56 protein-coding genes (2 of these 56 cut by a window edge) are annotated in these 57671 nt (G+C 42.6%); 53 read left to right on the top strand and 3 right to left on the bottom strand.

Features of this window, described 5'->3' with window-relative positions:
* From H538_RS0100875 to H538_RS0100835, 9 genes are all read left to right on the top strand, one after another.
* On the top strand, positions 1 to 885 hold the 3' portion of the coding sequence (locus H538_RS0100875; RefSeq protein WP_026675938.1) for an aspartate carbamoyltransferase catalytic subunit. 30 nt of this gene lie to the left of the window's left edge; only the last 885 of its 915 coding nucleotides appear in the window; the start codon falls outside the window, past its left edge; it ends in the stop codon at positions 883 to 885.
* Positions 870 to 2156, top strand: coding sequence for a dihydroorotase (locus H538_RS0100870; protein WP_026675937.1), 1287 nt, complete (start codon positions 870 to 872; stop codon positions 2154 to 2156). The genes H538_RS0100875 and H538_RS0100870 overlap by 16 nt, the downstream gene beginning before the upstream one ends.
* Positions 2153 to 3247, top strand: coding sequence for a glutamine-hydrolyzing carbamoyl-phosphate synthase small subunit (gene carA, locus H538_RS0100865; RefSeq protein WP_026675936.1), 1095 nt, complete (start codon positions 2153 to 2155; stop codon positions 3245 to 3247). The genes H538_RS0100870 and carA overlap by 4 nt, the downstream gene beginning before the upstream one ends.
* Positions 3240 to 6449, top strand: a complete 3210-nt coding sequence (carB, locus tag H538_RS0100860; RefSeq protein WP_026675935.1) for a carbamoyl-phosphate synthase large subunit — start codon at positions 3240 to 3242, stop codon at positions 6447 to 6449. Before carA ends, carB begins: the two co-directional genes overlap by 8 nt.
* Entirely contained in the window at positions 6446 to 7219 is a 774-nt protein-coding gene (locus tag H538_RS0100855; protein ID WP_026675934.1) for a dihydroorotate dehydrogenase electron transfer subunit, read from the top strand. The genes carB and H538_RS0100855 overlap by 4 nt, the downstream gene beginning before the upstream one ends.
* Positions 7216 to 8127, top strand: coding sequence for a dihydroorotate dehydrogenase (locus H538_RS0100850; protein WP_026675933.1), 912 nt, complete (start codon positions 7216 to 7218; stop codon positions 8125 to 8127). The genes H538_RS0100855 and H538_RS0100850 overlap by 4 nt, the downstream gene beginning before the upstream one ends.
* Positions 8127 to 8843: an orotidine-5'-phosphate decarboxylase gene (pyrF, locus tag H538_RS0100845; RefSeq protein ID WP_026675932.1), complete on the top strand. Its 717-nt coding sequence runs from the start codon at positions 8127 to 8129 to the stop codon at positions 8841 to 8843. Before H538_RS0100850 ends, pyrF begins: the two co-directional genes overlap by 1 nt.
* Positions 8840 to 9466: an orotate phosphoribosyltransferase gene (gene pyrE, locus H538_RS0100840; RefSeq protein WP_026675931.1), complete on the top strand. Its 627-nt coding sequence runs from the start codon at positions 8840 to 8842 to the stop codon at positions 9464 to 9466. The genes pyrF and pyrE overlap by 4 nt, the downstream gene beginning before the upstream one ends.
* 76 nt (positions 9467 to 9542) lie before the next feature.
* Positions 9543 to 10190, top strand: coding sequence for a class I SAM-dependent methyltransferase (locus H538_RS0100835; RefSeq protein ID WP_245595183.1), 648 nt, complete (start codon positions 9543 to 9545; stop codon positions 10188 to 10190).
* 74 nt (positions 10191 to 10264) lie between these two features.
* On the opposite strand, the gene H538_RS0100830 is transcribed toward H538_RS0100835, so the two are convergent.
* Positions 10265 to 11977: an Rqc2 family fibronectin-binding protein gene (locus H538_RS0100830; protein WP_322786379.1), complete on the bottom strand. Its 1713-nt coding sequence runs from the start codon at positions 11975 to 11977 to the stop codon at positions 10265 to 10267.
* Positions 11978 to 12067: 90 nt separating this feature from the next.
* Here H538_RS0100830 and H538_RS0100825 point away from each other — a divergent pair, with 90 nt between their 5' ends.
* From H538_RS0100825 to spoVM, 17 genes are all read left to right on the top strand, one after another.
* Positions 12068 to 14743 carry a calcium-translocating P-type ATPase, SERCA-type gene (locus tag H538_RS0100825; RefSeq protein ID WP_026675928.1) on the top strand — a complete coding sequence of 892 codons (2676 nt, stop codon included), beginning with the start codon at positions 12068 to 12070 and terminating at the stop codon, positions 14741 to 14743.
* A 233-nt stretch (positions 14744 to 14976) separates the two neighbouring features.
* A complete protein-coding gene (remA, locus tag H538_RS0100820; RefSeq protein ID WP_026675927.1) occupies positions 14977 to 15231 on the top strand; it encodes an extracellular matrix/biofilm regulator RemA in 255 nt (84 codons plus the stop codon).
* Between the two features lie 29 nt (positions 15232 to 15260).
* Positions 15261 to 15875, top strand: a complete 615-nt coding sequence (gmk, locus tag H538_RS0100815) for a guanylate kinase (RefSeq protein ID WP_026675926.1) — start codon at positions 15261 to 15263, stop codon at positions 15873 to 15875.
* 1 nt (position 15876) lies between these two features.
* Positions 15877 to 16083, top strand: a complete 207-nt coding sequence (gene rpoZ / locus H538_RS0100810; RefSeq protein WP_026675925.1) for a DNA-directed RNA polymerase subunit omega — start codon at positions 15877 to 15879, stop codon at positions 16081 to 16083.
* Between the two features lie 62 nt (positions 16084 to 16145).
* Positions 16146 to 17351 carry a bifunctional phosphopantothenoylcysteine decarboxylase/phosphopantothenate--cysteine ligase CoaBC gene (gene coaBC / locus H538_RS0100805; protein WP_026675924.1) on the top strand — a complete coding sequence of 402 codons (1206 nt, stop codon included), beginning with the start codon at positions 16146 to 16148 and terminating at the stop codon, positions 17349 to 17351.
* Positions 17348 to 19756 (top strand): primosomal protein N', encoded by a 2409-nt coding sequence (gene priA / locus H538_RS0100800; RefSeq protein WP_026675923.1) that lies wholly within the window; start codon positions 17348 to 17350, stop codon positions 19754 to 19756. The genes coaBC and priA overlap by 4 nt, the downstream gene beginning before the upstream one ends.
* 36 nt (positions 19757 to 19792) lie before the next feature.
* Positions 19793 to 20272 (top strand): peptide deformylase, encoded by a 480-nt coding sequence (def, locus tag H538_RS0100795; RefSeq protein ID WP_026675922.1) that lies wholly within the window; start codon positions 19793 to 19795, stop codon positions 20270 to 20272.
* Between the two features lie 24 nt (positions 20273 to 20296).
* Positions 20297 to 21223, top strand: coding sequence for a methionyl-tRNA formyltransferase (gene fmt, locus H538_RS0100790; protein WP_035349848.1), 927 nt, complete (start codon positions 20297 to 20299; stop codon positions 21221 to 21223).
* Positions 21213 to 22571, top strand: coding sequence for a 16S rRNA (cytosine(967)-C(5))-methyltransferase RsmB (gene rsmB, locus H538_RS0100785; RefSeq protein ID WP_026675920.1), 1359 nt, complete (start codon positions 21213 to 21215; stop codon positions 22569 to 22571). The genes fmt and rsmB overlap by 11 nt, the downstream gene beginning before the upstream one ends.
* Positions 22572 to 22584: 13 nt before the next feature.
* Positions 22585 to 23670 carry a dual-specificity RNA methyltransferase RlmN gene (gene rlmN / locus H538_RS0100780; protein ID WP_026675919.1) on the top strand — a complete coding sequence of 362 codons (1086 nt, stop codon included), beginning with the start codon at positions 22585 to 22587 and terminating at the stop codon, positions 23668 to 23670.
* A gap of 5 nt (positions 23671 to 23675) precedes the next feature.
* Complete coding sequence (locus tag H538_RS0100775; protein ID WP_026675918.1) at positions 23676 to 24440, top strand: Stp1/IreP family PP2C-type Ser/Thr phosphatase; 765 nt, start codon at positions 23676 to 23678, stop codon at positions 24438 to 24440.
* Positions 24437 to 26440, top strand: a complete 2004-nt coding sequence (pknB, locus tag H538_RS0100770) for a Stk1 family PASTA domain-containing Ser/Thr kinase (RefSeq protein ID WP_026675917.1) — start codon at positions 24437 to 24439, stop codon at positions 26438 to 26440. The genes H538_RS0100775 and pknB overlap by 4 nt, the downstream gene beginning before the upstream one ends.
* 1 nt (position 26441) lies before the next feature.
* The gene (gene rsgA, locus H538_RS0100765) at positions 26442 to 27320 is read left to right on the top strand and encodes a ribosome small subunit-dependent GTPase A (protein ID WP_026675916.1); all 879 of its coding nucleotides are present in this window, start codon (positions 26442 to 26444) and stop codon (positions 27318 to 27320) included.
* A 1-nt stretch (position 27321) separates the two neighbouring features.
* On the top strand, positions 27322 to 27969 hold the full coding sequence (gene rpe, locus H538_RS0100760; protein ID WP_026675915.1) for a ribulose-phosphate 3-epimerase: 648 nt from the start codon (positions 27322 to 27324) through the stop codon (positions 27967 to 27969).
* Positions 27970 to 28017: 48 nt separating this feature from the next.
* A complete protein-coding gene (thiT, locus tag H538_RS0100755; RefSeq protein WP_035349724.1) occupies positions 28018 to 28590 on the top strand; it encodes an energy-coupled thiamine transporter ThiT in 573 nt (190 codons plus the stop codon).
* On the top strand, positions 28587 to 29231 hold the full coding sequence (locus H538_RS0100750; RefSeq protein WP_026675913.1) for a thiamine diphosphokinase: 645 nt from the start codon (positions 28587 to 28589) through the stop codon (positions 29229 to 29231). The genes thiT and H538_RS0100750 overlap by 4 nt, the downstream gene beginning before the upstream one ends.
* A gap of 101 nt (positions 29232 to 29332) precedes the next feature.
* A complete protein-coding gene (gene spoVM / locus H538_RS22815) occupies positions 29333 to 29413 on the top strand; it encodes a stage V sporulation protein SpoVM (protein ID WP_035349723.1) in 81 nt (26 codons plus the stop codon).
* A gap of 74 nt (positions 29414 to 29487) precedes the next feature.
* On the opposite strand, the gene rpmB is transcribed toward spoVM, so the two are convergent.
* Positions 29488 to 29676, bottom strand: coding sequence for a 50S ribosomal protein L28 (gene rpmB / locus H538_RS0100740; protein ID WP_026675912.1), 189 nt, complete (start codon positions 29674 to 29676; stop codon positions 29488 to 29490).
* 226 nt (positions 29677 to 29902) lie between these two features.
* Here rpmB and H538_RS0100735 point away from each other — a divergent pair, with 226 nt between their 5' ends.
* The 9 genes from H538_RS0100735 to rnc all read left to right on the top strand — a co-directional run bounded on the left by H538_RS0100735 (position 29903) and on the right by rnc (position 38692).
* Positions 29903 to 30265, top strand: coding sequence for an Asp23/Gls24 family envelope stress response protein (locus tag H538_RS0100735; protein WP_026675911.1), 363 nt, complete (start codon positions 29903 to 29905; stop codon positions 30263 to 30265).
* 21 nt (positions 30266 to 30286) lie between these two features.
* Positions 30287 to 31960, top strand: coding sequence for a DAK2 domain-containing protein (locus H538_RS0100730; RefSeq protein ID WP_026675910.1), 1674 nt, complete (start codon positions 30287 to 30289; stop codon positions 31958 to 31960).
* 142 nt (positions 31961 to 32102) lie between these two features.
* The gene (gene recG / locus H538_RS0100725) at positions 32103 to 34145 is read left to right on the top strand and encodes an ATP-dependent DNA helicase RecG (protein ID WP_026675909.1); all 2043 of its coding nucleotides are present in this window, start codon (positions 32103 to 32105) and stop codon (positions 34143 to 34145) included.
* Between the two features lie 95 nt (positions 34146 to 34240).
* Positions 34241 to 34816: a transcription factor FapR gene (fapR, locus tag H538_RS0100720; protein WP_026675908.1), complete on the top strand. Its 576-nt coding sequence runs from the start codon at positions 34241 to 34243 to the stop codon at positions 34814 to 34816.
* The gene (plsX, locus tag H538_RS0100715; protein ID WP_026675907.1) at positions 34817 to 35827 is read left to right on the top strand and encodes a phosphate acyltransferase PlsX; all 1011 of its coding nucleotides are present in this window, start codon (positions 34817 to 34819) and stop codon (positions 35825 to 35827) included.
* Positions 35827 to 36765, top strand: a complete 939-nt coding sequence (gene fabD / locus H538_RS0100710) for an ACP S-malonyltransferase (protein ID WP_026675906.1) — start codon at positions 35827 to 35829, stop codon at positions 36763 to 36765. The genes plsX and fabD overlap by 1 nt, the downstream gene beginning before the upstream one ends.
* A gap of 4 nt (positions 36766 to 36769) precedes the next feature.
* The gene (gene fabG, locus H538_RS0100705) at positions 36770 to 37510 is read left to right on the top strand and encodes a 3-oxoacyl-[acyl-carrier-protein] reductase (protein WP_026675905.1); all 741 of its coding nucleotides are present in this window, start codon (positions 36770 to 36772) and stop codon (positions 37508 to 37510) included.
* Between the two features lie 77 nt (positions 37511 to 37587).
* The gene (gene acpP, locus H538_RS0100700) at positions 37588 to 37824 is read left to right on the top strand and encodes an acyl carrier protein (RefSeq protein WP_026675904.1); all 237 of its coding nucleotides are present in this window, start codon (positions 37588 to 37590) and stop codon (positions 37822 to 37824) included.
* Between the two features lie 160 nt (positions 37825 to 37984).
* A complete protein-coding gene (gene rnc, locus H538_RS0100695) occupies positions 37985 to 38692 on the top strand; it encodes a ribonuclease III (RefSeq protein WP_035349844.1) in 708 nt (235 codons plus the stop codon).
* Positions 38693 to 38731: 39 nt separating this feature from the next.
* Here rnc and H538_RS0100690 read toward each other — a convergent pair whose 3' ends face one another.
* The gene (locus H538_RS0100690) at positions 38732 to 38956 is read right to left on the bottom strand and encodes a DUF1128 domain-containing protein (protein ID WP_026675902.1); all 225 of its coding nucleotides are present in this window, start codon (positions 38954 to 38956) and stop codon (positions 38732 to 38734) included.
* Positions 38957 to 39129: 173 nt separating this feature from the next.
* Here H538_RS0100690 and smc point away from each other — a divergent pair, with 173 nt between their 5' ends.
* The 18 genes from smc to xerC all read left to right on the top strand — a co-directional run.
* Positions 39130 to 42702 (top strand): chromosome segregation protein SMC, encoded by a 3573-nt coding sequence (smc, locus tag H538_RS0100685; RefSeq protein ID WP_026675901.1) that lies wholly within the window; start codon positions 39130 to 39132, stop codon positions 42700 to 42702.
* Between the two features lie 16 nt (positions 42703 to 42718).
* Positions 42719 to 43702, top strand: coding sequence for a signal recognition particle-docking protein FtsY (ftsY, locus tag H538_RS0100680; protein ID WP_026675900.1), 984 nt, complete (start codon positions 42719 to 42721; stop codon positions 43700 to 43702).
* A gap of 104 nt (positions 43703 to 43806) precedes the next feature.
* Positions 43807 to 44130 carry a putative DNA-binding protein gene (locus H538_RS0100675; RefSeq protein WP_026675899.1) on the top strand — a complete coding sequence of 108 codons (324 nt, stop codon included), beginning with the start codon at positions 43807 to 43809 and terminating at the stop codon, positions 44128 to 44130.
* 56 nt (positions 44131 to 44186) lie between these two features.
* The gene (gene ffh, locus H538_RS0100670) at positions 44187 to 45527 is read left to right on the top strand and encodes a signal recognition particle protein (RefSeq protein ID WP_026675898.1); all 1341 of its coding nucleotides are present in this window, start codon (positions 44187 to 44189) and stop codon (positions 45525 to 45527) included.
* A 301-nt stretch (positions 45528 to 45828) separates the two neighbouring features.
* On the top strand, positions 45829 to 46101 hold the full coding sequence (gene rpsP / locus H538_RS0100665) for a 30S ribosomal protein S16 (RefSeq protein WP_026675897.1): 273 nt from the start codon (positions 45829 to 45831) through the stop codon (positions 46099 to 46101).
* Between the two features lie 15 nt (positions 46102 to 46116).
* A complete protein-coding gene (locus H538_RS0100660) occupies positions 46117 to 46344 on the top strand; it encodes a KH domain-containing protein (protein WP_026675896.1) in 228 nt (75 codons plus the stop codon).
* A gap of 105 nt (positions 46345 to 46449) precedes the next feature.
* Positions 46450 to 46968: a ribosome maturation factor RimM gene (gene rimM, locus H538_RS0100655; RefSeq protein WP_026675895.1), complete on the top strand. Its 519-nt coding sequence runs from the start codon at positions 46450 to 46452 to the stop codon at positions 46966 to 46968.
* 1 nt (position 46969) lies between these two features.
* Positions 46970 to 47713, top strand: coding sequence for a tRNA (guanosine(37)-N1)-methyltransferase TrmD (gene trmD / locus H538_RS0100650; protein WP_026675894.1), 744 nt, complete (start codon positions 46970 to 46972; stop codon positions 47711 to 47713).
* 116 nt (positions 47714 to 47829) lie between these two features.
* Positions 47830 to 48177 (top strand): 50S ribosomal protein L19, encoded by a 348-nt coding sequence (gene rplS, locus H538_RS0100645; protein WP_026675893.1) that lies wholly within the window; start codon positions 47830 to 47832, stop codon positions 48175 to 48177.
* Between the two features lie 123 nt (positions 48178 to 48300).
* Positions 48301 to 48840: a signal peptidase I gene (lepB, locus tag H538_RS0100640; RefSeq protein WP_026675892.1), complete on the top strand. Its 540-nt coding sequence runs from the start codon at positions 48301 to 48303 to the stop codon at positions 48838 to 48840.
* An 8-nt stretch (positions 48841 to 48848) separates the two neighbouring features.
* On the top strand, positions 48849 to 49700 hold the full coding sequence (ylqF, locus tag H538_RS0100635; protein WP_026675891.1) for a ribosome biogenesis GTPase YlqF: 852 nt from the start codon (positions 48849 to 48851) through the stop codon (positions 49698 to 49700).
* 82 nt (positions 49701 to 49782) lie between these two features.
* Positions 49783 to 50556 carry a ribonuclease HII gene (locus H538_RS0100630; RefSeq protein ID WP_026675890.1) on the top strand — a complete coding sequence of 258 codons (774 nt, stop codon included), beginning with the start codon at positions 49783 to 49785 and terminating at the stop codon, positions 50554 to 50556.
* Between the two features lie 156 nt (positions 50557 to 50712).
* On the top strand, positions 50713 to 51873 hold the full coding sequence (gene sucC / locus H538_RS0100625; protein ID WP_026675889.1) for an ADP-forming succinate--CoA ligase subunit beta: 1161 nt from the start codon (positions 50713 to 50715) through the stop codon (positions 51871 to 51873).
* 21 nt (positions 51874 to 51894) lie between these two features.
* Complete coding sequence (sucD, locus tag H538_RS0100620; protein WP_026675888.1) at positions 51895 to 52809, top strand: succinate--CoA ligase subunit alpha; 915 nt, start codon at positions 51895 to 51897, stop codon at positions 52807 to 52809.
* A 55-nt stretch (positions 52810 to 52864) separates the two neighbouring features.
* On the top strand, positions 52865 to 53740 hold the full coding sequence (dprA, locus tag H538_RS0100615) for a DNA-processing protein DprA (protein WP_026675887.1): 876 nt from the start codon (positions 52865 to 52867) through the stop codon (positions 53738 to 53740).
* A 105-nt stretch (positions 53741 to 53845) separates the two neighbouring features.
* Positions 53846 to 55924: a type I DNA topoisomerase gene (topA, locus tag H538_RS0100610; protein ID WP_026675886.1), complete on the top strand. Its 2079-nt coding sequence runs from the start codon at positions 53846 to 53848 to the stop codon at positions 55922 to 55924.
* 7 nt (positions 55925 to 55931) lie between these two features.
* Entirely contained in the window at positions 55932 to 57236 is a 1305-nt protein-coding gene (gene trmFO, locus H538_RS0100605) for an FADH(2)-oxidizing methylenetetrahydrofolate--tRNA-(uracil(54)-C(5))-methyltransferase TrmFO (RefSeq protein WP_026675885.1), read from the top strand.
* Positions 57237 to 57297: 61 nt separating this feature from the next.
* Positions 57298 to 57671, top strand: the beginning of a protein-coding gene (xerC, locus tag H538_RS0100600; protein ID WP_026675884.1) for a tyrosine recombinase XerC. It continues 529 nt past the right edge of the window; only the first 374 of its 903 coding nucleotides appear in the window; the start codon lies at positions 57298 to 57300; its stop codon lies off the right edge, out of view.

The following is a 57671-nucleotide window of genomic DNA, read 5'->3' as shown; positions in this document are numbered from 1 at the left end:
CCGACAAATGATATCGAAGAGATCTTAAGGGATGCGGATCATTTTTCAAAAGGTGAAATATGGACGCCGAAACGGCAAACCTTTGTGGCGAACCTCTTCTTTGAACCAAGCACTCGAACGAGATTTAGCTTTGAAGTCGCTGAAAAGAAAGCAGGGCTTGAAGTGCTAAACTTTCAAGCGGATGTCTCAAGCGTGCAAAAAGGAGAAACGCTTTATGACACGATTCGCGTATTAGAGGAAATCGGAACTTCAGCAGTTGTCATTCGTCACTCAAAGGATCGTTATTTTGATGATCTCGTTGGAAAAATCAATATACCTCTGATTAATGCCGGAGATGGATGCGGAAACCATCCAACTCAATCGTTACTTGATGTATTGACCATCCAGCAGGAGTACCTCGTCATTCAGGGCCTAAACGTTGTGATCGTCGGTGACATTAAACATAGTCGGGTAGCAAGGTCGAATGCCGAAGTGTTAACCCGCCTCGGAGCCAACGTGTATTTCTCGGGACCGCCTGAATGGTTTGATGAAACGATGAAAGAATTTCCTTATGTTTCGATTGATGAAGCGGTTGAAATGGCCGATGTCCTTATGATGCTCCGCATTCAGCATGAACGCCACGAAGCAAAAATGGGGCTTTCAAAGGAAGAATATCACGAGCGGTACGGATTAACGATTGAACGTGAAAGAAGGATGAAAAAGCATAGCATCATTATGCACCCGGCACCGTTTAACCGCGATGTAGAAATTGCGAGTGAACTTGTAGAAGTGCCGCGTTCGAGAATTTTCAAGCAAATGCATAATGGCGTTTTTATCCGCATGGCAGTATTAAAATGGGCATTAACATCCATTATGAAGGAGGATTTAAAATGGCAACATTGTTAAAAAACGGAAAAATATTAAACGATCAAGGAAATCTTGAAACAAAAGACATACTTGTTGATGGAACGAAAATTGCGAAAATCGCTGGAGAAATTGATGGGACTGGCCATGACGTCATTAATGTAAGTGGTAAGCTCGTCATTCCGGGAATGATTGATTTACATGTCCATTTACGTGAGCCGGGTGGTGAACATAAAGAAACGATCGAAACTGGAACGAAAGCTGCCGCCCACGGTGGATTTACAACAATTGCGGCCATGCCAAATACGCGCCCGGTCCCAGATACGAAAGAACAACTGGAATGGTTGAACAAAAGAATTAAGGAAACGGCACATGTACGTGTGTTGCCGTATGCTTCGATTACAACACGGCAATTAGGGCGTGAACTGACGAACTTTGCACAGTTAAAAGAAGCTGGTGCTTTTGCTTTCACTGATGACGGAGTAGGTGTTCAATCGGCAGGAATGATGCTTGATGCAATGAAAGAAGCAGCGGAACATCAGATGGTAATCGTTGCTCATTGTGAAGAAAATACGCTCATTAACAAAGGTTCCGTACATGAAGGGAAATTTTCCAAAAAGCACGGCATTAACGGAATACCTTCCGTATGTGAAGCTGTTCAAATTGCAAGAGATGTATTGCTCGCAGAAGCAGCGGACAGCCGCTACCATGTTTGCCATGTAAGCACGAAAGAATCGGTTCGCGTCATAAAAGATGCAAAAGAGGCTGGCATTAAAGTTACGGCAGAGGTTACTCCACATCATCTTTTATTATGCGAAGACGACATACCTGAACTTGATCCAAACTTTAAAATGAATCCGCCACTAAGAGCGAAAGAAGATCGGGATGCACTCATTGAAGCATTAAAGACAGGTGTCATCGATTTCATCGCGACTGACCATGCACCGCACACTGCGGAAGAAAAAGATCAAGGAATGGAACTTGCGCCGTTTGGAATCGTTGGTCTTGAAACTGCTTTTCCATTGCTATATACGAATCTCGTTTTGAAAAACGTTATTTCGCTCAAAGAACTCGTTGACCATTTAACCATCAATCCGGCAAAAGCGTTCAATCTCCCATTCGGCTCGCTTGAAGAAGGAAAAACGGCAGACATTGCGGTCATCGATCTTGAGCATGAAGAGGCTATTAACCCGGAACGTTTTGCATCAAAAGGGAAAAACACGCCGTTTGCGGGATGGAATTGTAAAGGGTGGCCGGTCATGACCATCGTAGAAGGAAACATCAAGTTTGAAAGGAAGAGTGTAAACGCATGAAAAGAATGTTGGTATTAGAGGACGGAAATGTACTTTACGGCGAAGCGTTTGGAAGCTTAGAAGAACGTGATGGCGAAGTGGTATTTAATACGGGAATGACCGGGTATCAGGAGATTCTTTCAGATCCATCCTATTGTGGTCAAATCGTGACATTAACTTACCCGCTAATTGGAAACTACGGGGCGAACCGCTACGATTTTGAATCGATCACACCTGCGGCAGCCGGGCTCATCGTTCATGAAGCATGCGATAGCCCGAGCCATTTTCAAGCATTATCGACAATGGATGAACTGTTGAAAGCAAAAAACATTCCTGGTCTGAAAGGAGTCGACACGCGGAAATTAACCCGCATTATCCGCAACTACGGTACGTTAAAAGGAAAAATTTGTTCCGCAGAAAGAAATGCTCAAGAAGTTGTTCAAGAATTGAAAAATATGCCTGAGAGAACAGACCAGATTGCAAGTGTTTCAACAAAAGATGCCTATCATATTCCGAATCGCGGCTTGCGCGTCATTGCTGTCGATTATGGCGCAAAAAGCGGCATTTTGCGCGAACTCGTGGACAGAGATTGTGATGTTATCGTCGTACCGTATAACACGACTGCGGAAGAAATCTCCTTGTTAAATCCGGACGGCGTGTTTTTAAGCAACGGTCCTGGAGATCCGAAAGACGTGCCTGAAGCGCTTCCGATGATCAATGCGATATTGGAGAAAGAAATCCCGCTTTTCGGCATTTGCATGGGCCATCAGTTATTTGCACTCGCATCAGGTGCGAACACAACAAAATTAAAATTCGGACATCGCGGTTCCAACCACCCTGTTAGAGAACTTTCGACTGGCAAAATTTCAATAACGGCGCAAAATCACGGCTACACCGTTGATATGGATTCAATTAAGGGCACGGACCTTGAAGTGACGCATATTGCCGTAAATGATGGGACGGTGGAAGGATTAAAACATAAATATAAGCCGGCTTTCTCCGTCCAATATCATCCAGAGGCGTCGCCCGGGCCGCATGATGCGAATCCGTTGTTCGATCAATTTATTGCTTTAATGAAAAACAACAAGAAAGAAGGTTTGAAAAATGCCTAAACGTGAAGACATAAAAAAAATCCTTGTGATCGGATCCGGTCCAATTGTGATCGGACAGGCTGCTGAATTTGACTATGCCGGAACACAGGCTTGCCAGGCGTTAAAAGAAGAAGGCTTTGAAGTTATCCTGGTGAATTCGAACCCTGCAACGATCATGACAGATACAACGATGGCCGATAAAGTATTTATCGAACCTTTAAATCTTGAATTTGTCAGCCGCATTATCCGCCAGGAACGTCCGGACGGACTACTCGCAACACTTGGCGGCCAAACCGGCTTGAACTTAGCGGTTGAACTTGCAGAAAGCGGCATTTTGGAAGAATGCAATGTGGAACTTCTAGGGACTGAACTTTCAAGCATCCAACAGGCGGAAGACCGCGACCTTTTCCGTGAACTAATGCGCGAATTAAATGAACCGGTGCCGGAAAGCGCGATTATCCATTCGCTTGAGGAAGCATACACGTTTGTCAACGAAATCGGTTATCCGGTCATTATTCGCCCGGCGTTTACGTTAGGCGGAACCGGCGGCGGTATTGCGACGAATGAAGAAGAATTGAAAGAAATCGTTTCTAACGGTTTGCACTTAAGTCCGGTCCATCAAATTTTGCTTGAGAAAAGCATTGCCGGTTTTAAAGAAATTGAATATGAAGTCATGCGCGACAAAAACGATACGGCGATTGTCGTTTGTAATATGGAAAACATCGACCCTGTCGGCATCCATACAGGGGACTCGATCGTGGTTGCCCCGAGCCAGACGTTAAGTGACAGAGACTATCAAATGCTGCGAAATGCGTCGCTTAAAATTATCCGCGCGCTTAAAATTGAGGGAGGCTGTAACGTTCAGCTTGCGCTTGATCCAAATAGCAGCCAGTACTATGTCATTGAAGTCAATCCACGTGTCAGCCGGTCATCAGCACTTGCTTCAAAAGCGACCGGTTACCCGATTGCGAAAATCGCGGCAAAAATTGCGGTGGGCTATCAGCTTGATGAAATCATCAACCCGGTGACAGGATCAACGTATGCAAGTTTTGAACCGGCACTCGATTATATCGTGTCAAAAATTCCGCGCTGGCCGTTTGATAAATTTGAAGGCGCCAATCGCAAGCTCGGTACACAAATGAAAGCGACAGGAGAAGTCATGTCGATCGGCCGCAACCTTGAGGAATCGCTGTTAAAAGCTGTACGCTCGCTTGAAACAAAAACGTATCATTTAGAAGTGAATAACGCTGAAAAAATGACGGACGAAGAGTTGAACAAGCGTTTAATGACTGCCGATGATGAACGATTATATTGTGTAGCGGAAAGTTTCAGACGAGGAATGGGAATCGAAGACGTTTGGAGCTTAACGAAAATTGACCGATTCTTCCTTGTGAAGATTAAAGGCATCGTTGAACTTGAACGACAGCTGCTTGAAAATGTCGGGAACGTTGAACTATTAAAACAGGCGAAAGAAAAAGGGTTCAGCGATAAATGGATTGCAAAAGCATGGGGAATGGCGGAAATCGATGTATACAACCTTCGAAAAGAAAATGGAATCATGCCGGTATATAAAATGGTTGATACGTGTGCGGCCGAATTTGAATCCGCAACACCTTATTTTTACGCGACGTATGCCGAAGAAAATGAATCCGAAAAAACGGATAGAGAGAGTGTACTTGTTCTTGGTTCTGGACCTATTCGCATCGGACAGGGGATCGAGTTTGACTACGCGACCGTCCATACCGTATGGGCTATTAAAGAAGCGGGTTATGAAGCGATCATCATTAACAACAACCCGGAAACGGTATCAACTGATTTCAGCACATCCGATAAACTATACTTTGAGCCGCTCACGATTGAAGACGTAATGCATGTGATCGATCTTGAGCAGCCGAAAGGGGTTATCGTTCAGTTCGGCGGACAAACGGCCATTAACCTTGCATCTGCTTTAGAAGAAAGAGGCGTGAAAATTCTAGGAACATCGCTTGATAATATGGACCGTGCGGAAGACCGCGACCGTTTTGAACAAGCGATGCAAGAACTTCAAATTCCGCAGCCGGAAGGGAAAACCGCGTTTTCACTTGAAGAAGCTGTAAACATCGCGAATAGAATTGGCTATCCGGTTCTCGTTCGCCCATCTTATGTACTCGGAGGGCGGGCAATGGAAATTGTTTATAAAGAAGAAGAACTGCTTCATTACATGGAAAATGCGGTCAACGTTAATCCTGAACACCCAGTGTTAATTGACCGTTATTTAGAAGGAAAAGAAGTAGAAGTTGATGCCATCTCTGACGGCGAAGACGTTTATATTCCGGGCATCATGGAGCATATCGAACGTGCAGGCGTCCATTCCGGTGACTCGATCGCCGTTTACCCGCCGCAAAATCTTTCGAACGAACAACGGGAAAAATTGGTTGAACGTACGATTAAGTTGGCAAAAGGATTAGGCATTGTTGGGCTTCTCAACATTCAATTTGTCCTTCATGATGGTGAAGTGTACGTATTAGAAGTCAATCCGCGTTCAAGCCGTACCGTGCCATTCTTGAGCAAAATTACCGGTGTGCCAATGGCCAATATCGCGACAAAAGTCATCTTAGGGGCAAAATTAAAAGAATTAGGATACGGCACGGGCTATCGCGAAGAAAAAGATGAAGTATTTGTTAAAGTACCGGTCTTTTCATTCGCAAAGCTGCGCCGCGTTGACACATTTTTAGGGCCAGAAATGAAATCGACGGGAGAAGTAATGGGCCGCGATGTTACGCTCGAAAAAGCGTTATATAAAGGGCTTATTGCCTCAGGTATGAAGATTCCGACATATGGATCTGTACTTTTCACGGTAGCGGATAAAGATAAGAAAGAAGCCTTCCAATTAATGAAACGCTTTTATGAAATCGGCTATACGATTATGGCGACAGAAGGAACGGCACGTTTCCTATCAGACCATCATATTCCGGTGAAAGTCGTCCATAAAATCGGCTCAGCCGAAAAGAACTTGCTCGATGTCATTCGCCAGGGAGAGGCGCAATTTGTCGTCAATACGTTGACGAAAGGAAAAGCGCCGGAGCGTGACGGATTTAGAATTCGCCGTGAATCTGCAGAAAACGGGGTCGTTTGTTTGACAAGCCTCGATACGGCAGAAGCGCTGCTTGGGGTGCTTGAATCATTAACCTTTACAGCTCGTTCGATGCCTGCATTTCAAATGAATCAAGAGGTATCCGTATGAAAAAAGAACTCGTAAAAGTCGTTTCCCAGAAGAAAATCGCCCGCGACATTTTTCAATTAGTCGTGAAAGGAGATGTCGTCCAAATGATGACATCTCCCGGGCAATTTGTCCATTTAAAAGTAAGTGATGGATATCATCCGATCTTGCGGCGCCCGATCTCGATTGGCGATGTCGATCTCGAAAAAAATGAATTAACGATGCTTTACCGAAAAGAAGGAATCGGAACTGCTCTTTTAAGCGAAAAAAAGCCGGGGGATGTTGTCGATTTGCTTGGTCCTTTAGGAAATGGGTTTGGTGTCAATGATTTAAAGAAAGGACAAACGGCACTTCTTGTTGGCGGCGGCATCGGTGTTCCCCCTCTTTATTACTTAGGGAAAGAATTGAAAAAGCGCGGTATCCGCATCATTTCCGTTTTAGGCTTTCAATCTGCAGCAGATTGCTTTTACGAAGAGAAGTTTGCTGAATTCAGTGAAGTGTACGTATCAACAGTTGACGGCTCAAAAGGCACCAAAGGATTCGTGACGGATGTCATCTTACAGAACTCATTCGATTATGACATGCTTTATTCATGCGGTCCGACGCCGATGTTAAAGGCGATTGAGACGAACATCCAGCCGGAAAAAGGATATTTTTCTCTGGAAGAGAGAATGGGCTGTGGAGTCGGCGCCTGTTTTGCATGTGTTTGTCATGTGAAAAATGGAGAACCGTTCGATTATGTGAAAATTTGCAGTAATGGGCCAGTATTCCCGATTGGAGAGGTGGAACTATGAACCGGCTTGAAGTGAATTTACCCGGTCTTACAATGAAAAATCCGATCATGCCGGCATCTGGTTGTTTCGGTTTTGGAAAAGAATATGCGAAAGTTTATGATTTAAGCGTACTTGGAGCTATCGCGATTAAAGCAACAACCGTTGAGCCGCGTTTCGGCAATCCGACGCCGAGGGTCGCAGAGACGAATGCTGGAATGCTTAATGCAATCGGCCTGCAAAACCCGGGTCTTGAGGGAGTTATTAAAAACGAGCTGCCTGCGCTTGAACGATATCAAATCCCGATTGTCGCTAACATTGCTGGAACAACAGTTGAAGATTATGTTCACGTTGCACGTGAATTATCAAAACATCCGCTCGTCTCCGTTTTGGAATTAAATATTTCCTGCCCAAATGTAAAAGAAGGCGGAATCCAATTCGGGACACAGGCTAAGGTGGCCCATGAGCTCACGAAACAAGTAAAAGAAGTGTCAAAAAAACCGGTATATGTGAAGCTTTCTCCGAATGTTTCTGATATTGTCGAAATGGCCGTGGCGGTGGAAGAAGCCGGTGCGGACGGACTTTCGATGATCAATACATTGCTCGGAATGAGAATCGATTTAAAGACGAGAAAACCGATTCTCGCGAACAAAACAGGCGGCCTTTCCGGCCCGGCTGTAAAACCGGTGGCGATCCGAATGATTTATGAAGTAAGCCAAAAAGTATCGATCCCAATTATTGGCATGGGCGGGATCATGTGTGCGGAAGATGTCATCGAAATGATGCTTGCCGGCGCTTCTTGTGTGGCGGTCGGAACGGCGAATTTCGTTGACCCGTTTGTTTGCCCGATGATTATCGAACAATTGCCCGCTCTCTTAGATCGGATGGGAGTAGAAAAAATAACGGACATCATTGGAGGGAGCTGGAAATAATGACAAACAATGAAGTAATTATTGCGCTCGATTTTCAGGATAAAAGGCAGGTCAATCAATTTCTAGAGCCGTTTGGGGACAGACATCTCTGGGTTAAAGTCGGAATGGAGCTTTTTTATCAGGAAGGCCCGGGGTTGATCGCTGAATTAAAAGAAAAAAATTATTCGATTTTCCTTGATTTAAAATTGCATGATATCCCGACGACAGTTCAAAAAGCAATGAACCGTCTGGCGGGACTCGGTGTTGACATGGTCAATGTGCATGCTGCCGGCGGGAAAAAGATGATGGAAGCGGCAGTGGAAGGTCTCGAGTCCGGAATCGCTAAGGGGCAAAAACGGCCGTTTTGCATTGCGGTTACACAATTGACAAGCACATCGCAAGAAATGTTGCAAAAAGAGCTTCTTATTTCGAAAGCGATGAACGACGTTGTCGCCGAGTACGCATTTCTTGCGAAAGAAAGCAAGATGGATGGCGTCGTTTGTTCACCGCTTGAAGCAGGCTTAATTAAAGAAAAATGCGGCTCCGCGTTTTTGACGGTCACTCCAGGCATTCGCATGGAAGGCGATGAAAAAAACGATCAAAAACGAACGGCAACGCCATCTGAAGCAAGAAAATTAGGCTCTGATTTCATTGTTGTTGGACGAAGCATTACACATTCACACAATCCGGTAAAAAGCTATGAAACAATAGTAAGCGAGTGGAGGAAGCCTGAATGAAAGAACTAATTGCAAAAGAATTGCTTGAAATAAAAGCTGTTACATTATCTCCCGATGAGCCATATACATGGTCAAGTGGGCTGAAGTCGCCAATTTATTGTGACAACCGGCTGACGCTTTCATTCCCGGATGTGCGCGGGAAAATTGCCGATGGCTTAACGCAACTTGTAAAGGAATCCTTCCCGGAAGCGGAAATGATTGCAGGAACGGCAACGGCTGGAATTCCACATGCGGCATTAGTTGCCGAGCGGTTAAATCTGCCAATGTGTTATGTCAGAAGTAGCGCAAAAGCCCATGGAAAAGGAAAGCAAATTGAAGGGCAAGTACATGCGGGAATGAAAGTCGTCGTCATCGAAGATTTAATCTCTACGGGCGGAAGCAGTATAACAGCCGTTAAAGCATTGCGCGAAGCAGGTTGCGATGTTGTAGGTGTTGCCGCCATTTTCACATACGAACTTGAAAAAGGGAATGCGCAACTTGCGAATGCCGAACTTAACGTGCAAACGTTAACAAATTATAGTACATTAATAGATGTAGCCGTAAAAGAAGGTTATGTTACGGAGGAACATCAAGCCAGGTTGCAAGAGTGGAAAAAAGATCCGGAAAATTGGTTTGAAGCATAAGAACGACTCCAGTGCATAATGAATAATAATGCACTGGAGTTTACTATTTTAATAGGGGGTGTATTTTTTGAGAAAGATGAATGGCGAGGAATTTGATCAGCTTGTTTCATTTTTTGATGGAATGGCGCGAACATCATGGTTAGGTTCAATTCACGATACATTAAAAGAGCTTTCAGGCACTTGGAAAGAAAAAAGGGTGCTAGATGTCGGCTGCGGAACAGGCAGGCTTCTCTTAAGAGGGGCGGATGAAGCGGAAAAGCTGACCGGCGTTGATCTTTCCACGGAAATGGTAAAGGCTGCGCGGCAAAACTTTTTTCTCCATAATCGCAGCGAAAAAGGGGAATTTCTTGTTGGAGATGCTTGCAAGCTTCCTTTTTCGGATGAAACGTTTGATGTTTCACTATCGACTTGTGTCATGTTTTTGCTTCCTGAACCGCGTGAAGGCGTGTCGGAAATGGTGCGAGTGACAAAAAAAGATGGCAGTCTTGCGATGTTAAATCCATCATTACATATGAAGCAGTCCGAGGCGTTTCAATATTGCCGGGAAAATGGAATTAGCGGATTTGAACAGGAGGCAATGTTAAAATGGGCGAACGTCTCGACAAGACGCCATCGCTACTCGAGCGAGGAGTTAACCGCTCTTTTGAATGAACTTGGCTTATCATTCGTCCGCCATCATGAAGTGCTCGGCGGTCTTGCGCTAATTACGGTCGCAAAAAAATAGCCGCGGCACAAACAGCGTCTGGCTTTGCCTTTCGAGTATTGCCCGACAGCAAATAGCGCGGACATTCGTCCGCGCTATTTCTGCCTTAATTTAAGCATTAAATCTTCACTTGGGGTCACGTAAATGGTCTGCTGGTTGTCATAAATGACAAAACCGGGCTTTGCTCCGCTCGGCTTTTTTACATGGCGGATCAAAGTATAATCGACCGGCACGGCACTTGATTGGCGGGCCTTGCTGAAATAGGCGGCAAGGTTCGCGGCTTCAAGCAATGTTTTCTCGCCAAACTTTTCCGCTTTTATAACGACATGCGATCCCGGGATGTCTTTCGTATGAAGCCACGTTTCATTTTGGCGGGACGCCTTATGGGTTAAATAATCGTTTTGTTTATTGTTTTTGCCGACATAGATCAGGATCCCTTCAGAGGAAAGATAAGATTCTAATTCCGGCTTGCTGCCTGCTTTCCGCTTTTGCCTCGTTAAGCGCTGTTTAAGATACCCTTGTTCTTCCAGTTCCTCTCTTATTTCGGCAATATCTTTAACGGAAGCCGACTCCATTTGTTGCCCTAAGCTTTCAAAGTACTCTAACTCTTCTAGTGCAATTTGAATTTGCTCCTTGACGACAGAGATGGAACTTTTCAGCTTGTTATACTTTTTAAAGTAGCTCTGGGCGTTTGCTGATGGAGTTTTTAACGGGTCAAGGTCAATCGTGACAACCGGCTGCCCTTCTTCATAGTAATTCATCACTTCGACTTTTTTGTCCCCTTTTTTAATCAAATGCATATGAGCGGTTATAAGCTCGCCAAAGATCCGATATTGATCCGCTTTTTCCGTCGATTGAAGTGTGGCTTTCAGCTTTTTGATTTTCTTTTTCAGCTTATCTATTTCATTTTGAATAAACCGTTCGAGGTCGGCCGCTTGTTGTTTGACTCTGTCCCGTTCCGCTTTTCCGTAAAAAAAGCGGTCAAGGAGCCCGCTAACTGTTTCAAATGACCTCACTTCACCTTGCAGGTGGGTTAAATGAATAACGGAAAAGTACTCTTTTTCGTTTGTGGCCACCATTTGCGGTTCATATTCATGTCGGCATATCTTGTCCAATACATTGAAAAAAGCACTGGCAATTCTTTCTTTTGTTGGTAGGCCAGCTCTTGATGTAATCTCGGCAGCGATCAGCGGAGAGATTCCACTGTAAAGCTGAACGAGCTGACGGTCAATTTGTCCCGCATTCCAATCGATTTTCGCCACGAGTCCACTTTCGGTTTCCTCAAGCGGGGAAACTTTATGCTGAGATGGTGGCGCAACATAAGCTTGCCCGGGAAGGATCGTCCGGTGCCTGTTTAAAGATGGCGGAATATGTTTAATACTGTCAAGGATCATCCCTGTTTTTTCATCTATCAAAATAATATTGCTATGTCGCCCCATAATCTCAATGATTAGCTTTTTATATGTCTCGTCACCGATTTCATCCCTGTTTTTCAATCTGATTTCAATGATCCGTTCCATTTCAATTTGATCGATCTCTTCGATGATTGCCCCTTCCAGATGTTTGCGCAATAGCATGCAAAACATTGGAGGAACTTGAGGGTTATCATACGATTTTTCCGTTAGATGGATTCGGGCAAACGAGGAATTAGCTGAAATCAATAGTTTGTAATTTTTTCTGCCCGCACGAACAGTAAACAATAAGTCTGTTTTATCAGGTTGATAGATTTTTGTAATCCGGCCCGAAAGAAGCCGCTCGCTCAATTCGTTCGCAGCAGCTCTTGTTACAATTCCGTCAAAGCTCATCATCATTCACCTCTTTCTACTCAATTAAGTATAGCATGTTTGGGGACATGCCCGCATATAGTTGACTATAACTAATCTAGCAGAGGTGGAAGTATGAACTGGTATGAATTATCGCAGGAAGAGGTTGAAAAGCTGACGAACAGTAATACGAAAGTGGGCCTCTCGGACAAAGAAAGCGAGAGGAAGTTAAAGGAATTCGGCTACAACCAGTTGCAAGAGGCGAAAAAGCCATCGGCCATTCTCGTATTTCTCGGACAATTTAAAGATTTTATGGTCCTTGTCTTGCTAGCTGCCACACTTTTATCAGGAATGCTCGGAGAGTATTTAGATGCGATCGCCATTATTTTAATTGTCATCATGAACGGAATTCTCGGGTTCATTCAAGAAAGGAAAGCGGAAAAGTCACTTGCGGCGCTCAGGGAGTTATCCGCGCCGACCGTTACCGTTTTACGAGAAGGATCATGGACGAACCTTCCGGCGAAAGAGTTGGTTGTCGGAGACGTCGTTAAAATCTCGAGCGGAGACCGGGTTGGAGCCGACTTGAGACTCATCTCGGCAAAAGGGCTATATATTGAAGAATCGGCATTGACCGGCGAATCCCTTCCTGTTCATAAATCATCTGATAGCATAAGAGGGAGGGAACTTCCACTTGGTGATCAATCGAACATGGCGTTTATGGGCACGATGGTGACGAGAGGAAACGGCGTTGGGATCGTCATCGGCACGGGAATGAAAACGGAAATGGGGAAAATCGCGCATTTAATCCAAAGTGCAGAAACCCTTTTAACACCGCTTCAATTAAAGCTTGAACAGCTCGGGAAAATCTTAATTGTAATCGCGCTATTATTGACCGTTCTTGTAGTCGCGGTCGGGGTTTATGAAGGGCATGACTTATACAGCATGATTTTATCCGGAGTGTCGCTTGCAGTTGCGGCGATACCTGAAGGACTTCCTGCTATCGTTACGATCGCGCTTGCATTAGGCGTACAAAAAATGATTAAGCGAAAAGCGATTGTGAGAAAACTGCCTTCTGTTGAAACGCTTGGTTGTGCAACCGTCATTTGTTCGGATAAAACAGGCACGCTTACCCAAAACAAAATGACCGTTACACATTTATGGAAAGAAGGTCAAACATGGAATGTGACAGGAAGCGGGGACTCTACTGGCGAGTTTTTAAGAAATGGGAAGAAATGCAATATCGAAAACGATGAAACGCTTTTGCAGCTGCTATCTTACTCCATTCTGTGCAACAATGCAGAACTTGTCTATTCGGAAAATAGAGATTCGTATACGATTAATGGCGACCCGACAGAAGCTGCCCTTGTCGTGAGTGGATTGAAGGCAGGAATTACAAAAGAATCATTGCTGGAGCAAATCGAAATTCTCGACGAATTTCCGTTTGACTCCACGCGGAAAATGATGAGTGTCGTCATCCAAAACAAAAATAGTGAAAAGTTTGTGATTACAAAAGGTGCACCAGATGTCCTTTTGCAAAAATGTGACTATATTATATGGGATGGAAAACGCCAATTGATCAGGCAACAACATATTGAAAAAGTAAAAGAGGCCATCACGTCGCTTGGCAGCCAGGCCCTTCGGACAATCGCTGTCGCCTATAAACCGTTAAAATCGGCAGATGATGCAACTTCGGCGCGATCAGCTGAAAGCCATCTTACATTTGTCGGATTGCAAGGGATGATCGATCCGCCAAGGCCAGAAGTGCGCAGGAGCATTAAAGATTGTCAAAAAGCCGGCATTAAAACGGTGATGATAACCGGTGACCATGTCGTTACCGCAAGCGCTATCGCGAGACAACTTGACATATTACCGCCAAACGGAAAAGTAGTTGATGGCGCGTCTTTGCAGGCGATGAGCGAGGAAGAATTAGAACGGGAAGTTGAAAATATTTATGTTTATGCCCGTGTTTCACCGGAACATAAGCTGAAAATCGTCAAGGCATTGCAGAAACGTGGACATGTCGTGGCGATGACGGGGGACGGCGTGAATGACGCACCCGCCATTAAATCCGCCAATATCGGTGTGGCGATGGGCATAACGGGAACGGATGTGGCGAAAGAATCATCGTCCCTCGTCCTTAGTGATGATAATTTTGCGACGATCCGGGCGGCGATTGAAGAGGGAAGAAATATTTATGAAAACATTAGAAAGTTCATTCGCTATTTGCTCGCTTCTAACGTTGGGGAAATACTTGTTATGTTGTTCGCGATGTTATTAAAAATGCCGCTTCCGCTCTTGCCGATTCAAATATTATGGGTAAATCTCGTAACAGACGGATTGCCGGCAATGGCGCTCGGTGTCGATCCGGCTGAAGACAATGTAATGAAACGTGAGCCGAGAAAATCAAATGAAGGCGTTTTTTCACGGGGATTGGGTTGGAAAATAATTTCCAGGGGATTTATGATTGGAGCGGTGACAACATTAGCATTTTGGATTGCGCTTAAGGAAAATCCGGATTTTCTCATCAGAGCACAGACAATAGCTTTCTGTACACTTGTCATGGCCCAGCTGATCCATGTGTTTGATTGCCGGAGCGAGCGATCCGTTTTCCATCGTAATCCTTTTCAAAATATATACCTTGTTCTAGCCGTCTTATCATCGGTCTTGCTTTTGCTTGTCGCGATGTACATTCCATTCCTGCAATCCATCTTCCATACGATTCCGCTCAATTTGCGCGACTGGCTGCTTGTCATCGGTATGGCTTCCATTCCAACATTTGCGCTCGCCGGATTCCAGGTCTTTAAGAGGTAATGAAGGGATGAATAAGAGGTGATAAAAGGGTGAGTAAATATTCATCCTTTTATCACCAACAAAATTGCTTTAGCAATATTGTTGTATCTTTCGACAAAATTGTTTAGAATTACATAATGGTATGGTAAAATGAAAGCAATCAGGGTGCGGACAAACGTTTTTCATATACATAGATTATGGCTCGGACAGGAAATGGTTAGAATAGAACTACCAGGGTTAGGGGCGGTTATTTTATGAAATTAATAAATATAGGATATGGAAATATTGTTGCAGCTCACCGCATCGTTTCAGTCGTCAGTCCAGAATCTGCACCAATTAAACGATTAATAACGATGGCTAGAGACGGGAATATGTTAATCGATGCGACATATGGACGGAGGACAAGAGCTGTTATTATAACCGACAGTGATCATGTCATTTTAACCGCTGTTCAACCGGAAACGGTAGCACAACGCTTGCTTTCAATTGAAGAAGGCACCGAGGACTAAGGAATGGAAGGTTGTTTTAGGAGGTTTATATGAATACAGAACGCGGCATATTGTTCGTGCTTTCAGGTCCTTCCGGAGTTGGTAAAGGTACGATTTGCAAAGCATTACGGGCGCAGAACATTGAAGTTAACTACTCAGTGTCGGCAACGACGAGAAAGCCTCGCGCCGGAGAGAAGCACGGAGTAGATTACTTTTTTAAAACACATGAAGAATTTCAACAAATGATTCAGAACAATGAACTGCTTGAATGGGCGGAATATGTCGGGAACTATTACGGTACGCCAATTGAGTATGTGAAAAAAACGCTGGATGAAGGAAAAGATGTCTTGCTTGAAATCGAAGTTCAAGGCGCACTTCAAGTAAAAAAGGCTTTTCCAGAAGGCGTGTTTATTTTCCTCACTCCGCCGAGCCTGGAAGAGTTGCGCAATCGGATTGTCGGCCGGGGGACGGAGACTGAAGACTTAATCAGCAATCGAATGAAAGTGGCAAGAGAAGAAATTGAGATGATGCAGCATTACGATTATTCTGTTGTCAATGATGAAGTAGAATGTGCATGCAACCGGATTAAAGCCATTATCACGACCGAGCATTGTCGTGTGGATCGTGTGACGAACCGCTATAAAAATTTATTAGGAGTTGAATAACATGCTTTATCCATCGATCGATAAGTTAATGGAAAGAATTGATTCCAAATATTCCCTTGTTACGCTCTCTTCAAAAAGAGCAAGGGAAATTCAAAAATACTCTAACAGTTTGATCGAAAAGCCAGTCTCTCATAAATATGTCGGAAAAGCATTAGAAGAGATTAATGCTGGATTATTGTCGGTGAAAAAGAAGGAGCAAGAAAAATAACAACCTAGTTATAGGTTGTTATTTTTTTAAGATGATGAATGAATCAATGGAGGCGGTCTGCTATGGAAATGAAGGGGAAACGAATCTTATTATGCGTAACCGGTGGAATAGCCGCTTATAAAGCAGCGACCATTACAAGCCACTTATATAAAAAAGGTTACGAGGTAAAAGTGATGATGAGTGAATCAGCGCAAGAGTTTATCACTCCCCTTACCTTTCAAACCTTGTCACGTAATGAAGTATATACAAATACATTTGAAGAAAGAAGGCCTGACGTAATCGCCCACATTGATTTAGCCGATTGGGCGGATTTAATTGTTATCGCTCCGGCTACTGCAAATATAATTGGGAAGCTGGCCAATGGAATCGTTGATGATATGATCACAACAACTTTGACGGCAAGTACGGCACCAGTTTTCATCGCTCCTGCCATGAACGTTCATATGTATACTCATCCTGCCGTTGTAAAAAATATGCAAACCCTTGCTTCTTTTGGCTACCAATTTATCGAACCTGGCGAAGGGCTTCTTGCCTGTGGGTATATTGGAAAAGGGAGATTAGCGGAGCCGGAAGAGATCATCGAGGCAATCGATTCCTTTTTTATGAAGAAACCGGATTTGCCTTTACAAGGAAAACATCTTCTCGTAACGGCAGGGCCAACGCGTGAAGAGGTTGATCCCGTCCGGTATTTTACGAACCATTCGTCCGGAAAAATGGGCTATGCAATTGCCCGCGCGGCCCGCGAACTCGGGGCGGATGTCACTTTAGTGAGCGGTCCGACAGCGCTAAAGGCGCCTGAAGGAGTCGAGCTCGTATCGGTCACTTCAACGGAAGACATGTATCATGCTGTAATGGAACGATATGAGAAACAGGATATTGTCATAAAATGCGCGGCCGTTGCCGATTATACGCCAAAAGTAAAATATCAGGAAAAAGTGAAGAAAAAAAATGAAGGCTGGACGATTGAAATGGAGAAAACAGTCGACATTTTGCATGCCCTGGGAAGAAATAAGCAGCACCAGATTCTTGTTGGCTTTGCCGCAGAAACAGATAATGTTGAAGAATATGCAAAGGACAAGCTCGAGCGGAAAAATCTGGATATGATTGTTGCCAATAATGTGGCTAGCCCTGGTTCCGGGTTTGGAACGGAAACAAACGAAGTGACCATCATAAGAAAAGATGGTGAGATGAAAAAATTTCCGCTATTAAGTAAAGAAGAAGTTGCTCATCGATTGTTGCGAGAAATATTGGATTTGATGGCCAAATGATTGCGAAAGTCATCGTCGATGTTCCGGCAAATACGGTCAATCGCTCGTTTGACTACAAGGTTCCTGAAAAATGGACGGATACGATCCAACCGGGAATGAGAGTCGTCGTTCCGTTTGGACCGAGAAAACTGCAAGGGTTTGTCATCGAACTTTGCGGGAAGTCGGAGGCAAAGCGGCTGAAAGAAATTAATGAACTCCTGGATCCTGTACCTGTTTTAACAGAAGAACTAATCGAGTTAGGAAAATGGCTCGCAAAAGAAACCCTTTGCTTTTTAATTTCCGCTTATCAAGTGATGCTTCCTTCAGCTATGAAGGCGACGTACAAGAAAGAATTTCGCTTGCTAAATGAAAATGAAAGCCTGCCGGCTGAAATAAGCGAATGGTTTAAACATCGAAAGAGTGTACCTTTAGAAGATGTATTATCGGTAACGCCATCGCCTCTTTCGCTCTTTCAAAAACTCGTAAAAGAAAAAAAGCTTGAAGTCATTTATCAAATAAAAGATAAAGCAGCGGTAAAAACGGTAAAGCTAGTGAAAGCCAATGGCGGCCGTAAAGAAATCGAACGTTACTTGGATTCTTTAATGAAACAGGCTTTAAAACAAAAAGAAATATTAAACTACTTTTTAAGTCATAATGAAGCTGTTCCGATCGGTGATTTGATCGATATGTTTGATACGACACGATCGACGATTCAGGCGATGGTGAAAAAAGGGTTTCTTGTTTTAGTTGAACAGGAAGTCTACCGAAACCCGTATGATAAAAACTATCATCCTTCAAAACCGCTGATGCTTACGACAGAACAGCAAAAGGCCATTCAACCGATTTTACGAAACATCGAAAACGGTAAGCATGAAACGCTGCTCATTCATGGGGTGACGGGAAGCGGGAAAACAGAAATTTATTTGCAATCGATACAAGAAGCAATAACTAAAGGGAAAGAAGCGATCGTGCTCGTGCCGGAAATCGCGTTAACGCCACAAATGGTCACCCGTTTTAAGGAGCGGTTCGGTTCACATGTTGCTGTATTGCATAGCGGATTATCCATCGGTGAAAAGTATGATGAATGGCGGAAGATTCATCGTAAAGAAGTGTCCGTCGTGGTCGGGGCAAGGTCAGCTGTATTTGCGCCGTTTGAAAATCTTGGATTGATTATTATCGATGAAGAACATGAATCGAGTTACAAACAGGAAGAAAATCCGCGTTATCATGCCAGAGATGTGGCCATTTGGCGAGGAAAGTTTCATCAATGTCCGGTCGTTTTAGGAAGTGCCACTCCTTCATTAGAGAGCTATGCGCGGGCGCAAAGAAACGTTTATACCTTATGTGAATTGAAAGAACGTGTAAATAATAGAGAACTTCCTGCCGTTTCAGTAATAGATATGCGGGAAGAGCTGCGCGCGGGAAACCGTTCGATGTTTTCACGAGAGCTTTATAGCAAGCTCTCCGAGCGGATCGAAAAAGGGGAACAATCTGTACTGCTTCTTAATCGCCGCGGCTATTCTACCTTTGTTTTATGCCGTGATTGCGGCTATGTAGCAGGCTGCCCGCACTGTGATATTTCATTAACCTATCATAAAAAACACCATCTATTAAAATGTCATTATTGCGGTTATCAGGAAGGAATGCCTTCTGTCTGTCCGTCCTGTTATAGTGAACATATCCGTTTTTTTGGAACAGGGACGCAAAAGGTTGAAGAAGAATTGGCCAAAATTTTGCCAGAGGCGAAAGTCATTCGGATGGATGTTGATACAACATCCCGGAAAGGAAGCCATGAAAAGCTGCTGAATGAATTTGGTAGCGGTGCGGCCAATATACTTCTCGGCACACAAATGATTGCTAAAGGGCTTGATTTTCCTAAAGTTACGCTCGTCGGTGTACTGGCAGCGGATACGATGCTCCATCTGCCGGATTTTCGGGCTTCAGAAAAAACGTTTCAGTTGTTAACCCAGGTAAGCGGGCGAGCGGGCAGGCACGCGTTAAAAGGGGAAGTTGTCATTCAAAGCTATACGTGTTCCCATTACAGCATTCAACTTGCTGCCGAACACGACTATCTATCTTTTTACAAAAAAGAAATGGGAATAAGAAAAGCCCATCAATACCCGCCATACTACTATTTAAGTTTAGTGACGATTTCTCATCCGGATTTAATGAAGGTTGTTAGTGTAAGTGAAAAAATCGCGGCATTTTTAAAACGCCAGATGACGAACGAAACGATCGTGCTCGGTCCTGTTGCATCGCCACTTTCGCGCATTAAAGATAGATATCGGTATGCAGTCATGGTAAAATACAGAAATGAACCGCGGCTGGATGAATATTTTTCTGACCTGATTCATCACTATCAGCGTGAAATTTCATCCGGCGAATTGCAACTATCAATCGATATGAATGCACTAAATATGATGTAGCATCTCAGTGATTAATAATGAATGGAGAGTTTTTAAATGGCAGTAAGAGACATCGTTTGTCATCCAAATGATATTTTAGAAAAAGAATGCAAGCCAGTAGCAGAATTTAATAATGAATTACACCGATTGTTAGACGATATGTTTGAAACGATGTATGAGGCGGAAGGTGTAGGCCTTGCCGCTCCGCAAATCGGGATTGGCCAGCAAATCGCCGTTGTCGATATCGGTGATGACAATGGGCAAATTGAAATGATCAATCCTACGATTACCGAAAGGGAAGGAGAACAAACCGGAATAGAGGGATGCTTAAGCTTTCCCGGTTTATTTGGGGATGTAACGAGGGCGCAAAAGGTAACGGTTAAAGCGCAAAACCGTTTTGGCGAAGAATTTATTTTAAAGGCGGAAGGTTTTTTAGCGCGAGCCCTTCAACATGAAATCGACCACTTAGGCGGTATTTTATTTACGACAAAAGTGACAAAATTTTATACAGAAGAAGAATTGGAACGAGAAAGGTAGGTGCCTGGAGTGAAAATTGTTTTTATGGGAACACCGGATTTTTCCGTCCCTATATTACGCCAATTAGTTATGGATGGCTATGAACTGCAGGCGGTTGTCACACAGCCGGACAAGCCGCAGGGGCGCAAAAAGATCATTAAACCGACACCTGTAAAAGAAGAAGCTTTGCGTCATCAAATTCCTGTTTATCAACCGCGGAAATTAAGGGAAGAATATGAAGAAATCATTCAATTAAAGCCAGATTTGATCGTGACGGCGGCATATGGGCAAATTTTGCCGAAGGCGGTATTGGAAGCTCCCAAATATGGCTGCATTAACGTACATGCCTCTTTGCTTCCGGAATATAGAGGCGGAGCGCCGATTCATCAATGCATTATCGATGGAAAAAAAGAAACAGGTGTTACGATCATGTATATGGTCGAAAAGCTGGATGCCGGAGATATTCTCACTCAAGTTGTCGTTCCGATTGAAGAGGTTGACACTGTCGGTACGATGCATGATAAACTTAGCGCGGCCGGGGCAAAATTATTATCGCAAACAATACCTGACCTTATCGAAGGAAAGATACGTCCGGTAAAGCAGGACGATGAGAAAGCGACATTTGCCAGCAATATTTCCAGGGAGCAGGAGAAAATTGACTGGGGGAAAGATGGCGAAGATATTTACAATCAAATCCGCGGGTTAAATCCATGGCCTGTCGCTTATACTAGCTTAAACGGTAAACCGCTAAAAATATGGCAGGGATTAAAAGTTAAGCGGAAGGAACCGATGGAACCCGGCACGATTGTAGAAATCCAAAATGACGGTTTTGTCGTTGCCTCCGGAAACAAAACGGCGATACTCGTAACGGAATTGCAACCGGCCGGCAAAAAAAGAATGGCGGCAAAGCAGTTTCTACAAGGTGCAAATTTATCCATTGGAACAAAGTTAGGTGAATCTTTTGAAAAATAGTGCAAGAAACATTGCCCTTGATATCCTTATTAAAATTGAACAAAACCAGGCCTACAGCAACCTCCTGCTTAACCAGTCGATCAAGAAGAGCGAGTTAAGCAAAACTGACATTGGACTTTTAACCGAACTTGTCTATGGAACCATTCAAAGAAAAAACACGCTTGATTTCTTTCTTACGCCGTTCATTAAAAAAGGGATGGACAAGGTCGACCGCTGGGTGCTCGTATTGCTTCGCATGTCGTTGTACCAAATGCATTATTTAGACAGAATTCCCGACCATGCGATCTTGAACGAGGCCGTCGAAATTGCAAAAAGACGCGGCCATAAAGGAATTGCGTCATTCGTCAATGGTGTCCTTAGAAAAATTCAGCGAGAAGGGGTCAGAAGTTTTAAAGAGATCGACGATAAACTCGACCGTATCGCCCTTGAATATAGCACTCCACGCTGGCTGGTGAAACGATGGATCAAGCAGTATGGAGAAGAAGAAACAATTCAGATGTGCCAAATAAATACAATCCCGGCACCGGTTGCAGCAAGAGTCAACAGCAACCAAACGACAAGGGAAGAGGCCATCAAATTGTTGGAAAACGAAGGGGTTATCGCAAGTCGTGGAGAACTTTCCCCGAGTGCTATTAAAATTGTAAAAGGCAGCCTCCCCCAATCAGAAAGTTATAAAAAAGGGCTATTGACGATTCAGGATGAAAGTTCGATGCTCGTTGCCCCGGCGCTCGATGTTAAACAAGGGCAAAAAATTTTGGATGCATGTTCCGCTCCGGGAGGGAAAACGACGCATATCGCAGAATTGTTAAATCATTCAGGTGAAGTGATTGCGCTTGACCTTCATCCACATAAAGTGAAGCTCATCCTTGAACTAAAAAGTCGCCTTCATTTAACGAATGTTGAAGCGAAAGCGTTAGATGCACGAAAGGCGCCTGATGTATTTGAACCGGAATCATTTGATCGCATTTTAGTCGATGCTCCTTGCACAGGATTTGGTGTTATTCGGAAGAAGCCTGATTTAAAATGGACGAAAAAAGAATCAGATGTTGAAAGAATTACCGATATTCAACGAGAGATTTTAGATAAAGTCGCTGGTCTTCTGAAGCCCGGGGGTCTATTATTATATAGTACATGTACGATCGATAAAGAAGAGAATGAACAGATGGCAGTTCAATTTCTGAATGAACATCCGGAATTCAGCTGGGATGAAGCATTTATTAAAAGACTTCCAGAACCGTTGCAGCCCTATGTAAAAGCGGGAAAAGCCCAGGTGCAAATTTTGCCCCATTATTTTAACAGCGACGGCTTTTACTTAGCATGCTTTAAAAAAAGCGAGAAAAGACAATAGGTGGTGAGTTGGCATGCTGAAACCATTAAGTGAAAAACAGGCGAATCCGGATATTAAACCTTCCATTTTTTCATTGGAGCTTTCGGATTTACAAAATTGGCTCGAAGATATTCATGAACCAAAATTCAGAGCGGCTCAAATTTTTGATTGGTTATACACAAAACGTGTCACATCGTATGATGAAATGACCAATTTGCCAAAAGGATTAAGAGAAAAGCTGCAAGATGTTTTTTATATTGAGCCGATGAAAGAAGTCGTTCGCCAGGAATCATCGGATGGAACGATCAAATTTTTATTTGAATTGCAAGACGGTTATTCGATTGAAACCGTATTAATGCGCCATAACTACGGCAACAGCGTTTGTGTGACAACACAGGTAGGATGTCGTCTTGGCTGTACATTTTGTGCATCAACACTTGGAGGCCTAAAAAGAAACCTGCACGCCGGGGAAATTGTTTCACAAGTCCTTCAAGTGCAACGGGCATTGGACGAAACGAATGAACGGGTCGATTCAATCGTCATTATGGGCATCGGTGAACCGTTTGATAATTTTGACGGGATGCTAAAGTTTTTAAAGATCGTTAACCATGATAAAGGCTTAAACATCGGGGCCCGGCATATTACGGTTTCGACGAGTGGAATTGTACCAGCCATTTATCAATTTGCTGACCAGGAAATGCAAATTAATTTTGCGATTTCCCTCCATGCACCGAATACAGAGCTCCGAAGCAAGCTTATGCCAGTTAATCGTTTGTATCCTTTAAATGAGTTAATGGATGCGATTCGATATTATATTAAAAAAACGGGAAGACGTGTCTCTTTTGAGTACGGTCTATTCGGCGGCGTCAATGACCAGGTTGAACATGCGGAAGAATTGGCTGAATTAATTAAAAATGTAAAATGCCATGTCAATTTAATTCCAGTCAACTATGTTCCGGAACGCAACTATGTCAGGACACCGAGGAAGCAAATTTTTAAATTTCTCGAGACGCTAAAAAAACGCGGGGTAAATGCTACGATTCGCCGCGAGCAAGGGCATGACATTGATGCGGCCTGCGGGCAGCTCCGGGCCAAGGAGCGTCAAGAAGAAACGAGGTGACTTTCATGAAGTATGCACTGAAAACTGATACAGGCAAAGTACGGCAGCATAACGAAGACAGCGGGGGAGTGTTCACGAAAGGTGAACACTTTCTTGCCATCGTTGCAGATGGCATGGGCGGACATAAGGCGGGAGACGTCGCCAGTTCAAAATCGGTTTCATTACTAAATGAAAAGTGGAAAGATACAGACTTAGGCGAAGTTGATACGCCGGAAAAAGCTGAAAAATGGCTGCTCGATGCGGTTGAAGATACGAATCAGAGGCTGTTTCAACATGCAAAAGAGAATAAAGAATGTGATGGAATGGGGACGACCTTAGTTGCAGCCATTTGTACCCCGGCGTCCGTTTCATTGTTACATATTGGAGATAGTCGTTGTTACCTTTTAAAACAAGGTTCATTAACTAAAATGACGGAAGATCATACACTTGTTAATGAACTTGTCCGTTCAGGGCAACTGTCTGAAGATGAAGCGGAGAACCATCCGAGGAAACATTGGATTTTGCGGGCGCTTGGCACGGAAGAAACGATCAATGTTGATCTTCTTTCGTTTACATGGGAAAAAGGCGATGTTGTCTTATTATGTTCTGATGGACTATCGAATAAAGTGTCTAGAGAAACGATGGAAGAAATGCTAAATAACGACCAATTGACGATACATGAACAAGTAGAGCGGCTCGTCAGCCTTGCGAATGAAGCTGGAGGTGAGGACAACATAACAATTGTCCTAATTTCCAATGATCGCGAAGAGCAAGAAAGGGAAGCTAAATGATTGGAAGAAGAATAAGTGGTCGTTATAAATTACTAGACATCATCGGTGATGGGGGAATGGCCATTGTCTATTGTGCTAAAGACTTAATCCTCGACCGAGATGTTGCCGTTAAAATTCTCCGGCCGGAGTTTTCTAGTGATGAAGAATTTATTAGAAGATTTAAAAGGGAAGCAGAAGCTGCGACAAGTTTAGACCATCCAAATATCGTTAATATTTTTGACGTCGGCGAAGAAAACAATACGTACTTTATTGTTATGGAGTACGTGAAGGGGAAAACATTAAAAGGCTACATTAAAGAACATGGCCGTCTTCCGGTTGATGAAGCAATCCGCATAATCAAACAGATTGCATCAGCAATGGCTGTTGCCCATCGCCATGGGATTATTCATCGGGATATAAAACCCCATAATATTTTAATAGACGAACAGGGAGTTGCGAAGGTAACCGATTTTGGCATCGCTCTTGCCATTACGTCCGCTACGATTACACATACGAATTCGGTTTTAGGCTCCGTCCATTATTTCTCTCCTGAACAGGCAAGAGGAGGGGGAGCAACCGCCAAATCCGATATTTATTCTTTAGGCATTGTCTTATTTGAAATGTTGACAGGATCTGTTCCATTTACAGGTGAATCTCCTGTTTCTGTCGCATTAAAACATTTGCAGGAAGAAATTCCTGAGCCGAGAGTATTAAATCCGGAGATTCCTCAAAGTGTTGAAAATATTATTTTGAAAGCACTGGCAAAAAATCCGTTGCAACGATATGAAAGTGCGGATGAATTGCTTGAAGACTTAGATACAGCTCTACTACCTGAACGTGTCAATGAAAATAAATGGCAATCGTTTGATGAGGAAGAGGATGTCACGCGCGTTATGACGCCTATTTCCAGCCCGCAGGCGAACACAACTGGTGCTGAAGTAGAGAAGATAGAGGAACAACCGGATAAGCCCGAGAAAAAACCGAAGAAAAAGAAGAAAAAATGGTGGCTTATCATCCTTCTTGCGGTGTTGCTAGTTGGAGGTTCAACCGTTGCTGCTTTTACCGTCTTTCCTAGCTTATTTGCTGTTAAAGAAGTTACTGTTCCAAATGTCGTAAATAAACCATATGAAGATGCTTTTGACGAACTTGCAAAGCATAAATTTAAAGTCAATCGAAAAATTCGTTATGATGATAAAGTGGCTCAGGGACATGTTATCAGCCAATCGCCGGGTGAAGGGACGAGCGCAAAAGAAGGAAGTTCCATTACCCTTTATGTTTCAAGAGGATTTAAAAAAGTAGATATGCTTGATGTTACAGGAATGAATATTGATTCAGCGAAAAAGCTGTTGGACGAGAATGGATATGACACGGATAATATTGAAGTCGTTCCGGTTGAATCTGAAGAAGTGGCAAAAGATAATATCATTTCACAAAAGCCTAAAAAGGGTGAAAAAGTAAATCCATCAGAGGATCCAATTATATTGCGAGTATCTAAGGGAGCCCCATCGATCCAATTGCCGAATTTTTACGATCAGTGGCAGAGCAGGGTGAAAGAATATACCGACAACAATGGTCTTAAAGTTGAATTCACTTATGAGTATTCGGATTCAGTAGAAAATGGAAAAGTCATCAATCAATCGCCATCGCCTTATACAAGCGTTGAAAAAGGGTCGACCATTAAAGTGACGATTTCAAAAGGCGAGGATCCTGAAAAAAAAACGAAACCAGATGGTAAAGATAAGGAAATTACGTTCAATAATAAACTAAAAGTTGAAGTTTCAGATGAAGATAAAGGGAAAACATTCCATGTGAAAATTGTCTACAGTGATGCAAATGCCACAGACAGCGTGTTTAAAGAGGAAGATATAACGGAAACAACGGAGTATATGTTGCCGCTGACGGTTAAGCCTGATGGTGAAGCTTCTTATACCGTTTACTTGAACGATAAAAAAGTGGCTTCTAAAACATTTGATTATGAAGATGTGAAAAAAGGAAAGTTTAAAGGGAAACACGGTGATTAAAATGAGTGAAGGCAGAATTATAAAATCACTTGCAGGATTTTACTATGTTTTATCTGATGGGACAGTATTTCAGTGCAGAGGACGAGGGAATTTCCGCAAGAAAAAAATAAGCCCCCTTGTCGGTGACTGGGTGGAATTTGAATCATCGAGCGAGACGGATGGCTATATATTGGAGATAAAAGAACGGAAAAATGAGCTCATTCGCCCGCCCATATCAAATGTCGATCAGGCGATTCTTGTTTTTTCCGCCAATCGGCCTGATTTTAGTTCGCTTTTACTTGACCGTTTTCTCGTCCATATTGAAGCCAATGAGATTACACCGATCATTTGTATATCAAAAATTGACCTTCTCAATGAAAAAAAACTTGAAATAGAAGACTACATTAAAGAATATGAGAAATTGGGATACCATGTTTTAACCACTTCGACAATCCTGCATGTCGGTATGGATGAAGTGAAAAGCCTGTTTAAAGATCATATTACCGTTTTTGCCGGCCAGTCAGGAGTAGGCAAATCGTCTTTATTAAATGCGATCAATCCTAATTTGAATTTGGAGACGAACGACATTTCTCAATCATTGGGCAGAGGTAAACATACGACAAGGCATGTGGAACTTATTCCTTTCGGGGAAGGCCTTGTTGCTGACACTCCGGGATTTAGCTCACTCGATTTTATTAACATAGAGCCTGAAGAGCTATCGGATTATTTTCCAGAGATGAGGGACAGGCGGCCATCATGTAAATTCAGAGGCTGCACCCATAGTTCAGAGCCTAAATGCGCCGTTAAAGAAGCGGTGGCGGATGGAGCAATCGCAACATCCCGATATGAGCATTACCTGGAATTTTTACAAGAAATAAAAGAGCAAAAACGGAGGTACTGACATGATTAAAGTTGCACCATCCATACTTTCCGCAGATTTTGCAAAACTCGGGGAAGAAATTAAAAAAGTAGAAAGCGCTGGGGCAGATTATATTCACATTGATGTAATGGATGGCCATTTCGTTCCAAATATTACGATGGGGCCCCTTATTGTGAGCGCCATACGGCCGTTAACAGCGAAAACGCTGGATGTCCATTTAATGATCGAAAATCCCGATCGATACATTCCGGAGTTTGTTAAAGCGGGTGCCGATATTCTTTCTGTTCATGTGGAAGCTTGCCCGCACTTACACCGTACGATCCATTTAATTAAAGAACTTGGCGTAAAGCCAGGTGTCGTCATTAATCCGGCTACTCCTGTCGATACGATTCAACATGTTCTCAAAGATGTGGATCTTGTGCTCTTAATGACGGTGAACCCGGGCTTTGGCGGGCAGTCGTTTATCCATGACGTATTGCCGAAAATCAAAGCGGTAGCAACCATGGCTCGTGAACGTAATCTTACGATTGACATCGAAGTTGATGGCGGTGTCAACGCAGAAACGGCGAAACTGTGCGTGGAAGCTGGTGCAAATGTACTCGTCGCCGGTTCCGCCATTTACGGCAAAGAAGATGTAGAGCGTGCCATAGCTTCTATTCGCGGAAAATAAAAACAACCGGCATTTCATATGCCGGTTATTTATTAGGAGGGTCTTATCATGAATTCTCGGGTCGTTTTTTTAGCGGAAGTTGCAATTATGTCCGCTCTTTCGATCATTCTTGGCCTGATTAGCTTTAGAGGTTTATGGGCGCAGGGAGGATCGGTTTCACTAGAAATGATCCCCATTTTCTTAATGGCCTTTCGCAGGGGATTAAAAGGAGGGCTTTTAACAGGACTTGTTGTCGGGCTCTTGCAACTGCTCTTAAACCCTATTGCAGGAGCGCATCCTGTTTCCATTTTGCTTGATTACCCGCTGGCTTTCATGGCCGCAGGATTTGCCGGGCTTTTTTCCGTAGCTCCAAATGCAACTACGAAACAGCGAACGAAGTCTATTGTGTTCGGCATTTTTTTCGGCAGTTTATTACGCCTTGTTTGCCATTATATTTCCGGTGTTGTCTTTTTTGGAAGCTATGCACCTGACAACATGAACCCATACATTTATTCTCTGCTCTACAACATATCGTACATGATTCCGGTAGCAATGATCACCCTTATCACTTTTCTATTTCTTACTAACACAGCTCCAAAAATCTTGCACGGATCAAATAAGGGAGTATCAAGCGCAGCATGATGATTTATATTGTGGCCGGAGGGCCGGTCCATCGTTTGCCGGATTTATCGCAAGTAAAACAGGAAAATACGGTCTGGGTCGGAGTGGACAGAGGTGTGTGGACATTATTGGAAAATAGAATCACTCCATCTTGTGCGTTCGGTGACTTTGATTCGATAACACGTACGGAAAAAGAAACGATTGAGGCGCGGGGGATAACAACATTTGTTTACCCTGACGAAAAAAATGAAACGGATTTGGAGCTTGCGCTTAACTGGGCGTTCGGGCAAACTCCTCAGGAAATTATTTTGCTCGGGGCAACGGGGGGACGATTGGATCATGAGTTAGTCAATGTTCAACTGTTGTTAAAAGGACTGGAAAACGGCATAAAGATGAGCATTGTCGATTCTCAGAACAAAATTGAATTATTTGCCCCGGGTGACTACATCATTGAAGGGGATGAATACTTTCGGTATATTTCTTTCCTTGCATTTACTAATATTGTCGAAGGAATTACCCTTTCCGGGTTTAAATACCCACTGGAAAATGCAACGCTTAAAAAAGGATCAACGCTTTGCATTTCAAACGAGCTTGTAAAGAAAAATGGTACTTATTCTTTCTCAAGCGGCATATTAATGATGATAAAGAGCCGTGATTCATAATACATCCTTAGATGGCAGGTCCATTGGTACGCTTTTTTTATAAGAGAATACATTGGTAGTGAATGTCTTATTATTTATACAGGGCCTGGAGGAGGGGGAAGATGAAGTTTTATACCATTAAGCTACCTAAGTTTTTAGGAGGATTTATACGGGCAATCTTAGGATCGATTAAAAAAGGGTAACACAAAAAAGCATCCTCTAATCGGATGCTTTTTTGCATTTAATAAAAAAACTGTGGCTAGCCACAGTTTTTTTATTAAACACGCTCAACTTTTCCAGACTTAAGTGCGCGAGCAGAAACGTATACACGCTTAGGCTTACCGTCTACTAAAATGCGAACTTTTTGAACGTTAACGCCCCAGCTTTTTTTAGATTTGTTCATTGCGTGAGAACGCTTATTTCCAGTTTTAGGACCTTTTCCAGTGATCACACATTTACGAGCCATAATCGTTGTACCTCCTTTATTACAGCAGATCGAAAAAACTTCAGTAGTATGTTAAATACTAACTAATAGTAGCATGAGAGGAGGAAGAATGCAATAGTTTAAATTAAGTATTTCAAGTAAAAATCCTTGACAATATTTTTATCCTTACTGTCTGGTAGCTTTTAAAAAAACATATTGTATAGTAAAATGAGTGTTAATCAATGGTTTCACGAAAGGGGTTCTATTCATGTCCATAGAAATTAAAAATAAGTATGGCCATATTGATATTTCGACTGAAGTTATCGCTGCCATTAGCGGAGGTGCAGCAATCGATTGTTATGGAATTGTGGGTATGGCGTCCCGTAAACAAATTAAAGATGGAATTACGGAACTGTTAGGCCGTGATAATTTTTCCCGCGGCATTGTCGTGCGTTTAGAAGAAGATGAGATTCATATTGATATGTACATTATCGTAAGCTATGGAACGAAAATTTCTGAAGTGGCTCATAATGTCCAAACAAAAGTAAAATATACGCTTGATCAAATGCTAGGATTATCGATTGATTCTGTAAATATTTTTGTCCAGGGTGTGAGGGTGACGACCCCATAGTTACGTTAGGAGGAAGCTTTAGTGTCTTTAAAGGTTTTAGACGGAAAAAAGTTTAGCGTTATGGTTCAACAGGGAGCAGCAAATTTAGCGAAAAATCGGGCGATGATTGACGCGCTTAACGTCTTTCCGGTTCCAGACGGTGATACCGGCACGAATATGAGTTTGACGATTGTGGCTGGAAGTAAGGAAGTTGAAAACAATCCATCGTCTGAGATCGGTATTATCGCAAACGCTTTCTCCCGCGGGCTATTAATGGGGGCGCGTGGAAATTCTGGAGTCATTTTATCCCAGCTATTTCGTGGTTTTGCAAAAGCGGTTGAAGGCAAAAAAACTCTTCTCTCGGTCGAATTTGCAAGAGCGTTTGAAAACGGAGTAGAGACGGCTTATAAAGCGGTAATGAAGCCTATTGAAGGGACCATTCTTACGGTTGCGAAAGATGCTGCGAGACATGCCGTAAAAATGGCTAAAAAAACGGACGACATTCATCTCGTTATGTCTGAAATTGTTCAAGAAGCCAAAAGATCGTTAAATCGGACACCCGACTTGCTGCCTGTTTTAAAGGAAGTCGGAGTTGTTGATTCAGGGGGCCAGGGCCTTGTAGCTGTTTATGAAGGATTTCTAAACGCACTGGAAGGTAAAGAACCGGCTGTTTCAGATAGCGCTCCATCGATGCAAGAAATGGTTAATAGCATGCATCATAAAGCACAGTTACATATGAAGACCGAAGATATTCAGTACGGCTATTGTACAGAGTTTATGGTAAAGCTCGATAAAAATAAAGCAAACAAATTATCGTTTAGCGAAGAACGTTTCCGGAATGAATTAAGCAGACACGGTGATTCTCTACTTGTCGTTAGCGATGATGAATTAGTAAAAGTGCATATTCATACTGAAAAACCGGGCGATATGCTAAACATTGGACAACGTTATGGTAGCCTTATTAACCTTAAAATTGAAAATATGAGAGAGCAGCATAGCGCAATCGTTGGCCAAGAATCGGCTGAACGTTCGAATGATCCGACATTCAAGCAAGAAAAGAAAGCGTATGGGATCGTTACAGTTGCGATGGGGAGCGGGATACGAGATTTGTTTCAATCACTCGGGGCAAGTAGCGTATTAGAAGGTGGACAAACGATGAATCCGAGCACGGAAGACATTGCACGTGCAATTAGCGGTACACATGCAAAAACCGTATTTGTCTTGCCGAATAATAGCAATATCATTATGGCTGCAGAACAAGCGGCGAGCGTAGTTGATGAGGAAGTTGTGATCATCCCGACGAAAACGATACCTCAGGGAATTGCGGCATTGCTCGCTTTCAATCCGTCAGATAATACTGCCGCCAATCAAAGCAAAATGGCAAATGCTATACATGAGGTTAAAACAGGGCAAGTCACGGTTGCCGTAAGGGACACTTCTATAGAAGGCGTCGAAATAAAAAAAGGCGATTATATGGGAATTCAAGACGGCAAAATCATTGCATCAAAAGAAGAAAAACATAAAGCGGCAATCGAATTAGTAAAGCAGATGATTGATGACGATTCGGAAATTGTATCCATTTTTGCAGGGGAAGATGCAACCGAAGAACAGACGGATCAGCTCGTATCGTTTATAGAAGAACAGTTCCCGGATTTGGAAGTGGAAGTCCATTCAGGAAAGCAGCCGATTTACGATTATATTATTTCAGTTGAATAAACAAACTATATTCTCTCTCTTGCTGATATGTTACAGTATGGGGGGGAATATTTTTAATTTATTCAGAGCAATAGAAAACCAGGTTTTTTCGCCATATCCAACTAGCGAATGCCGACGTTTCAGGGAGGTTTATACACCAACAGTGAGTATCGATCAATTGCCGGTAACAAGCATCCAGGGAATCGGAGAAAGCAAGGCGGAAGATTTGAAACTACTAGGAGTATCCACCGTCAAGGATTTGCTTGAATATTTACCATACCGCTATGAAGACCATCAGTTAAAAGATTTACGAGATGTTAAGCATGAAGAAAAGGCTACGTTAGAAGGGAAGGTTCATAGCGAGCCTTCTCTAGCCTTTTACTCAAGGAAAAAATCAAAATTAAGTGTTAAAGTGCTTGTTGGGCGATATTTGATTACCGTCGTATTTTTTAACCGTGCCTATTTGAAAAAACAATTATCCCCCGGAGCGACGATTACCGTAACGGGAAAATGGGATATACATCGGATGACGCTAACCGCAAGCGACGTTAAGTTCGGCGTCCAGCCACAGGACGAAAGCATCGATCCGGTTTATTCGGTTAAAGGAACGATTCATATGAAGAGCTTACGGAGAATGATCAAGCAAGGTTTCGTCCAGTTTGGCCGGGATATTGAAGAATTACTCCCGCCTGAACTTCTGGAGTCATACCGGCTTCTTCCAAGAAATAGGGCTTTATATTGGCTGCATTTTCCTAAAAATTATACGATCTTAAAACAGGCAAGAAGAAGAATGGTTTATGAGGAATTACTTTTGTTCCAATTAAAGATGCAAGCGTTTAGAAAAGTCAATCGAGAGCAATCAAAGGGAGAAGCAAAGCTTTTTTCTAAAGAAAATGTGGATGAATTTATTTCATCTCTCCCTTTTCCATTGACAAAGGCGCAAAAAAGGGTCACAGATGAAATATTGCGCGACCTCAAATCGAGCTATCGAATGAATCGGCTCCTTCAAGGTGATGTTGGTTCAGGAAAAACGGTAGTTGCTGCTATTTGTTTATTTGCTGCAGCAAACAGCCATTTTCAGGGGGCTTTAATGGTACCAACTGAAATATTGGCCGAACAGCATTACCAGTCGCTTGTCGATCTTTTGTCCAGGCATGATATTACCGTAGAATTGTTAACAAGCTCAATTAAAGGCAAAAGACGAGCCGAAATTTTAGATCAGCTTGCAGATGGCAAAATCGATATATTGGTTGGAACACATGCGTTAATCCAAGAGGAGGTCGAATTTAAGCGGCTCGGACTCGTCATTACAGATGAACAGCACCGTTTTGGCGTTGGCCAGCGGAGGATTTTAAGAGAAAAAGGCCTTGATCCTGACGTCTTGTTTATGACCGCCACGCCAATTCCAAGAACGCTTGCGATTTCTGTATTTGGCGATATGGATGTCTCAACGATTGATGAAATGCCTGCTGGAAGAAAAACGATTGAAACCTATTGGACGAAGCATACAAGCTTAGACCGGGTGCTCGCGTTTGTGGAAAAAGAGCTGAAAAAAGGAAGGCAGGCGTATGTGATCTGTCCTCTTATTGAAGAATCGGAAAAACTTGATGTGCAAAATGCAATTGATGTCCACTTTCAACTTAGCCAATATTTCACATCATACCAAATCGGGTTAATGCATGGCCGCCTTCATCCATCAGAAAAAGAAGAAGTAATGAAAAAGTTTGCTGAAAACCAATGTCAAATTCTTGTTTCAACCACCGTAGTGGAAGTCGGGGTAAATGTTCCCAATGCGACAGTTATGGTCATTTATGATGCCGAACGATTCGGCCTTTCGCAGCTTCATCAGCTTCGTGGAAGGGTAGGTCGTGGAAGAGACCAATCGTATTGCTTTTTAATTGCCGATCCAAAGTCCGATGAGGGGAAAGAAAGGATGAGGATCATGACTGAAACAAATGACGGCTTTGCCCTTTCGGAAAAAGATCTTGAGCTGCGCGGGCCGGGAGATTTTTTTGGCCATAAACAAAGCGGTCTTCCGGATTTTAAAATGGCGGACATCGTTCATGATTACAGAGTTCTTGAAGTAGCGAGACAAGATGCTGCAAAACTCATACATTCAGAGCGCTTTTGGATAGAGCCCGAATATAAGCCGTTAAGAGAGTATATGGAGAAAGAAGGAATATTAAATAGAGAGCGCCTTGATTAAAGAAGACATTCTTGAATAATAAGAACTGCTATTATATACTACTATTAGTACCTGCTCCTAAATGCTCTATAGTAGATTTTTCGGACGGTGTAATTATGAGACGAAGCAAAAAGGAAAGACAAGCATTATTAAAAACGACGATAAAGGACACTCCGTTTATTACAGACGAAGATTTGGCAGAAAAATTCGGGGTAAGTGTACAAACGATACGGCTGGACAGGCTTGAACTATCGATTCCTGAATTAAGAGAACGGATCAAACATGTTGCGCAAAAACAATTGGATGAAGTAAAGGCGCTCTCGATCGAAGAAGTGATCGGAGAAATTATCGATCTCCAATTGGATGAAACAGCCATATCGATTCTTGATATAAAACAAGAGCACGTGTTTTCCCGAAATAAGATTGCACGTGGCCATCACCTATTTGCTCAGGCCAATTCACTTGCCGTTGCCATTATTAATGATCAGTTAGCCTTAACTGCGAAAGCAAATATTCGTTTTATGAGACAAGTCATGGAAGGTGAACGGGTTGTTGCAAAAGCGAGAGTGCTGAAAATCGAAGAAGACAGGACAACCGTAGAAGTCACCAGTTATGTGGATCAAGAGCCAGTATTTTCCGGCGAATTTATCATGTTCCGCTCCACAAATGATGCAAAGGAAGGAAATACATAAATGAGAATTGCAATTGACGCCATGGGTGGAGATCACGCACCAGAGGTCATTATAAAAGGAGTAATGAAAGCTGTTCGCGAATTTTCCGATCTGAAATTTACGTTGATCGGGAGCGAACCTGATATTAAAAGGCATTTAACAAGCCCTCAAAATATTGACATTATCCATACGGATGAAAAAATCAATAGCGATGATGAACCGGTGCGTGCTGTTCGCCAAAAGAAAAATTCATCAATGATACTTAGCGCGAAAGAAGTGAAAGAACAACGTGCCGATGCCTGCATTTCGGCCGGAAATACGGGAGCGTTAATGGCTGCCGGCTTGTTTGTTGTAGGGAGAATAAAAGGAGTCGATCGCCCGGCTCTTTCTCCAACGTTGCCGACGATCGACGGCAGAGGATTTTTGCTGCTCGATGCCGGAGCGAATATGGATGCTAAGCCTGAACACCTGCTGCAGTATGCGATCATGGGTTCAACTTATGCAGAACAAGTTCGGGGAATCGAAAATCCGAAAGTTGGTTTGCTGAATGTCGGCACGGAAAATGAAAAGGGAAATGCATTATGCAAGGCTACTTTTCCACTTTTGAAAGAGGCCCCCATTTCTTTTATCGGTAATGTTGAAGCGAGAGATTTAACCAATGGTGTTTGTGATGTCGTTGTCTGTGACGGGTTTGCCGGAAACCTTACGTTGAAAGCAATGGAAGGCACAGCGATGATGGTCATGAATGTATTGAAAAGAGAATTGACATCGAATGCTTTAAGCAAATTTGCTGCGCTTCTTTTAAAGCCACGCTTTAAAGCGATCAAAGAAGTTATGGATTATTCCGAGTATGGCGGGGCACTTCTTTTCGGTCTGGCAGCCCCGGTTATTAAGGCGCATGGTTCGGCTGACGAAAATGCAATTTTTCATACGATCCGCCAAACAAAAGCAATGGTCGAGAAAAATGTCGTGCCGATCATTACGGAAAAAATGCAAGAATTGAAACTAAAAGAAAGCCAGGAGGAACAATAATGGGTAAAATTGCTTTTCTTTTTCCAGGACAGGGTTCGCAGACTGTCGGTATGGGATTAGACCTTTATGAATCTTTTAGTGAGGCGAAAAAGATTTTTGATGCGGCGGATGCAAGGTTAGGTTTTTCGCTATCGTCCATAATTTTTAATGGGCCTGATGAAACATTAAAATTAACTGAAAATACGCAGCCTGCCCTTTTAACAACAAGTATTGCTATTTTAGAAGTACTTAAACAATATGGGATTCAAGCGGATTTCACTGCCGGACATAGTCTTGGAGAATATTCGGCCCTTGTTGCGAGCGGCAGCCTTTCGTTCGAGGATGCGGTATATGCTGTTAGACAGCGTGGCCTTTTTATGGAAGAAGCTGTACCCGCAGGAGTTGGCACAATGGCAGCAGTTCTTGGCATGGATCAAGCAGCGCTTAAAGCGATCACCGATGACGTTTCGGGAAATGGAACGGTTGTTCAAATTGCCAACTTAAATTGTCCGGGTCAGATTGTCATCTCAGGAACAGCAGAAGGCGTACAAATTGCCTCCGGACGAGCAAAGGAAGAGGGGGCGAAAGTTATTCCGCTTCAAGTGAGTGGGCCTTTCCATTCTTCATTAATGAAGCCGGCTGCCGAAAAGATGCATAATGTGCTTAAAGAAATTGAAATTCGTGACGCGAATATCCCTGTTATCGCGAACGTGACAGCAAAATCAGTAACGGCAGCAAGTGAAATTGAAGAAAAACTCGTCGAGCAAATCTTTTCTCCGGTTCGCTGGGAAGAGACCGTTCAAGAATTGCTTGATTTAGGTGTTGATACATTTATTGAAATTGGTCCGGGCAAAGTATTGTCAGGACTTGTGAAAAAAGTGCACCGCCGCGCCATTACAATTCCGATTGGCGATCATGCGACACTTGAAGCGGCTGTTAAAAAGTTGAAGGGAGAATAAACATATGTTAAATGGAAAGACGGCACTTGTTACCGGAGCATCTCGCGGCATCGGCCGTTCCATCGCGCTCCACCTTGCGAAAGCAGGTGCGAAAATTGCGGTAAATTATTCGGGCAGTGAAGCAAAGGCAAATGAAGTGGTCGATGAAATTCGCGCGCATGGCGGGGAGGCTATTGCCATCCAGGCCGATGTTTCGAATAGCGAATCAGTGAATAGTATGATCAAACAAGTGATTGACGAATTCGGTTCACTCGATATTCTTGTAAATAACGCAGGAATTACCCGCGATAATTTGCTTATGCGGATGAAGGAAGAAGAATGGGACGCCGTAATCAATACAAACTTAAAAGGCGTATTCCTTTGTACGAAAGCAGTGTCCCGCCAAATGATGAAACAGCGAAGCGGCAGAATTATCAACATTGCTTCCATCGTCGGTGTGGCTGGCAATCCAGGACAGGCCAATTATGTGGCGGCCAAAGCCGGGGTCATTGGCCTGACGAAGACGGCTGCAAAAGAGCTGGCAAGCCGAAACATTACGGTGAATAGCATTGCCCCGGGGTTTATCGAAACCGATATGACACATGTTCTTGAAGAAACAGTTAAATCTGAAATGTTAAAGACGATTCCGCTTGCCCGTTTCGGCCAGCCGGACGATATCGCCGCGCTTGTCGTTTTTCTAGCATCAGACAACAGCGGTTATATTACAGGGCAAACGATCCATGTTGACGGTGGAATGGTAATGTAACTAGCAAGATGGCTAGAGCAATTTTTCCTAGTTTTTTTATGAAAAATAACATATACTATTGAAAGGAGGTGACAAGCATGGCAGACGTTTTAGAAAGAGTTTCAAAGATTGTCGTTGACCGTCTTGGTGTTGACGCTTCAGAAGTGAAGCCTGAAGCTTCTTTTAAAGAAGATCTTGGTGCGGATTCTTTAGATGTTGTGGAACTTGTTATGGAATTAGAAGACGAATTTGATATGGAAATTTCCGATGAGGATGCTGAAAAAATTACAACAGTTGGTGATGTTGTAAATTACATAAACAGCCACAACAAATAAGTTTAGATCAAAAAGTCCCGTAATTCGTTACGGGACTTTATTTCCTTAAGGCTTTTTACAGGCCGTTTTTATGCGGGAGGAAATTATGACCAATTCAAAAAAACAACCGTCAATTAAAAAACATACGAAAAACCGATATAAGCACCATATTCGCAAAACAATGGATGACCGGGCAAGAAAACAAAAGGTTGAACCTGTGCAAGAGCGCATCAATATTACATTTAATAATGTGAACTTGCTCGTTCAGGCATTTACCCATTCATCATATGTGAATGAGCATCGGGGACGTCCTCACGAAGACAATGAGCGCCTTGAATTTTTGGGAGATGCTGTTTTGGAATTAACGATTTCCCAATACCTTTATACGAAATTCCCAACAATGAGCGAAGGGGAATTAACGAAGCTTCGCGCGGCGATTGTTTGTGAACCGTCACTTGTTAAGTTCGCAAACGATCTTCATTTTGGCGAGTATGTTCTGTTAGGCAAGGGAGAAGAACATACTGGCGGGAGAACAAGGCCGGCGCTGCTTGCTGATGTTTTTGAAGCGTTTATCGGTGCTTTGTATTTGGACCAGGGAATTGATAAAGTCATCGAATTTTTGGATCAACATGTTGTTCCTAAAATAAACGAAGGTGCTTTTTCTCATGTGATGGATTTTAAAAGTCAACTGCAAGAATATGTTCAACGTGAAGGCATAGGAACGATCGATTATAAAATCGTTCAAGAGAAAGGTCCCGCGCATAATCGGGAATTTGTTTCAGAGGTGCGTCTTAACAATGAAACGTTTGGCATTGGTTTTGGACGTTCGAAGAAAGAAGCGGAACAGCATGCGGCTCAAGAAGCCATTCAAAAAATCAATCAACAATAAAAACACCCGCAATGGGTGTTTTCATTATCTTCAAGAATCTTATTTTGCTTTTAGTGAGCCAAGCTCCTCAACGATTCCTTCTAAATCTCTTACAGTAAAGCCTGGCATTTTCATGACGACATCGTATAATTCTTTAATTTCATCATATTGTTCTAATTTGTAATCTACTGCCTGTATAATACCGGAGTTAACAAGCTGAAGCTTCTTTTTCATTTGTTCAATCATAAATTCCATATTTTCTAAACTTCTAGTGGATAAATCCAAAAAGTAACACCCTTTCTCGCCACATTTGTTCTTACAATTATACCTTCAAACGTCTTGTAAATCTATGATAAAATAAACAAGTTAACATACATAAGAAAAAAAGTGCGGCAAATAAAGGTATAAGACAAGAAAATGTTTTCGTTTAATGCCGCAAGTCAAAGGGGGATAATTGAATGTTCCTCAAACGTTTGGATGTTGTAGGATTTAAATCGTTTGCAGAGCGAATCAATATAGAGTTTGTTCCCGGTGTGACAGCTGTTGTCGGACCGAATGGAAGCGGAAAAAGCAATATATCGGATGCCGTCAGATGGGTCCTTGGCGAACAATCTGCTAAATCGCTTCGTGGCTCTAAGATGGAGGACATTATATTTGCGGGAAGCGATCATCGAAAGCCGTTAAATGTAGCTGAGGTAACATTAACGTTAGATAACGAGGATCAGCATCTGCCGATTGATTATAATGAAGTAAGTGTAACAAGGCGGGTTTACCGGTCGGGGGAAAGTGAATATTTAATTAATAAACAGCAATGCCGTCTAAAAGACATCGTTGAACTGTTCATGGATTCAGGTCTCGGCAAGGAAGCGTATTCCATTATCGGCCAGGGAAAGATAGAGGAAATTTTAAGTAGTAGAGCGGAGGACCGGAGGAAAATTTTCGAGGAAGCAGCCGGTGTTTTAAAATATAAAATACGAAAGCAAAAAGCCGAACAAAAGCTTGAAGAGACACAGGATAATTTAAATCGGGTTGAAGATATCCTGCATGAATTGGAAGGGCAAGTTGAACCATTGAAAATCCAGGCTTCGATCGCAAAAGACTACCTTGAAAAAAAAGAAGAGCTAAAACAAATCGAAGTAGCGCTAATTGTGCACGAAATAGAGGAACTGCACGAACGGTGGGAAAAACAATCGATCCGGCTTGATGAGTTAAAAGACAAGGAAAACCATTTGGCCACAGAAGTGAAAAACGAGGAAACCTTTCTTGAACAAATACGTACCGAAATTCAAACGTTGGATGCCTCCATCGACCAGTTGCAGCAATCATTGCTATCGGTCAGTGAAGAACTTGAAAAATTTGAAGGAAAGCGCGAAGTTTTAAAAGAACGAAAGAAAAACTATTTTCAAAACAAAGAAACGTTAAAGCAGCAAATCAACGGATTGAAAAAAAAGAAGGAAGAATTAACATCTGTTTTAAATACGGAATCCGCACAATTAAAGAAGAAAACAGGGCTACTCAAGTCGTTAAAGGATAAGCTCAAAAAAGAAGAAGAACGTCTTGCGCTTATTGAAATGGATTTAGAAACGGAACTAGAACGTCTTAAAGGCGAATATATCGAACGGTTAAACGAGCAGGCTGCAATAAAAAATGAAATCAGGTATTTAACGGACCAGCAAAATCAACAACAGATGAAGAGTTCACGGCTGGATCGCGAGCATGAAGAATACCTTCAAGAAAGAAAAATGGTCGATCAGCAAAAACGTGAATTGCTTGGGAAAATCAAAGAGGCTGAAATAGAAATTGAAAAACGGATTACAGCGTACAACAATGTCAAAAAAGAGCTTGGAGAAAAAGAGCGCGAGTATGAAAGAAAACAAAGCGACCTTTACCAGGCATATAAATTTATTCAGCAATTTCAATCAAAAAAAGAAATGCTTGAATCGATGCAAGATGAATACGCCGGGTTCTTTCAAGGAGTAAAAGAGGTTTTAAAAGCAAAAAGTACATCTCTTTCCGGGATAGAAGGAGCTGTAGCGGAGCTTATCACAGTCCCGGCTCATCTGGAGGCCGCTATTGAAACGGCATTAGGCGGCGCCATGCAGCATATTGTTGTTGAATCAGAAAAGGATGCCATGAGCGCGATCGCTTTTTTGAAAAAAAAGCGGGTTGGACGAGCTACATTTTTGCCGTTATCTGTTATGAAGAAAAAAGATTTTCCCGAACATCAGCTTAAGAATTTATCCACTCACCGCGAGTTTATCGGCATTGCTTCAAATCTTATTTCTTATAGCGATCGTTATGCTTCAGTGGTTTCCAATTTGCTCGGGAATATTATCATTGCCCAATCTATAGAAGGAGCAAATGAATTGGCAAAAATGACAAATTACCGTTATCGGATCGTGACGATAGAAGGTGATGTGGTCGCCCCGGGCGGATCGATGACCGGTGGAAGCGTCAAGCAAAAAAGCTATTCTCTCCTCGGCAGGCAACGGGAGCTTGAGTCGATTACAGAAAAATTGACAGCTATGGAAGGCCAAACACGAAAATTGGAAGAAAGTGTAAAAACATTAAAAGAGGAAATCAACAACTTAAAAGAAAAGCTCGAACAATTAAGAGAAGAAGGAAGTAACAGCCGTCTTTACCAGCAATCGCTCCAAAGCAACCTGAGAGAAATTGAAATAGAAGAAAAAAATGTGAACGAACGTTTAAGACTGTATGACAGGGAAAAAAATTCGTTCCATTCAGAGCAAACAACCATCCAGGAGCGGATAAAGGAACTGGAAGGCAAACTAGTACAGATAACGGGCAATATCAATGAGCTTGAGAGGAATATTGAACATCTTGGCGAAAAGAAAAAAATTCAGGCAACGTCCAAAGAGGAAATTCACCAAGCGACAGTTTCTTTTAAAATTAAGATTGCTGAAGTTGAACAGCAAGTATCCAACCAGAAGGATAATCTTGAACGTCTCAACCAGGAATTAAAAGAAATTGATCAGGAATTAAAAGAAAGTGAAGAAGATTATTGGCTGTTGGAAGAGGAAATGGATAGCAGTTCTTCCGGTGAGGAATCGCTTGATTCGCAAATTAAGGAAAAGCGAAAGGAAAAACAGAGGGCGCTTGAACTTATAACTTCGAAAAGACAAGAGCGGAAGTCTTTATATGAAAAGGTCGAAGAGAAGGAGTGCAGGTTGAAAGAATCAAAACGGCTCTTAAAGCAACTCAGTGATGGGCTTCGCGAGGAGGAAGTAACGATCAATCGCCTTGATGTCGAACTCGAAAATCGACTTGCCCGCTTAAGAGAGGAATATGAACTGTCATTTGAAGGGGCGAAAGAAAAGTTTACTTTATCGGTCGAAGCTAATGAAGCACGCAAAAAGGTAAAATTAATTAAGCTTTCGATTGATGAATTAGGAACTGTAAACCTCGGGGCAATTGAAGAATATGAACGGGTCGCAGAACGTTATGAGTTTTTAAAAGGGCAAAGGGACGATCTAACCGAAGCGAAAGAAACGCTCTATCATGTCATTCACGAAATGGACGAAGAGATGAAGAAACGGTTTGAAGAAACATTTACCAATATACGCTCGCATTTCAGCAGCATCTTTAAAGAATTATTTGGCGGCGGGCGAGCGGATCTTTCACTTTCAGACCCTGATCATTTACTAACAACGGGTGTCGACATTTTCGCTCAGCCACCGGGGAAAAAATTGCAGCACCTTGCCTTATTGTCAGGGGGCGAACGGGCGCTGACGGCAATCAGTTTATTGTTTGCGATTTTAAAAGTAAGGCCTGTCCCATTTTGCATATTAGATGAAGTAGAAGCGGCTCTTGATGATGCCAATGTAAGCCGATATGCAGCCTATTTGCGTGAGTTCAGCAAAGAAACGCAGTTTATCGTTGTCACACATCGAAAAGGAACAATGGAAGAAGCTGATGTGTTGTATGGAGTAACAATGCAGGAATCTGGAGTATCAAAGCTTGTCTCGGTAAGATTGGAAGAGACGAAAGAATTGGTAGGCAATATGAACTAGAAATGAGGAGACGTTAATGAGTTTTTTAAAAAAATTAAAAGAAAAATTTACGACACAATCTGATTCTGTAACCGAAAAATTTAAAAGCGGTCTTTCCAAAACGAGAAATTCGTTCGCTTCTAAAGTGAATGATTTAATGAAACGCTATCGTAAGGTTGACGAAGAATTTTTTGAAGAGCTTGAAGAAATTTTAATTAGCTCTGACGTCGGTGTTCATACCGTTATGGATTTAATCGATGAGTTAAAAGATGTCGCAAGGAGCCGTAATATTCAAGATACGAATGAATTAAAATCGGCGATTTCTGAAAAACTTGCGGAAATGCTTCATAAAGATGATCAAGATGGTCATTTAAATATGCAGGAATCCGGAATGACGGTTATATTATTTGTCGGTGTTAATGGAGTCGGCAAAACGACGTCTATCGGGAAATTGGCATACCGATTTAAAAACGAAGGGAAAAAAGTGCTTCTTGCCGCGGGAGACACGTTTCGTGCAGGCGCCATTGAACAATTAGAAGTATGGGGAGAACGCGCGGGCGTGGATGTGATCAAACACCAGCAAGGTTCCGATCCGGCAGCCGTTATTTATGACAGCGTAAAGGCAGCAAAGTCGAGAAATGTCGATGTGCTTCTTTGTGATACGGCAGGAAGGCTGCAAAATAAAGTGAATTTAATGAAAGAATTGGAAAAAATAAAAAGGGTGATCGAACGCGAGGTTCCGGGCGCGCCTCATGAAGTATTGCTCGTCGTAGATGCGACGACAGGACAAAACGCAATGAGCCAGGCGAAAATTTTCGGCGAGTCAACGGACGTTTCAGGTCTTATTTTAACGAAACTTGACGGGACGGCAAAAGGCGGAATTGTTCTTGCCATTCGCCACGAACTTGATATTCCTGTTAAATTTGTCGGTCTCGGCGAAAAAATCGACGATCTCGAACCGTTTGACCCCGATAAATTTGTTTACGGTTTATTTGCAGGCCTTGAGGAAGAAGCGGAGTAATCCTCCGCTTTTTTTCTGTTAAGAAAATAGACTTGACATAAAAACCTAAAGTCGTGTACTATAAATTAACGTAAAGGCATTTCACTTAACAAGGGGTGCGGCAAATGCTTGATAAAACAATGCGGATGAATTATTTATTCGACTTCTACCAATCATTGTTAACGGAAAAGCAAAAGAATTACATGGCATTGTATTATTTGGATGACTATTCCCTTGGAGAAATCGCTGAACAATTTAATATTAGCCGCCAGGCCGTCTATGATAACATTAAACGTACCGAGGCGATGCTTGAAGAATATGAAGAAAAACTCGGGCTTTTTGCAAGATTTCAGGAACGCGATCAGTTGCTTTCCCGATTAAAGCAATTGCTTGAAGGCCAGCCTGATGCGGTTCTGGAAATCGTTGATCGCCTTGAAAAAATCGAATAGGAACAAATGGTTAAAGGGCCTTAGCCTATAAGCATTTTGAGGAGGCGACACATACAATGGCATTTGAAGGATTAGCCGACCGATTGCAAAATACCTTAAAGAAAATCCGCGGAAAAGGAAAAGTATCAGAAGCGGATGTAAAAGAAATGATGCGTGAAGTTCGCCTTGCCCTTCTTGAAGCGGACGTGAACTTCAAAGTCGTCAAGGATTTTATTAAACGAGTGACAGAACGGGCTGTCGGACAAGAAGTGCTTTCCAGCCTTACGCCTGGACAGCAAGTCGTTAAAGTGGTTCATGATGAACTCACTTCATTAATGGGCGGGGAGCAAAGTAAAATTGCCGTCAGCAATCGTCCGCCTACCATTATTATGATGGTTGGGCTTCAAGGGGCTGGTAAAACGACGATGTCAGGAAAACTGGCAAACCACTTGAGAAAAAGACATAATCGAAAGCCTCTGCTCGTTGCGGCTGACATTTACCGTCCCGCTGCGATCAACCAATTGGAGACGCTTGGCAAGCAATTAGACATACCGGTATTTTCATTAGGCGACAAAGTGAGCCCGGTAGAAATTGCCCGCCAGGCGATAATGAAGGCGAAAGAAGACCATAACGATTATGTCATTATCGACACAGCCGGCCGCCTGCACATCGATGAAGAATTGATGGATGAGTTAAGTCAGGTAAAAGAAATGGCAAATCCGCATGAAATTTTCCTCGTCGTTGATGCAATGACAGGTCAAGACGCCGTAAATGTCGCCCAGAGCTTTAACGAACAGCTTGCACTCACTGGCGCCATTTTAACAAAGCTTGATGGAGATACACGCGGGGGTGCCGCGCTATCAATAAAAGCGGTCACCGGACTGCCGATTAAATTTGTCGGCATGGGGGAAAAGATGGATGCTCTTGAACCTTTCCATCCGGATCGCATGGCAAGCCGAATTCTCGGAATGGGAGATGTGCTGACCCTTATTGAAAAAGCGCAAACTTCGGTCGATGAAGAGAAGGCGAAAGAGCTTGAGAAGAAAATGCGCGATATGTCATTTACGTTTGATGACTTTTTGGAGCAAATGGGCCAGGTGAAAAAGCTCGGGCCGCTTGATGAACTTCTGGGGATGCTTCCCGGGGCGGCTAAAATGAAAGGCTTGAAGAACATTCAAATCGATGAAAAGCAGCTCAGCCATGTCGAAGCGATTATTCAATCAATGACGAAGCATGAACGAGAGCAGCCGGAAATCATTAATGCAAGCCGTAGAAAACGAATTGCAAAAGGAAGTGGCCGGACCGTTCAAGAGGTGAACCGTTTGATCAAGCAATTCGAAGATATGAAGAAAATGATGAAACAAATGGCTGGCATGACTAAAGGAAAGAAAAAAGGCTTTAAGCTTCCATTTATGTAATTAGAAGTATTTGCGGGTGATGTCTAGCTCCAGCACCCAGCCCCTCGAGCCGCTTCGCCTCTTCTGCGGCGGCAACAGCCACGAGCCTTTACATCGAGAATTTTCTTCGAGTTGTCTCGACGCATCTAGCTGCGAAAGCAAATCTAGCAGAGGAAGAGACATTGAGGATGAGGCGCAAGCAGCTGTCGGGGCTAAGCGGGGTGCTTCCGCTTTTCGTGTTGATATTTTGGCTTGAAATCAAGCCTAAAATATAGTATAATATTAATTTGTGTGAACTAATTTCGGAGGTGTATTTTTTACAATGGCAGTAAAAATTCGTTTAAAACGTATGGGTGCTAAAAAAGCTCCATTTTATCGTGTAGTAGTAGCAGATTCGAGAGCGAAACGTGATGGGCGTTTCATTGAAGAAATCGGATACTACAATCCATTAAAAAATCCGGTAGAAGTGAAAATTGATGAAGAACAAGCGCTTAAATGGATGCTTGACGGTGCAAAACCTTCTGACACTGTTCGTAATCTTTTTTCAAAAGCTGGCTTAATGGAAAAGTTTCATAACGCTAAACTTCAAAAATAAAATGGGTGATATGAGATGACAGAGTTAATCGAAACGATTGTAAAAGCTCTTGTAGATCATCCAGACGAAGTGAAAGTCGTAGAAGTGGCTGACGGTTCGAAGCTCGTTTACCAATTATCTGTTCATCATTCGGACACAGGTAAGGTGATCGGCAAGCAAGGAAGGGTAGCCAAAGCGATCAGAACCGTTGTCAATGCTGCTGGTACGAATCAAAGCAAACGAATTTCATTGGAAATTATATAAGTATCGAAAAAAAAGGGAGAGGGAAACCTCCCCTTTTTTCAATACTTAAGCGGCATGTAAGGCAAACTAGTGATACATAAGCAATGAAAAGGAGGTTTTATTTTCATGACGAAATGGCTTAATGTCGGGAAAATTGTGAATACGCATGGGATTCATGGCGAAGTTCGCGTCATCTCGCGGACGGATTTTCCAGAAGAACGCTATAAAAAAGGAAATACACTGTTCGTTGACGTCGCGGGAGAAAACCGGCAGATTCCGGTGATCGTTAAGAGCCATCGCAAGCATAAACAATTTGATTTATTAACATTTGAAGGCTATAACAATATTAATGATGTCGAACCATTTAAAGGGTCATTGCTGAAAGCTTCTCCTGATCAGGAAGTAAAGCTTGAAGAAGGAGAATTTTTTTACCATGACATTATTGGCTGCAAAGTAGTGACAGAAGAAGGGGAAGAATTAGGAAAAGTGAAAGAAATTCTTTCCCCGGGCGCAAACGATGTCTGGGTTGTAAAACGAAAGGAATTTGGTCCTGATATTTTAATTCCTTACATCCCGCAAGTCGTAAAAAATGTCGATCTAGCGGAAAAAACAATTACGATTCATGTTATGGATGGTCTGATATAGGATGAGAATCGATATTTTAACCTTATTCCCTGAGATGTTCACTGGTGTTCTCGGGTCCTCTATTTTAAAAAAAGCAGAAGAAAAAGGGCTGGTTGAGTATCATGTGACCGATTTTAGAACGTTTTCTACGAATAAACATCGAAATGTCGATGATTATCCATATGGAGGCGGAGCGGGAATGGTGCTTACACCCCAGCCTATCTTTGACGCCGTTCAAGCATTATCCGGACAAGCAAAAGAAAAGCCTCGAGTCATTTTACTTTGCCCCCAGGGAGAACGATTTACACAACAAAAGGCGGAAGAGCTGGCAGCAGAAAGCCACCTCCTGTTTATTTGCGGTCATTACGAAGGATATGATGAACGCATTCGCGAACATCTGGTGACTGACGAAATTTCGATTGGTGACTTTGTCCTGACAGGAGGCGAACTGGCATCTATGGTCATCATTGATAGCGTGACAAGGCTTTTGCCTGGTGCGCTCGGAAATGAAGAATCAGCGGTGAAAGATTCTTTTAGCTCGGGACTACTTGAACATCCCCATTATACAAGGCCTGCGGATTTTCGGGGGTTAAAAGTTCCTGATGTGCTGCTGTCGGGGAACCATCAAAAAATCGCCGAATGGCGAATAAAAGAATCTCTCAGACGGACATGGCTAAAAAGGCCGGATATGTTGATTGGCGCCGAACTATCCGAGCAGGAGCAACAATGGCTTCAAGAAATAAAAAAGGAACATAAACATCAATAGATGACTTGTCAATGGCCTTTCTCTATGGTAAGATTTATTTTGTGGCTTAGGCTATTGAATACGGTGTTCCGCTGCTGTCGAATTAGCAAGAACATCTGTGGGAAGGAGGCAATAACATGCAACAGCTTATTGCAGAATTAACGAAAGAACAATTGAAATCAGATCTTCCTGAGTTTCGCCCTGGAGACACTGTACGTGTCCAGGTAAAAGTAGTTGAAGGTACTCGTGAGCGTATTCAGCTATTTGAAGGTGTTGTTATTAAACGACGTGGCTCTGGAATCAGCGAAACATTTACTGTCCGTAAAGTTTCTTACGGTGTAGGTGTTGAACGTACATTCCCTGTCCACTCTCCGAAGATCGCTGGACTTGAAGTTGTACGTCATGGTAAAGTTCGCCGTGCGAAACTTTATTATCTGCGTAACCTTCGTGGTAAAGCAGCACGTATTAAAGAAATCCGTAAATAATTTGGCAAAGGAGCTTGACTCACTCAAGCTCCTTTTTCATTACTTTAATCAATGTTCCAAAATAAGGGCATGTTTTAAAGTATGAATTTAGAAAAAGAGAAAATTGGATGGTGAGGAAGAAATATGGCGCGTCAGAAGAATGGAACGTGGGAATGGGTCAAAGCATTAATTATCGCACTGCTCCTTGCCGGAGTAATCCGATATTTTTTCTTTGCTCCGATCGTCGTGGACGGCGAATCGATGATGCCTACGTTACACAATAAAGACCGTTTAATCGTAAACAAGATCGCAACGCCGAAACGAGGAGATATTATCGTTTTTAAAGCAACACCAACTAAAGACTACATAAAACGAGTAATCGGCCTGCCTGGCGATGAAATCATGTATAAAGATGACGTGCTTTACGTGAATGGAAAACAGGTAAAAGAGCCTTATTTAGAGCCGAATAAAAAGATAACGAAAGACGGAAACTTAACATATGATTTTACATTGGAAGAGATCACGGGGAAAAAACGCGTCCCTAAAGGGCAATTATTTGTATTAGGGGATAACCGCCGCCACTCCACTGACTCGAGAAATATTGGCACTGTCCCAATCGATCGTGTGATTGGTAAAGCGAGTGTTCGGATTTGGCCGATATCTGATATTGGTGTCATGAAGTAGGTGAGAATATGACGATACAATGGTTTCCCGGCCACATGGCTAAGGCAAGAAGGGAAATAACTGAGAAATTAAAGCTTATTGATGTAGTATTTGAATTAGTAGATGCGAGAATTCCTCTTGCTTCAAGAAATCCAATGATTGATGAAATCATCTCCGGAAAGCCGCGCCTTCTGCTTTTAAATAAAGCAGATATGGCAGACAGGGATGTAACAAAAAAATGGGAATCGTATTTTGCGCATCAAAATATCCCAGTGTTGGCATTGAATTCACAAGCAGGCAAAGGAATTAATAAAATCGAAGGAATGGCGAAAGAACTTGTTAAAGAGAAATTTGCCAAAATGAGAGCGAAAGGAATCGTTAAACCAAGAGCGGTAAGAGCTCTTATCCTCGGTATACCAAATGTCGGCAAATCAACGTTGATTAACAGGCTTGCCGGAAAAAATATCGCAATTACCGGTGACAAACCGGGAGTAACAAAAAAACAGCAATGGATTAAAGTTGGCGATCAACTTGAGCTGTTAGATACACCGGGAATATTATGGCCGAAGTTTGAAGATGAAGAGATCGGTTTAAAATTAGCTGTTACTGGTGCGATTAAAGAAACATTGCTTGATTTTTCTGAAGTTGTCCTTTTCGCTTTAACGTATTTAAAAGAATGGTATCCAGATCAATTAAAGGAGCGGTATAAGCTTATCGAAATACCCGAAAAACCGCTTGATTTATTTGATGAAATCGGCAGAAAAAGAGGATGTCTTATGGGCGGGGGACAAATTGACTACGATAAAACTGCCGAAATTATCCTTCGTGATTTACGTTCCGAAAAACTCGGACAAATTTCATATGAAAGACCGCCAAACTAGAAAAAGACACGCTTTCATTATGCGTGCCTTTTTTCATTAAAAGGGCGGGTCCGTTCCATATAAAGAAAGAGAGTTTAGTAAAATGAAAATCGAAACCATTAAAGAGATTGAACAGAAGTTGCGGTCACTTGCTTTTGAAGAGAGAGAAACTTACATAGAGAAGTTAAAAAACGACTCGAGAATCGGAGTAAAGAAGCTCGTTGATAGATTCAAGCGAGAGCAATTAGCAAACAAAAAAATGCGAATAGCGTACGATTTAATGCTCACATATGAGAAAGAGTGCTGGCTAACAGGAAAAACGCTTGTTGCGGGAATTGATGAGGTTGGACGTGGACCGCTTGCAGGCCCCGTTGTTGCCTCAGCCGTCATTTTGAAACAAGATGCCTACATACCGGGGCTCAATGATTCTAAACAGTTGACGGACACGAAACGTGAATTTTTTTATGAAGAAATAATGAATAACGCTGCGGCGGTTGGAGTAGGGATCATTCCACCACATGAGATAGATGCTATGAACATTTATGAAGCAACGAAAAAAGCGATGATGAAAGCCGTTGAAGCGTTAAAGATGAAGCCGGATCACCTGCTTATTGATGCGATGGAAGTGCCGATTCCGATTCCGCAGACGAAAATTATTAAAGGCGATACGAAAAGTGTGTCGATTGCGGCTGCCTCGATTATCGCGAAGGTGACGCGGGACCGTTTAATGAAAAAACTCCATGAAAAATATCCGCAATATGGCTTTTCTACAAATATGGGTTACGGGACAAAAGAACATTTGCAGGCGCTTACGCAGTATGGAATCACAGAGGAGCATAGAAAGTCGTTTGCGCCAGTAAAACAATACGCCAATTAAGAAAAAAACGTATAAAATACATTACTTTTACCGAAGTAAGGCATTTTAAGAATGTTGCCTCTGTTAAAAATAATGTCGAATGCTAGACAGTAGGCGATTGTTTATATACAATGAATAACGGTACTTTAAGTTTTCAACATGATAGGAGGATGGAGAATGAATATCCACGAGTATCAAGGGAAAGAAATTCTAAGAAAATACGGAGTGGCTGTTCCTAATGGTAAAGTTGCCTTTACTGTAGAAGAAGCTGTTGAAGCGGCAAAAGAATTAGGAAGCGCTGTATCCGTAGTAAAAGCGCAAATCCACGCCGGTGGCCGCGGAAAAGCAGGAGGAGTAAAAGTAGCTAAAAGCCTTGATGAAGTGCGTACATATGCAAAAGAAATTCTTGGCAAAGTCTTAGTTACACATCAAACAGGACCTGAAGGTAAAGAAGTAAAACGCTTGCTTATCGAAGAAGGCTGTGACATTAAGAAAGAGTACTATGTTGGCCTCGTTCTCGACCGTGCGACTTCCCGCGTTGTTATGATGGCATCAGAAGAAGGCGGAACGGAAATTGAAGAAGTAGCCGAAAAAACTCCGGAAAAAATCTTCAAAGAAGTGATTGACCCTGCGATTGGCCTACAACCCTTTCAGGCTCGCCGTTTAGCATTCAATATTAATATTCCAAAAGAATTAGTGAATAAAGCTGTTAAATTCATGTTAGGCTTATACACAGCGTTCGTTGAAAACGATTGCTCAATTGCTGAAATCAATCCGCTTGTTGTAACAGGAGACGGAAATGTAATGGCGCTTGATGCAAAATTAAACTTTGATTCAAATGCGCTTTACCGCCATCCGGAAATCATGGAGTATCGTGATTTAGAAGAAGAAGATCCAAAGGAAATCGAAGCTTCTAAGTATGACTTAAGCTATATTTCTCTCGATGGCAATATCGGTTGTATGGTAAATGGTGCCGGTCTTGCAATGGCGACGATGGACATCATTAAACATTACGGTGGAGACCCTGCAAACTTCCTTGATGTAGGCGGCGGTGCGACTGCAGAAAAAGTAACGGAAGCGTTTAAAATCATTCTTTCCGATCCGAATGTAAAAGGTATTTTCGTCAATATTTTCGGCGGAATTATGAAATGTGATGTTATTGCCGAAGGTGTTGTTGAAGCAACGAAACAAGTCGGCCTTAACCTTCCGCTCGTTGTCCGTTTAGAAGGAACAAACGTTGAACTAGGCAAGAAGATTTTAGAAGAATCCGGTCTTAACATTACTTCTGCACAATCAATGGCAGATGGAGCTCAAAAAATCGTATCACTCGTAAAGTAAACAGAAAGGAAGGGGACAAACATGAGCGTTTTCATCAATAAAGATACAAAAGTAATCGTTCAAGGGATTACAGGTTCTACAGCATTATTCCATACAAAACAAATGCTTGAATACGGTACAAAAATTGTAGGCGGTACTTCACCAGGTAAAGGCGGTTCTGAAGTTGAAGGAGTGCCTGTATTTAATACGGTTGAAGAAGCGGTGAAAGCAACCGGGGCAAATGCTTCTGTTATTTACGTGCCTGCTCCATTTGCAGCAGATGCGATCATTGAAGCGGTAGACAGCGAACTTGATCTAGTCATTTGTATTACAGAACATATTCCAGTCATGGATATGGTTAAAGTAAAACGTTATATGGAAGGGAAAAAGACTCGCCTCGTTGGGCCAAACTGCCCTGGTGTCATTACTCCTGAAGAATGTAAAATCGGCATTATGCCTGGCTACATTCATAAAAAAGGCCACGTTGGGGTTGTTTCCCGTTCTGGTACATTAACATATGAAGCGGTCCACCAGCTCACACAGCGCGGCATCGGTCAATCAACGGCTGTTGGTATCGGCGGCGACCCTGTTAACGGAACAAACTTTATCGATGTTTTAAAAGCTTTTAATGAAGATGAAGATACGTATGCTGTTATTATGATCGGTGAAATTGGCGGTACAGCTGAAGAGGAAGCTGCCGAGTGGATTAAAGCGAACATGAAGAAACCAGTCGTCGGCTTTATTGGTGGCCAAACGGCACCTCCAGGAAAACGTATGGGACATGCTGGCGCCATTATTTCCGGCGGTAAAGGTACAGCTGCTGAAAAAATTAAAACGATGGAAGCTTGTGGCATTAAAGTAGCAGAAACACCTTCTGTTATGGGTGAAACACTCGTTTCTGTTTTAAAGGAGAAAGGACTTCTCGAGCGCTGCATCACACATAAAGCGAATGTTTAATAGTAAAAAAGCTCCCTATTCGGGGAGCTTTTTTAAAAAATGATAGGAGGATCATATGGATATCGAACGCCTCATCCTTTTACATCATTGCCGCGGTGTTGGTTGGAAGACGATGCAATTATTTATCCGCTTTGATTCTACACTCCAATCGATTTTCTTAATGGGAAAAGAAGAGCTTATGCAATATTTTCGAATGAGAGAACACCATGCTGAAGCATTCCTGCAAGATGTAAGAAAATTGTCCTATCACTCCATCATGAAACAATATTACATACATGAAATTGAAATGATTACATACTTTGATACAAACTACCCTCCTTTGCTTAAAAACATCTATGATCCGCCATGGGTATTATATATGAAAGGAAACAAAGAACTTTTATTAAGCAAAAAATCGCTAAGTGTAGTCGGGACAAGGAAGCCTTCCAATAGGGGCCTTGCCGCCACCAGAAAGCTGTTGCCTCCGCTTATTGAAGAAGGCTGGACGATCGTCAGCGGGCTGGCTGAAGGAATTGATGGGTATGCACATCATTTGACCTTATCATTAAATGGAAATACAATCGCAGTATTAGGCTCAGGGCTTGGACATATTTATCCAAAATCAAATGAGCCGCTTGCGCATACGATAGCGAAAAGAGGTTTATTGCTTTCAGAGTATCCTTTCCATACACGGCCGCAAAAATGGCAGTTTCCATTGAGAAACCGCATCATAAGCGGTTTGGCTCCGGGCCTATTAGTCATAGAAGCCCGCGAGAAGAGCGGGTCTTTAATTACAGCTGATCAGGCGCTGGAACAAGGAAGGGAAGTGTTTGCCGTGCCTGGGGCGATGATCGATGAACATTCTATGGGAACGAATCGATTAATCCAGCAAGGCGCAAAGCTAGTTCTTGAGACGAAAGACATTATCGACGAATTGATTTCGACGATTTAGGCGACAATGGATTTAAAATATATTGTTTTACAGTTTGACAAAAAGGTGAGCCTTATTTAATAATAGGGAAGATTTAATAAACCCTTAAAGGGGGATAAACAGAAAATGGAAGAGTATTTAGTTATCGTTGAATCTCCCGCTAAAGCAAAAACGATAAAAAAATATCTTGGCAATAAATATATCGTCAAAGCTTCGATGGGACACGTAAGAGATCTTCCGAGAAGCCAAATGGGCGTAGAAGTAGAAGATCATTACAAACCGAAATATATTACGATTCGAGGAAAAGGCCCCGTCTTAAAAGAATTAAAGACGGCTGCAAAAAAAGTAAAAAAAATCTATCTCGCGGCTGACCCTGACCGCGAAGGAGAGGCCATTGCGTGGCATTTGGCCCATAGCCTTGACATGGACCTCGATTCCGATTGCCGTGTTGTTTTTAATGAAATTACGAAAAATGCAATAAAAGACTCGTTCAAACGGCCGAGAAAAATCAATATGGATCTTGTCGATGCCCAGCAGGCAAGACGCATTCTCGACCGGCTAGTCGGTTACAACATTAGTCCGCTCCTCTGGAAAAAAGTAAAAAAAGGCTTAAGCGCAGGAAGGGTTCAAACCGTCGCTGTCCGTTTGATCGTCGAAAGAGAACGGGAAATTCAATCGTTCGAACCGGAGGAATATTGGAAAATAAAAGCCGTTTTTTCAGCTAATAACGATGAATTTGAAGCAAGTTTTTACGGAGCGGATGGCAAGAAAAAAGATCTGGCCAATGAAGAAGAGGTAAAAGAAATATTGGCTCGCATAAAGGGCAGGAAATTTAAAATTAGCTCAGTACAAAAGAAAGAACGGAAAAGAAATCCTGCTCCGCCTTTTATCACTTCCTCCCTTCAGCAAGAAGCGGCAAGAAAGTTAAACTTTCGGGCAAAGAAAACGATGATGCTCGCCCAACAGTTATATGAGGGAATTGATATTGGCAAAGAGGGAACGGTTGGTCTCATTACTTATATGAGAACGGACTCAACTCGCATTTCTGACCTCGCAAAAGAAGAGGCGAAAAATTATATCGTTGAAGAATTTGGGAAGGAGTACGTCCTTGAAGGAGAGCGTACAGAAAAGAAAGCGGGGAAGAATGCACAGGATGCGCATGAGGCGATCCGCCCTACTTCAGCGATGCGGCACCCTAAGCTGCTAAAAGACTACTTAAGCCGTGATCAACTTCGTCTTTACCGTTTGATCTGGGAACGTTTCATCGCAAGCCAAATGGCATCCGCCGTACTTGACACGATGACGGTTGATATTGATAATAATGGTGTTATTTTTCGGGCGAATGGCTCGAAAGTAAAATTCCCTGGCTTTATGAAAGTTTATATAGAAGGAAATGATGATGGGAAGAAAGATGAGGACCGACTTCTCCCGGATTTAATGGAAGGCATGGCTGTTCAGAAAAAAGAGATCGAGCCATCGCAGCATTTTACCCAGCCGCCGCCAAGGTATACGGAAGCAAGACTTGTCAAAACGATGGAAGAACTCGGCATCGGGCGGCCGTCAACTTATGCACCTACGCTCGATACCATTCAAAAAAGGGGCTATGTCGCCTTAGATGACAAAAAATTCGTTCCTACAGAACTCGGTGAAGTCGTTCTAGAACAGACATTAGAATTCTTTCCGGAAATATTCAATGTCGAGTTTACCGCTAAAATGGAAGATGATCTTGATGCCATTGAAGAAGGAAATAAAGAGTGGGAAGAAGTTATCGATATTTTTTACAAAAGCTTTGAAAAGAAGCTGAAAATTGCTGAAGAAGAAATGAAAGAAGTAGAAATAAAGGATGAACCGGCAGGCGAAACATGCGAAAAATGCGGTCATGAAATGGTCTATAAGATGGGCAGGTACGGGAAATTTATGGCGTGCTCCAACTTCCCGGATTGCCGTAATACGAAGCCAATCGTAAAAGATACAGGCGTTACATGCCCGAATTGTCATGAAGGTACCATTGTCGAAAGAAAAAGTAAAAAACGACGCATTTTTTACGGCTGCAGCCGTTATCCGGACTGTGAATTTGTATCGTGGGATAAGCCGGTTGGGCGCAACTGCCCGAAATGCGGACAAATTCTCGTTGAAAAGAAAACGAAAAAAGGAAAAGTCGTTCAATGTATTTCATGTGATTATGCAGAAGAGGAAGGAAACTAAAAAATTTATGAGTAATGTTGTGAAGGTTATCGGGGCCGGGCTTGCTGGAAGTGAGGCAGCCTGGCAGCTTGCCAAACGAGGAATTAATGTACATTTATATGAAATGAGGCCCAAAGTGCAAACTCCGGCCCATCATACGGATAAGTTTGCTGAACTCGTTTGTAGCAACTCATTGCGGGGAAATTCCCTGACGAATGCGGTCGGTGTTTTAAAAGAAGAAATGCGCAGGCTTGATTCCGTTATTATTCGATCGGCGGATGATTGTTCAGTACCGGCAGGAGGTGCGCTTGCAGTAGACCGGCATGAATTCGCTGCCCTTGTTACTGAACGGGTGAAAAATCATCCGAACGTGACGGTTTATCACGAAGAAGTGACTTCCATTCCGGAAGGGCCTTCGATCATCGCAACAGGTCCGTTAACATCGCCCGCTTTATCAGAAAGCTTAAAAAAAGAAACATCGGAAGAATATCTTTATTTCTATGATGCGGCGGCGCCGATTATCGAAGTGGAAAGTATCGACCGCGAAAAAGTTTACTTAAAATCCCGCTATGATAAAGGCGATGCGGCCTATTTAAATTGTCCAATGACCGAGGAAGAATTTGACCGTTTTTATGAAGCGCTCATTTCTGCCGAAACAGTGCCGCTTAAAGAGTTCGAAAAAGAGATCTTTTTTGAAGGCTGTATGCCGGTCGAAGTAATGGCACGAAGAGGGAAAAAGACTCTTCTATTTGGACCGATGAAACCGGTCGGCCTGGAAGACCCCAGAACAGGCAAACGGCCTTTTGCGGTCGTGCAATTGCGCCAGGATAATAGCGCCGGAACATTATATAATATCGTTGGCTTTCAAACCCATTTGAAGTGGGGACCGCAAAAAGAAATCATTCAAATGATTCCGGGACTTGAAAATGCTGAAATCGTCCGATATGGTGTGATGCATCGGAATACGTTTATCAATTCGCCAAAATTGCTTCGTAAAACGTACCAGTTGAAAACCCGCGAAGATTTATTTTTTGCAGGGCAAATGACCGGTGTTGAAGGATATGTGGAAAGTGCTGCGTCAGGACTGGTCGCTGGCATCAATGCGGCAAGACTCATTCAAGGGCAAGATCCGGTTGAATTTCCGGCGGAGACAGCGATTGGAAGCATGGCCCATTACATTACAACGGCCGATCCTCATCATTTTCAACCAATGAATGCAAATTTCGGCCTTATTCCGCCGCTTTCTACAAAAATCAAAAATAAGAAAGAACGCTACGAAGCACTTGCTAAACGGGCATTGGAGACAATTCAGAATTTTTTAACAAAATTGTGAATTCCACTTGTCAATACCTCAAATTTGTGTTAAGCTTTAGTGGCTTTGTGAGGTGTTTAGGTTGGATACAAACCGCGAGCATTTGCTTTTGTTTAAGGAATATTTACAAATTGAAAAAAACAGTTCACAGCTTACAATCGAAACTTACGAACAGGCAATTTTGCATTTCATGACGTTTATGAAACAGCAGGCAATCGACGGATTTGCTGCTGTTTCTTATGTTTTGGTCAGACACTATATAACAGATCTTTATAATCAGCGATATGCTAGAACAACGGTTGCCAAAAAAATATCTTCTTTAAGAAGCTTTTACCGCTTTCTTTTAAGGGAGAAACTGGTGAAAGAAAATCCATTTGCTTACTCTTCGCTGCCGAAGAAAAAGAGATTATTGCCAAGCTTTCTGTATGAACAGGAGCTTACGCAATTATTTACAGT

It is taken from the genome of Fictibacillus gelatini DSM 15865 (assembly GCF_000430745.1).
Classification (GTDB): Bacteria; Bacillota; Bacilli; order Bacillales; family Fictibacillaceae; genus Fictibacillus_A; species Fictibacillus_A gelatini.
This window is presented reverse-complemented; position numbering and strand designations above follow the sequence as displayed.

Bases quoted from the DNA above. Each gene is read 5' to 3' on its own strand.
- H538_RS0100870 (WP_026675937.1), top strand. From the start codon at position 870: ATGGCAACATTGTTAAAAAACGGAAAAATATTAAACGATCAAGGAAAT.
- carA (WP_026675936.1), top strand. From the start codon at position 2,153: ATGAAAAGAATGTTGGTATTAGAGGACGGAAATGTACTTTACGGCGAA.
- carB (WP_026675935.1), top strand. From the start codon at position 3,240: ATGCCTAAACGTGAAGACATAAAAAAAATCCTTGTGATCGGATCCGGT.
- H538_RS0100855 (WP_026675934.1), top strand. From the start codon at position 6,446: ATGAAAAAAGAACTCGTAAAAGTCGTTTCCCAGAAGAAAATCGCCCGC.
- H538_RS0100850 (WP_026675933.1), top strand. From the start codon at position 7,216: ATGAACCGGCTTGAAGTGAATTTACCCGGTCTTACAATGAAAAATCCG.
- pyrF (WP_026675932.1), top strand. From the start codon at position 8,127: ATGACAAACAATGAAGTAATTATTGCGCTCGATTTTCAGGATAAAAGG.
- pyrE (WP_026675931.1), top strand. From the start codon at position 8,840: ATGAAAGAACTAATTGCAAAAGAATTGCTTGAAATAAAAGCTGTTACA.
- H538_RS0100835 (WP_245595183.1), top strand. From the start codon at position 9,543: ATGAATGGCGAGGAATTTGATCAGCTTGTTTCATTTTTTGATGGAATG.
- H538_RS0100830 (WP_322786379.1), bottom strand. From the start codon at position 11,977: ATGATGAGCTTTGACGGAATTGTAACAAGAGCTGCTGCGAACGAATTG.
- H538_RS0100825 (WP_026675928.1), top strand. From the start codon at position 12,068: ATGAACTGGTATGAATTATCGCAGGAAGAGGTTGAAAAGCTGACGAAC.
- remA (WP_026675927.1), top strand. From the start codon at position 14,977: ATGAAATTAATAAATATAGGATATGGAAATATTGTTGCAGCTCACCGC.
- gmk (WP_026675926.1), top strand. From the start codon at position 15,261: ATGAATACAGAACGCGGCATATTGTTCGTGCTTTCAGGTCCTTCCGGA.
- rpoZ (WP_026675925.1), top strand. From the start codon at position 15,877: ATGCTTTATCCATCGATCGATAAGTTAATGGAAAGAATTGATTCCAAA.
- coaBC (WP_026675924.1), top strand. From the start codon at position 16,146: ATGGAAATGAAGGGGAAACGAATCTTATTATGCGTAACCGGTGGAATA.
- priA (WP_026675923.1), top strand. From the start codon at position 17,348: ATGATTGCGAAAGTCATCGTCGATGTTCCGGCAAATACGGTCAATCGC.
- def (WP_026675922.1), top strand. From the start codon at position 19,793: ATGGCAGTAAGAGACATCGTTTGTCATCCAAATGATATTTTAGAAAAA.
- fmt (WP_035349848.1), top strand. From the start codon at position 20,297: ATGGGAACACCGGATTTTTCCGTCCCTATATTACGCCAATTAGTTATG.
- rlmN (WP_026675919.1), top strand. From the start codon at position 22,585: ATGCTGAAACCATTAAGTGAAAAACAGGCGAATCCGGATATTAAACCT.
- H538_RS0100775 (WP_026675918.1), top strand. From the start codon at position 23,676: ATGAAGTATGCACTGAAAACTGATACAGGCAAAGTACGGCAGCATAAC.
- pknB (WP_026675917.1), top strand. From the start codon at position 24,437: ATGATTGGAAGAAGAATAAGTGGTCGTTATAAATTACTAGACATCATC.
- rsgA (WP_026675916.1), top strand. From the start codon at position 26,442: ATGAGTGAAGGCAGAATTATAAAATCACTTGCAGGATTTTACTATGTT.
- rpe (WP_026675915.1), top strand. From the start codon at position 27,322: ATGATTAAAGTTGCACCATCCATACTTTCCGCAGATTTTGCAAAACTC.
- thiT (WP_035349724.1), top strand. From the start codon at position 28,018: ATGAATTCTCGGGTCGTTTTTTTAGCGGAAGTTGCAATTATGTCCGCT.
- H538_RS0100750 (WP_026675913.1), top strand. From the start codon at position 28,587: ATGATGATTTATATTGTGGCCGGAGGGCCGGTCCATCGTTTGCCGGAT.
- spoVM (WP_035349723.1), top strand. From the start codon at position 29,333: ATGAAGTTTTATACCATTAAGCTACCTAAGTTTTTAGGAGGATTTATA.
- rpmB (WP_026675912.1), bottom strand. From the start codon at position 29,676: ATGGCTCGTAAATGTGTGATCACTGGAAAAGGTCCTAAAACTGGAAAT.
- H538_RS0100735 (WP_026675911.1), top strand. From the start codon at position 29,903: ATGTCCATAGAAATTAAAAATAAGTATGGCCATATTGATATTTCGACT.
- fapR (WP_026675908.1), top strand. From the start codon at position 34,241: ATGAGACGAAGCAAAAAGGAAAGACAAGCATTATTAAAAACGACGATA.
- plsX (WP_026675907.1), top strand. From the start codon at position 34,817: ATGAGAATTGCAATTGACGCCATGGGTGGAGATCACGCACCAGAGGTC.
- fabD (WP_026675906.1), top strand. From the start codon at position 35,827: ATGGGTAAAATTGCTTTTCTTTTTCCAGGACAGGGTTCGCAGACTGTC.
- fabG (WP_026675905.1), top strand. From the start codon at position 36,770: ATGTTAAATGGAAAGACGGCACTTGTTACCGGAGCATCTCGCGGCATC.
- acpP (WP_026675904.1), top strand. From the start codon at position 37,588: ATGGCAGACGTTTTAGAAAGAGTTTCAAAGATTGTCGTTGACCGTCTT.
- rnc (WP_035349844.1), top strand. From the start codon at position 37,985: ATGGATGACCGGGCAAGAAAACAAAAGGTTGAACCTGTGCAAGAGCGC.
- smc (WP_026675901.1), top strand. From the start codon at position 39,130: ATGTTCCTCAAACGTTTGGATGTTGTAGGATTTAAATCGTTTGCAGAG.
- ftsY (WP_026675900.1), top strand. From the start codon at position 42,719: ATGAGTTTTTTAAAAAAATTAAAAGAAAAATTTACGACACAATCTGAT.
- H538_RS0100675 (WP_026675899.1), top strand. From the start codon at position 43,807: ATGCTTGATAAAACAATGCGGATGAATTATTTATTCGACTTCTACCAA.
- ffh (WP_026675898.1), top strand. From the start codon at position 44,187: ATGGCATTTGAAGGATTAGCCGACCGATTGCAAAATACCTTAAAGAAA.
- rpsP (WP_026675897.1), top strand. From the start codon at position 45,829: ATGGCAGTAAAAATTCGTTTAAAACGTATGGGTGCTAAAAAAGCTCCA.
- H538_RS0100660 (WP_026675896.1), top strand. From the start codon at position 46,117: ATGACAGAGTTAATCGAAACGATTGTAAAAGCTCTTGTAGATCATCCA.
- rimM (WP_026675895.1), top strand. From the start codon at position 46,450: ATGACGAAATGGCTTAATGTCGGGAAAATTGTGAATACGCATGGGATT.
- trmD (WP_026675894.1), top strand. From the start codon at position 46,970: ATGAGAATCGATATTTTAACCTTATTCCCTGAGATGTTCACTGGTGTT.
- rplS (WP_026675893.1), top strand. From the start codon at position 47,830: ATGCAACAGCTTATTGCAGAATTAACGAAAGAACAATTGAAATCAGAT.
- lepB (WP_026675892.1), top strand. From the start codon at position 48,301: ATGGCGCGTCAGAAGAATGGAACGTGGGAATGGGTCAAAGCATTAATT.
- ylqF (WP_026675891.1), top strand. From the start codon at position 48,849: ATGACGATACAATGGTTTCCCGGCCACATGGCTAAGGCAAGAAGGGAA.
- H538_RS0100630 (WP_026675890.1), top strand. From the start codon at position 49,783: ATGAAAATCGAAACCATTAAAGAGATTGAACAGAAGTTGCGGTCACTT.
- sucC (WP_026675889.1), top strand. From the start codon at position 50,713: ATGAATATCCACGAGTATCAAGGGAAAGAAATTCTAAGAAAATACGGA.
- sucD (WP_026675888.1), top strand. From the start codon at position 51,895: ATGAGCGTTTTCATCAATAAAGATACAAAAGTAATCGTTCAAGGGATT.
- dprA (WP_026675887.1), top strand. From the start codon at position 52,865: ATGGATATCGAACGCCTCATCCTTTTACATCATTGCCGCGGTGTTGGT.
- topA (WP_026675886.1), top strand. From the start codon at position 53,846: ATGGAAGAGTATTTAGTTATCGTTGAATCTCCCGCTAAAGCAAAAACG.
- trmFO (WP_026675885.1), top strand. From the start codon at position 55,932: ATGAGTAATGTTGTGAAGGTTATCGGGGCCGGGCTTGCTGGAAGTGAG.